This is a genomic window from Micromonospora sp. RTBAU3-60 (genome assembly GCF_054963695.1).
In genome coordinates this window covers 167,512-222,980 of record NZ_JBUEGB010000005.1, presented here as the reverse complement: position 1 = coordinate 222,980, position 55,469 = coordinate 167,512, and the positions used below count along the sequence as shown (strand labels likewise).

Genomic DNA, 55,469 nt, shown 5'->3' with positions numbered 1-55,469 from the left:
AGCCCGCCGACGTAGTAGTCCTTCTCGCTGTCACCCAGCCGCATCGGGTGCGGCGGCTGCTCCATGCCGGGCAGCAGCGGCGCGAGCAGCTGCTCCTTTGTGAAGATCAGGTCCTGCCGGCTGTCCCGGGCCAGCTCGTACTCGTTGCTCATGGTCAGCGAACGGGTCGGGCAGGCCTCGATGCAGAGCCCGCAGAAGATGCAGCGGGCGTAGTTGATCTGGTAGACGCTGGCGTACCGCTCACCCGGGGAGAAGCGCTGTTCCTCGGTGTTGTCGCCACCCTCCACGTAGATCGCGTCCGCCGGGCAGGCCCACGCGCACAGCTCGCAGCCGATGCACTTCTCCAGGCCGTCCGGGTGCCGGTTGAGGATGTGCCGCCCGTGGTAGCGCGGCGCCGAGACCGGCGGCTTGAACGGGTAGTCGGTGGTGACGACCTTCCTGAACATGTGCGAGAAGGTGACCCCGAAGCCCTTGAACGTTCCGGTGATCGCGCCCACGTCACACCTCCCTGGAGTCCGAGCCGACGACGTTGGCCGGCTCCCGCTCGGCGACCACGCGCCTGGTGCGCGGGCTCGGTGGTACCTGAAGATCCATCGGCGGCAGCGGGAAGCTGCCGTGCGGGCGGCTGTTGACCTGCTCCTGGAGCGACGGCCGCAGCTCCTTCTTGCGGCTCGGCCAGAAGAGCGTGGCCAGCAGCAGGACGCCCGCGCCGATGGTGGTGGCGACGAGCCGGTCCTGGGTCTGCCAGTCCTCGATCGAGCGGAGCCCGGACAGGACCAGGATCCAGACCAGGTTGATCGGCAGCAGGACCTTCCAGCCGAAGCGCATGAACTGGTCGTAGCGGAGCCGGGGCAGGGTGCCCCGCAGCCAGACGAAGACGAAGACCAGGATCAGCACCTTGGCGAAGAACCAGAGCATCGGCCACCAACCCGAGTTGGCGCCGGCCCAGAAGGTGGTGATCGGGGCCGGGGCCCGCCACCCGCCGAGGAAGAGCGTGGTGGTCACTGCGGACATGGTGACCATCGAGACGTACTCGGAGAGCATGAAGAGCGCGAACTTCAGCGAGCTGTACTCGGTCATGAAGCCCGCGACCAGCTCCGACTCCGCCTCGGGCAGGTCGAACGGCGCCCGGTTGGTCTCACCGACGGTGGCGATGAAGAAGATGATGAAGCTCGGCAGCAGCAGGATCGCGTACCAGCCCGGGGCCGGGACGTCCACGCCGAAGATGTTCAGCTGGGTGCCGTGCGCCTGGGCGGCGACGATGCCGCTGGTGGACATCGTGCCGGCGGTCATGAACACCGCCACGATGCTCAGCCCCATGGCGACCTCGTACGAGATCATCTGGGCGCTGGACCGGAGACCACCCAGCAGCGGGTACGTCGAGCCGGAGGCCCAGCCACCGAGCACGATGCCGTAGATGCCCATCGAGGAGCAGGCCAGCAGCACCAGCACCGCCACCGACACGTCAGTGACCTGCAGCGGCGTCCAGTGGCCGAAGATGCTGACCTTCGGGCCGAAGGGCACCACCGACAGCGCGGTGACCGCGCAGATCACCGAGATGGTCGGGGCGAAGAAGTAGACGACCTTGTCGGCGGCCCGCGGGAGGATGTCCTCCTTGAAGGCCATCTTCAGACCGTCGGCGAGGGTCTGCAGCAGGCCGAACGGGCCGACCTGGTTGGGGCCGGGCCGCACCTGCATGTAGCCGACGACCCGGCGCTCGAACCAGACGCCGAGCAGCGTCGCCAGCAGGCCGAAGACGAACGCGAAGACGATCTTGATAAGGACCAGCCACCACGGGTCCTTGCCGAAGTCGGCCAGCGTCGGGTCCTGCGCCGCGAGGTAGAGGTTCACTGGACACTCCCGGAGTTGAGGAGCGGACCCGGGCGACCGGCCGCATCCGCGGCGACCCGTCCGGCCGGGACGTCGACCGACGCGGCGGAGACCTGCACGACGTCGCCGGACGTCGCGCCGAGGCTGCGCCGAACGGTCGAGCCGGGTGAGTTGGTCGGCAGCCAGACGACGCCGTCCGGCATCTCGGTGATCGCCGCCGGCAGGGTGACCGCGCCGCGGTCGGTGCCCACGGTCACCGGGTCACCGTCGCCGACGCCGATCGCCTCGGCGGTGCCCTTGCCCAGCCGGACCACCGGCGGGCGGGCGGTGCCCGCGAGGTGCTCGTCGCCGTCGGTGAGGCTGCCCAGGTCGATCAGCTGGTGCCAGGTGGCCAGCACGGCCTCGCCCGCGCCGGGCTGCGGCACGGCGGCCGGCTCGACCGACGGCGCGGACGGACGGTCCACCCGGGTCGGCGGCAGCGCGCCCAGCTCCCGACGGACGCCGGTCACGTCGCCGGTGCCGAGCCGGACGTCGAGCTGCGCGGCGAGCGCGTCGAGCACCCGCCCGTCGCTCATCGCCGCGGTGTCCAGCACCTTCTCGAAGGTGCGCAGCCGGCCCTCCCAGTCCAGGAAGCTGCCGGCCTTCTCCACCACCGGGGCGACCGGGAAGACCACGTCCGCCCGGCGGGCCACGGCGCTCATCCGCAGCTCCAGGCTGACCAGGAACGGCACCGCGTCGAGCGCCTGCTCGGCCAGCCGCGGGTCGGCCACGTCGGCCGGGTCCACCCCGGCCACCACGAGGGCGCCGAGCTGGCCGTTGGCCGCCGCGACGAGGATGCCGTCGGTGTCCCGGCCGGCCTGGCTGGGGATCACCCCGGCCGCGATGTCCCACGCCTCGCCCAGCTCGGCGCGGGCGGCCGGCTCGGTGACCAGGCGGCCGCCGGGGAGCAGGTTGGGCAGGCAGCCCGCGTCGACCGCGCCGCGGTCACCCGCGCGCCGCGGCACCCAGGCCAGCTTCGCCCCGGTACGCCGGGCGACGTCCGCCGCGGCGGAGAGCCCGCCGGGCACCGCGCCCAGCCGCTCGCCGACGATCAGGATCGCCCCCGGCTGGCTCAGCGCCTCGGCCACCGTGGCGTGCTCGGCCAGCACGCTGGCCTCCTCGCCCGGCACCACCCGGGCCAGCTTGGCCCCGAGCTTCTCCAGGCCGCGGGTGGCGAACGGCGCGATCGCGTACACGGTGAGCTTCTTCTTCAGGTACGCCTTGCGCAGCCGCAGGAAGAGGATCGGGCACTCCTCCTCCGGCTCCAGGCCGACCAGCACCACCGCGGGCGCGTTCTCCACGTCCGCGTAGGTCACCTCGGTGACCCCGGCGACGTTGCTGGCCAGGAAGTCGGCCTCCTCGCGGGAGACCGGGCGGGCCCGGAAGTCGATGTCGTTGGTGTGCAGCGCGACCCGGGCGAACTTCGCGTACGCGTAGGCGTCCTCGACGGTCAGCCGGCCGCCGGTCAGCACCGCCGTGCCCTGCCCGCCGTCCCGGGCGGCCCGCAGGCCCTCGGCGGCCCGGGTCAGCGCCTCGCTCCAGGACGCCTCGCGCAGCTCGCCGGTCCGCTCGTCGCGGACCAGCGGGGTGGTGAGCCGGTCGAACGCGCGGGCGTACTGGAAGCCCCAGCGGCCCTTGTCGCAGTTCCACTCCTCGTTCACCGCCGGGTCGTCGCCGGCCAGCCGGCGCAGCACCTTGCCCCGCCGCCAGTCGGTGCGCTGGGCGCAACCGGCCGAGCAGTGCTCGCAGACGCTCGGGGTGGAGACCAGGTCGAACGGGCGGGCCCGGAACCGGTACTGCGCGCCGGTCAGCGCGCCCACCGGGCAGATCTGCACGGTGTTCCCGGAGAAGTACGAGTTGAACGGGACGTCACCGGCGTCGCCGTCTTCGCCGTACGCGTCGTCCCGGTAGATGTTGATCTCCTCGGCCGACGACCGGTTCATCAGGTCGATGAACTTGTCACCGGCGATCTCCTCGGAGAACCGGGTGCAGCGCTGGCAGAGCACGCACCGCTCGCGGTCGAGCAGCACCTGGGTGCTGATCTCCAGCGGCTTCTCGTACTCCCGCTTGTGCTCGTGGAACCGGGAGTCCGTCCGGCCGGTGGACATCGCCTGGTTCTGCAGCGGGCACTCGCCGCCCTTGTCACACATCGGGCAGTCCAGGGGGTGGTTGAGGAGCAGCAGCTCCATCACCCCCTCCTGCGCCTTCTTGGCGACCGGCGAGGTGAGCTGGGTCCGCACCACCATGCCGTCGGCGACGGTCTGCGTGCAGGAGGCGACCGGCTTGCGCTGGCCCTCCACCTCCACCAGGCACTGCCGGCAGGCGCCGGCCGGGGCCAGCAGCGGGTGGTCGCAGAACCGGGGGATCTCGGTGCCCAGCTGCTCGGCGACCCGGATCAGCAGCGCCCCCTTGGGCGCGGTGACCTGGACGCCGTCGATGGTGAGGGTGACGGTCTCGGTCTGCTTGGCTACGTCGGTCATCAGTGCGCTCCCACCAGCTGCTTGTCCGACAGCTTCGGTGCGGTACGTCCCTCGATGTAGTCGAGGTAGTCCTGCTTGAAGTACTTCAGCGACGAGGTCACCGAGCTGGTCGCACCGTCACCCAGACCGCAGAACGAGCGGCCGAGGATGTTGTCGCAGGTGTCGAGCAGGGTGTCCAGGTCCTCGTGGGTGCCCTGGCCGGCGAGGATCCGCCGGTAGACCCGGACCATCCAGTAGTTGCCCTCGCGGCACGGGGTGCACTTGCCGCACGACTCGTGGTGGTAGAACTCCAGCCACCGGTAGGTCGCGTACACCGGGCAGTCCTGGTCGGAGAAGATCTGCGTGGCCGTGGTGCCCAGGATCGAGCCGGCCGCCGCCACCCCCTCGAAGTCCAGCGGCACGTCCAGGTGCTCGGCGGTGAGCAGCGGCGTCGACGAGCCACCCGGGGTCCAGAACTTCAGGTTGTGCCCCGGCTGCATCCCGCCGGCCAGCTCGATCAGCTCGCGCAGCGTGATCCCCATCGAGCACTCGAACTGGCCCGGGTTGGCGATCCGGCCGGAGAGCGAGTAGATCATCGGACCGGACGACTTCTCCGTGCCCATGGTCCGCCACCAGTCCGCGCCACCGAGCACGATGTACGGCACGCTGGCGATGGTGCCGACGTTGTTCACCACGGTCGGGCTGGCGTACAGGCCGTGGGTCGCCGGGAACGGCGGGCGCAGCCGGGGCTGGCCCCGGAAGCCCTCCAGCGAGTCCAGCAGCGCGGTCTCCTCGCCGCAGATGTACGCCCCGGCGCCGGAGTGCACCACCAGCTCCAGGTCGAAGCCGCTGCCGAGGATGTTCCGGCCCAGGTAGCCCTTGGCGTACGCCTCCTGCACGGCGTTGCGCAGCCGGCGAGCGGCGTGCACCGCCTCACCGCGGATGTAGATGTAGGCGCGGTTGGCCCGGATCGCGTACGAGGCGATGATCACGCCCTCGACCAGCGAGTGCGGGTCGTGGGTCATCAGCGGCAGGTCCTTGCAGGTGCCCGGCTCGCCCTCGTCGGCGTTCACCACCAGGTAGTGCGGCTTGCCGTCGCCCTGCGGGATGAACCCCCACTTGAGACCGGTGGGGAAGCCCGCGCCACCGCGGCCGCGCAGCCCGGAGTCCTTGATCAGCTGGATCAGGTCGTCCGGGTGCGCCTTGACCGCCTTGCGCAGGGCGGCGTAGCCGTCCAGCTTCTCGTAGGTGCCGATCCGCCAGGCGTCCGGCGACAGCCAGCGCTTGGTCAGCACCGGCGTCAGCTTGGCCAGCGTCTCCGGCCGAGGCGTCGTCACTTCTGAGCCTCCGCTTCCTTGAGGGTGCGCTGCTGCGCTCCGGCCCCGTCGCCGGCCGGCTTGCGGTCGGCGGCCGGCGGGTTGGCCGCCGCGCCCGCGGCCTGGGCGGCCTTGGCCTGCTCGGCGGCCTTGTCGGCCTCGGCCTTGCTGCGGATCGGGGTGTTCGGGTCGAAGCCCGGCACCGAGATGCCGTGCTGCTCGGCCAGGCGCAGGCCGCGCAGGGTCGGCTCGCCCGGCCCACCGTCGGCGACCGCGCCCTCCCGCTCGTCGGCGAAGCCGGCGAGCTGGACCGACATCTCCTTGAGGCTGCAGAGCCGGGCGCCCCGGGTCGGCATCGGCCGGCCGCCGGCGCGCAGCTCCTCGACCACCCCGAGCGCGGTCTGCGGGTCCACCCCGTCGAAGAAGTCGTAGTTGACCGTCATCACCGGGCCGTAGTCGCACGCCGCCAGGCACTCGGCGTGCTCCAGGGTGATCTTGCCGTCCTCGGTGGTCTCGTCGTGCCCGACGCCCAGGTGCTCGGCGAGGGAGTCGTAGACCTCCTGGCCGCCCAGCACGTTGCACATCGTGTTGGTGCAGACGCTGACCAGGTAGTCGCCTGTCGGCTTGCGCTTGTACATGGTGTAGAAGGTGGCCACCGCGCCGACCTGGGCCTTGTTCAGGCCGAGCACCTCGGCACAGAACTCGACGCCGGCCGGGGAGACGTAGCCCTCCTCCGACTGCACCAGGTGCAGCAGCGGCAGCAGGGCCGAGCGGGACCGGTCCGCCGGGTACCGGGCGATGATCTCCCGCGCCCGGGCCCGGGTCTCTTCGGTAAACACAGTCATCGGTCACAACCACCCATCACGGGGTCCAGCGAGGCGCCACCGGCGATCACGTCGGCGATCAGGCCGCCCTCGGCCATCGCCGGGAGGGCCTGCAGGTTGATGAAGCTCGGCTCCCGGTAGTGCACCCGGTACGGCCGGGTGCCACCGTCGGACACCGCGTGCACGCCCAGCTCGCCGCGGGGCGACTCGATGCCGACGTACACCTGGCCCGGCGGCACCCGGAAGCCCTCGGTGACGAGCTTGAAGTGGTGGATCAGCGACTCCATCGACTGGCCCATGATCTTGGCCACGTGCTCCAGCGAGTTGCCCATGCCGTCGACGCCGATGGCGAGCTGCGCCGGCCAGGCGATCTTCTTGTCGGCCACCATCACCGGGCCGCGCTTGCTCAGCCGGTCCACCGCCTGCTCGACCAGCTTCAGCGACTCCCGGATCTCCGCGAGCCGGACCTGGTAGCGGCCCCAGACGTCGCCGTCCGGGTGGGTCGGGACGTCGAACTCGTACGTCTCGTAGCCGCAGTACGGCATGGTCTTGCGCAGGTCCCAGGCGAGCCCGGCGGAGCGGAGCACCGGACCGGTGACGCCGAGCGCCAGGCAGCCGGTCACGTCGAGCACCGCGACGTGCTTGGTGCGCTCGATCCAGATCGGCTGGCCGGAGAGGAGGTCCTCGTACTCCTTGAGCTTCTTCGGCATCATCTTCAGGAACTCGCGGATCTTGACGATCGCGTCGTCCGGCACGTCCTGCGCCACCCCGCCCGGACGCACGTACGCGTGGTTCATGCGCAGGCCGGTGATGGTCTCGAAGATGTCGAGGATGTACTCCCGCTCGCGGAAGCCGTACAGCATGATCGAGATCGCGCCCAGCTCCATGCCGGTGGTGGCCAGCCAGACCAGGTGCGAGGAGATCCGGTTGAGCTCCATCATCAGCACCCGGATGGTGTTGGCCCGCTCGGTGATGTCGTCGGTGATGCCGAGCAGCTTCTCCACCGCCAGCGCGTACGCCGTCTCGTTGAACAGCGGGGAGAGGTAGTCCATCCGGGTCACGAAGGTCGAGCCCTGGACCCAGTTGCGGTATTCGAGGTTCTTCTCGATGCCGGTGTGCAGGTAGCCGATGACCGAGCGGGCCTCGCGGACCGTCTCGCCCTCCAGCTCCAGGATCAGCCGGAGCACGCCGTGCGTGGACGGGTGCTGCGGACCCATGTTGACGACGATCCGCTCGTCGTTGATCGGGTCGGTGCCGGAGACGACCGTGTCCCAGTCCCCACCGGTGACGGTGAAGACCTTGCCCTCGGTGGTCTCGCGCTCGGTCGCGTAGTTCGACGTCGTCACTGGTACGACCTCCGCTTGTCCGGCGGCGGGATCTCCGCGCCCTTGTACTCGACGGGCACGCCGCCGAGGGGGTAGTCCTTGCGCTGCGGGTGCCCCTCCCAGTCGTCCGGCATGAGGATCCGGGTCAGGTTGGGGTGGCCGTCGAAGACGATGCCGAACATGTCGTACGTCTCCCGCTCCTGCCAGTCGGCAGTCGGGTAGACGCTGGTGACGCTCGGCAGGTGCGGGTCCTCGGCGGAGACCGCGGCCTCCAGCCGGACCCGACGCCGGTAGGTCATCGAGGTGAGCTGGTAGACGACGTGCAGCCGCCGCTCGTCCGCGCCCAGGTAGTCCACCCCGGACACCGAGGAGCAGAGCTCGAAACGGAGCGCCAGGTCGTCGCGCATCACCTGGCAGACCTCGGCGATCCGCTCCGGACGCACGTGCAGGGTCAGCTCGCCCCGGTCGACCACGACCTTCTCGATCGCGTCGGCGAACGCCGGGTACGCCTCCTCCAGCGCGTCCCGGACCTCGTCGAAGTAGCCGCCGTACGGCCGGGGGCTGTCCTCGATCGCCGAGCGCTGCCGGACCAGCCCGCCGAAGCCGGAGACGTCGCCGGTGCCGTGGATGCCGAACATGCCGCGGCCGGCGGGGCTGGACGGTGGGTGCTCGGCCGGTGCGCCGCTGGTGGCGCCGGCCGGCGGCACCGGCACCGGCACGCCGCCGTTGGTGGTCTTGTCGTCAGGTGCGGTCACTTCGGGCCCCCGTGCGAGTGGAGGTGGTTCTGGGCCTTCATCCAGTTCTCGATCCGCAACTGCTCCTCGCGCCCCTCGCGGACCGCCTTGGTCCACTCGGCGCGCCGGGCCTTGTCGTTGCGGTACGACGACGGCATCGAGCCGTACGGCACGACCGGCACGTCGCCGCGCTCCTTGCGGGCCTCCAGCATCTTGCGGCCGTTCGGGCCCAGCGGCTCGTACATGATCTTCTCGCGCAGCTTGAGGATCGCGTCGATGAGCATCTCGGGCCGGGGCGGGCAGCCGGGGAGGTACATGTCGACCGGGACGATGTGGTCGACGCCCTGCACGATGGCGTAGTTGTTGAACATGCCGCCGCTGCTAGCGCAGACGCCCATGGAGAGCACCCAGCGGGGCTCGGCCATCTGGTCGTAGATCTGGCGCAGGACCGGGGCCATCTTCTGGCTCACCCGGCCGGCCACGATCATCAGGTCCGCCTGCCGGGGCGAGGCGCGGAACACCTCCATGCCCCAGCGGCCCATGTCGTAGTGCGGGCCGCCGGCCGCCATCATCTCGATGGCACAGCAGGCCAGGCCGAAGGTGGCGCCCCAGACGGACGACTTCCGCGACCAGTTGACCAGCTTCTCCACGGTGGTGAGCAGGACGCCGGAGGGAAGCTTCTCCTCGATGCCCATCTGCCGTACCTCCCTCAGTCCCAGTCCAGGCCGCCGCGCCGCCAGACGTAGGCGTAGGCGACGAAGACCGCGACGATGAACAGGACCATCTCCACGAAGCCGAAGATCGGCAGGGCGTCGAAGGAGACCGCCCAGGGGTAGAGGAAGATGATCTCGATGTCGAAGACGATGAAGAGCATCGCCGTCAGGTAGAACTTGATCGGGAACCGGCCGCCGCCGACCGGCTGCGGGCTCGGCTCGATGCCGCACTCGTACGCCTCGAGCTTGGCCTTGTTCAGTCGCCGGGGGCCGGCGAATCGGGCGGCGGCCACGGAGAACAGCGCGAACCCCGCGGCGAGGGCGAACAGCCCGATGATGGGTGCGTAAGGAGAGAGCGTCATCGTTGTCTCCTGCTCGTCCTTCCCTGACCTCGGTGGTTGGCAAAAATCACACTATTCACGTCCCTCACGACCTCGGCCGGCGGGGTCGATCTTTGTCGGCTTCCCACGGCCGTCGCCGGCCGCGGGGCGCCGTTGTCAGACCGCCGGCGCCACCCGGGTCATCGCGTTGATGATCCGGTCCATCGCGTCCCCGCCGCGCGGGTCGGTCAGGTTGGCCAGCAGCTTGAGCACGAAGCGCATCAGCATCGGGTGCGGCATGCCGTGCTTGGTGGCCAGCCGCATGACCTCGGGCCGGCCGATGAGCTTCACGAAGATGCCGCCGAGCCGGTAGTAGCCGCCGAAGCGGGCCTTCAGCTCCTGCGGGTACGCCAGCAGCGCCCGCTCCCGCTCGGCGCCGGCCGGCCGGGCGAGCGCCTGGACCGCCACCTCGGCGGCCAGCTCGCCGGACTCCATCGCGTACGCGATGCCCTCGCCGTTGAACGGGTTGACCATGCCGCCGGAGTCGCCGACCAGCAGCACCCCGCGGGTGTAGTGCGGCACCCGGTTGAAGCCCATCGGCAGCGCGGCGCCGAGGGTCGGCCCCTCCGCGTTCGCCTCGTCGGTCATCCCCCAGTCCTCGGGGGTGTTGGCCAGCCAGTCGGTGAGCAGCCGGCGGTAGTTGGTCTTGCCGAAGGCGGCGGAGGAGTTGAGCACGCCCAGGCCGACGTTGACCCGGCCGTCGCCGAGGCCGAAGATCCAGCCGTAGCCGGGGAGCAGCGCCTCGCTGCCCTTGGCCCGCAGCTCCAGCCACGACTCGAGGTAGTCGTCGTCGTGCTTGGCGGGCGAGCGGTAGTAGCGCCGGACCGCCACGCCGATCGGCCGGTCCTCGCGCTTGGCCAGCCCCAGGGCGAGCGGGAAGCGGCCGGAGACGCCGTCCGCGGCGACCACCAGCGGGGCGTGGAAGGTGGCCGGCTCCTTGTCCGGGCCCACCTCGGCCTGCACGCCGACCACCCGGTCGTCGGCGTCGAGCACCGGACCGATCACGTTCACGTTGGTCCGCAGCTTCGCCCCGGCGGCGACGGCCCGCTGGGCGAGCAGGTCGTCGAAGTCGAGCCGGGTCCGGACCAGGCCGTAGTTGGGGAAGCTGGCCAGGTCCGGCCAGTCCAGTTCCAGGCGTACCCCGCCGCCGATCACCCGTAGGCCCTTGTTGTGCAGCCAGCCGGCCTCGGGCGAGGTGTCCACGCCCATCCGGATCAGTTGCCGTACGGCCCGGGGGGTGAGCCCGTCGCCGCAGACCTTCTCCCGGGGAAACTCGGTCTTCTCCAGCAGCAGCACGCGTACGCCGTGCCGCGCCAGGTGGTACGCCGTCGCCGATCCACCGGGACCGGCGCCCACGACGATGACGTCGGCGTCGTTCTCCACCGCGGTCATCCCTGCGCCTCCTCCCGCATGCTCGTGAAATGCTTCACAAGCCGATCGGGTTGGAGTCTATGACCGGGGTTACACCGGTAGGCCGTGAGGGGTACCTAACTTCGCGGAAACAGGCCGGTAGAGGTCCATTTCTCCGTCCCGGACGGGCGGAGTGTTCTCCGTCACGGACGGGCGGAAGCGGCCGGCCCCAGACCGGCATCGAGGCGGATCGCCTCGGGGAGGTGCTCGCGCAGCGCGCCGCCGGCCGCCCGGTCGAGCGCGGCCAGCACCTCGGCGACCACCTGACGAACGTCGGCGGGATCCGCCCCGGCCAGCTCCTTGAGCTGCGCGATGAGCTCCGCGGCGTCGTCGTCCGTGGCCATCTGCTCGGGTCCGGTCATGCGCCGAGCCTACGGGACTAAGTGGAACAAAAACGGATATTCACGGAATAGGGTGGTTTGCCGCAGAGGGTGCCGCGGCCGACCCGGAGATCAGTCCCGAACCGCCCGGTGCAGCGCCGCCAGCCCGCCGGTCAGGTTCCGCCAGGCCACCTTGCCCCAGCCGGCCTCCTGGACCAGCGCCGCCAGCGCGGCCTGGTCTGGCCACGCCCGGATGGACTCGATCAGGTAGACGTACGCGTCGGGGTTGCTCGACACCACCCGCGCGGCGGCCGGCAGCCACCGCATCAGGTACGACAGGTACGCGGTGCGGAAGACGGCGTTGGTCGGGTGGCTCAGCTCACAGATCACCAGCCGGCCGCCCGGCCGGGTCACCCGGGCGAACTCGCGCAGCGCCGCCTGAGTGTCGACCACGTTACGCAGCGCGAAGGAGATGGTCACCGCGTCGAAGGTGGCATCCGGGAAGGGCAGCCGCAGCGCGTCGCCGGCCAGCAGCGGCACGTGCGGCCGGGCCCGGCGACCGGCCTGGAGCATGCCGAGGGAGAGGTCCGCGCCGACCGCGTACGCGCCGGAGCGGCTCAGCTCCTCGGTGGAGACACCCGTCCCCGCGCCTACGTCCAGCACCCGCTCCCCCGGGCGCAGGCCGAGCGCCTCCCGGGTGGCCCGGCGCCAGGCCCGGTCCCGACCGGCGGTCATCACCGTGTTCGTCACGTCGTAGCGAGCCGCCACGCCGTCGAACATCGCGGCGACCTCGTGCGGCTGCTTGTCCAGGCTGGCCCGCTGGCCCTGGGGGGTACGGCTCACCCCCCCCACTCTGCCAGCCGGACGTTGGGCGGCGGCCGACGGGTGCCACCGCGGGGATGTCGGCCACGTCACCCCTCGCCGGCACTCCGGCCAGCCGGCGGACGTCCGTCCGCACGGGAGTGACAACAGTGGGGGCGGGATGGTGACCCATCCCGCCCCCACTGCCGTGCGTTATGTGAACGGCCCTCGCGGGCCGATGGAGGACGACCGTCAGGCGGTCGGCTTCTCGTCGCCCGGGGTGACCAGGACCACCCGGCGCCGACGGGCGACCAGGAACATCACGCCGCCCGCGAGCAGCACGGCCGCGCCGATGCCGCCGATCAGGCCGGCCTTGGCACCGGTCACCGGCAGGCCACCCTCGTCGCCGCCGTCCTCGCCGCCGCCGCCCGCGCCACCGCCGGTGCCGCTCTTGGCCGCGACGATGACAGCGTAGCCGTCGCTGTTGTCCGTGGCGTCCACATCGCTGGCCTGCATGCCCTCGATGTTCTCCGGCAACTGAGCGACCGGCTTCGCGCGGGTGAGCGCCGGCTGCGCGCCGATCGGCTCGACCGACACCAGGCCGCCGGTCAGGGCGCCCGGCTTCACGTCGGATCCGACGTTGAACAGGTGGAAGAAGCCGTACGCCGAGTACAGCTTGTCGTTCTCGTCGGTGTCCTGGTCCTGAGGGATCAGGCCGAAGTCCGCGTAGGTGCAGGTGAAGGTGGACTTGTCGGCGGAGTACTCGCAGTCCTGCTCGGTCTCGGCCGGGGTCACGCCCGTGGGCAGCTTCACCGTGATCTTGAGACCGGCGGTCGCCAAATCACCCTGGTTGGCGATGAAGTACGTCAGCGCGGACTGGCCGCCCGCGTGCAGGTCACCCTTGTAGACGGGGTTGCCGTCGACGATCGTCGCGGCCTGCTTCACGTCGTCGGCGATGACCGCGAGGTCGGGCCCACTCTCGTCGGAGAGGTCGAGCGTGGCGGACGCGGTGTTGTTCTCCGCGTTGGTGTCGTCCTTCGAGATCAGCTTGAAGGACAGCGGGGCCTGGTAGGTGCCCTCGACATCGAACTTGAAGACGAGGAGCGGCAGATCGGTCGTCTCGCCCGGGCCGGGCAGGCCGGCCTCGGTCGCGTGGCAGGTGAACGCCGTCGGCTTCTCCTCGGTGCCCTCAACCTCGCAGCCGTCCTCGACGAACGGCACGGCGACGACCTTGCTGAAGTCCACCTTGGAGACGTCGACCCGGACGGCGAGCTCGCTCGGGGCGTTCTGGCCCAGGTTGGCGACCTTGACGAAGGCGACCTTGCCCTGGGCGTTGGCCGCGACGCGCGTTCCCGCGACCTTGAGCTCCAGGTCGGTCTCGGTGCCGGCAGCGTGGGCGGGCGCGCCGAAGGCGGTGATCGCCCCGGAGGCGAGCAGCGTGGCAGCGCCGAGCCGCACCAGCGGCCGGTTACGGAAGATCATGGAAGCAATCCCCTCGTGGGATCGATGAAGGAACGGGGACGAGCGGGCACGCTAGCGGTCCCCGATCACCCTCGCCACCCCACGCGCCGAGGCTTCACCACCTGCACGCCTAAGAGTCACTTAAGGATTGCCCGAATTGATGGGTCTTGCCGCCGACGGACCCGGACAGACCTCCGGAGAACGGCCGGCAGGAATGACCCATCGACAACCAACCATTGGCCGTTCGGCCGACCGTTCGGCAGCTCAGGGCGGTCACCGACCGTGCCCGGGCGGGCGCGGCCGGTGGACGGGACGGAACTCAGTTGACCTCGACGAGCGGCAGCGACCTGCCGGCCCCGCCACCCGGCAGGGCGATCGAGGAGAAGTGCGAGACCACCCGGTCGTCGCTGGGGTCATCAGCTGGCGTCCGGTGCACCGCGAGCCGGTGGTAGAGGGTGTCCCGTTGCGCGGGGATCCGGTCGGCGCTGCGGATCATGCCGATCAGCTCGTGGAGGTTGGACCGGTGCCGGGCGCCGGCCGAGGAGATGACGTTCTCCTCCAGCATGATCGAGCCGAGGTCGTCCACCCCCATGTGCAGGGCGAGCTGCCCGACATCCTTGCCGGTGGTCAGCCAGGACGCCTGCAGGTGCGGCACCGTCTCGAAGAAGAGCCGGGCCACGGCGATCAGCCGCAGGTATTCCATGGTGGTCGCCTGGGTGCGGCCCTTGAGGTGGTTGTTCTCCGGCTGGTAGGTCCACGGGATGAAGGCCCGGAAGCCGCCCGTACGGTCCTGCACGTCGCGGATCATCCGCAGGTGCTCGATCCGCTCGGCGTTGGTCTCGCCGGTGCCCATCATCATGGTCGCGGTGGACTCGAGGCCCTGCCGGTGCGCCAGCTCCATGACCTCCAGCCAGCGCGCGCCCGACTCCTTCAGCGGAGCGATGGCCTGGCGCGGCCGGTCGGGCAGCATCTCGGCGCCGGCGCCCGCGATCGAGTCCAGCCCGGCCGCCTTGATCCGGGCGATGGCCTCGTCCAGGCTCACGCGGGACACCTTGGCCATGTGCAGGATCTCGCTCGGGCCGATCGAGTGGATGGCGAGCTGCGGGTACGCCTGCTTGACCGCGGAGAAGAGCTCCTCGTAGTACTCCACCCCGTAGTCCGGGTGGTGGCCGCCCTGGAGCATGACCTGGGTGGCGCCCAGCTCGACCGCCTCGCCGCAGCGGCGCAGGATCTCCTCGGTGGAGTGGGTCCACCCCTCCTTGTGCTTGGGCGCACGGTAGAAGGCGCAGAACTTGCACGCCGTCACGCAGACGTTCGTGTAGTTGATGTTGCGGTCGATCAGGTACGTGACGATGTTGTCCGGGTAGCGCCGCCGGCGCACCGCGTCCGCCGCCTCACCCAGCCCGTGGAAGGGCGCCTCGGTGTAGAGCAGCAGGGCCTCCTCGGGCGTGATCCGCCCGCCGTCCGCGCCGCGCTGCAGGATGTCGTCGATCTCCCGGCTCACCGTCACGCCCCGAGAGTACGCCGGTTGGACGCCGCGCCTCGTCGGGGTGTTCGCGGATGTGACGTGCTCACGGGACAACGACGAAGGTCATCTTCACCTATCGTGCGGTGTCCTCAGGCTTCTGCAAAGGAAGAGTCGTGACCGCACCGTTCCCGAACCCACCACAGGTTCCGCAGGCCCCGCAGTCGGCGGCCTGGCCCGGCACCGCCCTCACCTGCCGCTGCTGCGGATCCTTCCCCGCGATCAAGGCGAACATGCACGGGCACCAGGGCTTCCTCGTCTTCATGCGGGTCCTCACCCAGCACGGCCCGTTCTGCAAGTCGTGCGGCATCGCCGTCTGCCGCGACATGAGCGCGAAGTCGCTCTGGCAGGGCTGGTGGGGCTTCCTCTCCATGATCATCACCCCGCTCGTCCTGATCGGGAATCTCGTCACCCGGATCCGGCTCGGCCGCCTCGACGAGCCGGTACCCGGCGCGCCGGGCGTACCCGCGGTGCCCGGCAAGCCGGTGTTCAAGCGGGCTGCGGCGTTCGGTCTCGTCGTACCCGTGGTGATCGCCTTCGCGATCGGTTGGGCCATCTCCAGTGACCCGTCCTACGCCGAGGTCGGCGCATGCGTTCGCGCCGAGGGCACGAGCACGAACCCGGATATCAGCGTCGTCGACTGCGGCGACCCGACCGCTGCCTACGTCATCCTCGGCAAGGTCGACGACACCACCGACGACGCGAAGTGTGAGCAGTTCCCGGGCACGGTCGCGAGCTACACCGAGCAGCAGGACTCGCGGAAGCTCCTGCTGTGCCTCGGCAAGAACCGCTGACAGTCCCTTCGCCGCCCGTTGCCCGCTGCGAGCCGGCCCCGATCACGGACGAGCCGGCTCGCAGCGGATCCTCCCGGACCCCGATCTGCTCCATCCCAAAGCGTGGAACGGAACGTTCTACAGGTCACGCGTCGTAGTCGACGGTGAGTTTGTCGGTCACCGGGCTGGACTGGCAGGTGAGGACGTACCCGGCCGCCACCTCGTCGGGCTCCAGCGCGTAGTTGCGGGCCATGGTCACCTCGCCCTCGACCACCTTGGCCTTGCAGGTCGAGCAGACCCCGCCCTTGCAGGCGTACGGCAGCTCGCCGCGGACCTTCAGCGCGGCGTCCAACACCCGCTCGTCCGGCCCCATGGTGAAGCTCGACGAGCGCCCGTCCAGCACGATCGTCACCTCGGCGCCGCTGCCGGGCTCGTCGGCCGGACGGCGGACCGGCTCCGGCGGGGCGTCGACGTGGAACAGTTCGGTGTGCACCGCCGACTCCGGCACGCCGCGGCCGGCCAGCACCGCCTTGGCGTCCACCACCATCCCGTACGGGCCGCAGAGGAACCACTCGTCGATGGCGTCGCCGGGCACGATGGTGTCGAGCAGCCGGGTCAGCCGATCGGCGTCGATCCGCCCGGACAGCAGCGGGGACTCGCCCATCTCCCGGGAGAGCACGTGCACCAGGTGCAGCCGGGTCGGCCAGCGGTCCTTCAGGTCGGCCAGTTCCTCGGCGAACATCACCGAGTTCGCCGTGCGGTTGCCGTACACCAGGGTGAAGGTGCTGGCCGGCTCGACGGCCAGCGCGGTCGCGACCAGCGAGAGCACCGGGGTGATGCCGGAACCGGCGATCACCGCGCCGTAGCGGCGGACCCGGTCCGGCGCGAACGCCGTGGTGAAGTGCCCGAGCGGGGGCAGCACCTCGACGGTGTCGCCGCCGCGCAGGGCGCCGCAGGCGTACGCGGAGAACGCGCCGCCGGGGATCTCCCGCACCCCGATCCGCAGCCGGCCGTGCCGCGCCAACTCCTCCGGCGTCGAGCAGATCGAGTACGACCGCCGCACCTCCTCCCCGTCGTCCCCGGTGCGCCGGACGGTGAGGTGCTGGCCGGCGGAGAACGCGAAGGTCTCCCGCAACTCCTCGGGCACCGCGAAGGTGACCGCCACGGCGTCGGCGGTGAGCCGGTCGACGGCGGCGACGGGCAGCGGGTGGAAGACCGGCCGGCGACGGACCGGTCGGGTGATCGTGACAGTCACAGCGCCTTCAGGTGGTCGAAGGGTTCGGAGCAGGAGCGGCAGCGCCAGAGCGCCTTGCACGCGGTGGAGCCGAAGCGGCTGACCTGTTCGGTCTCCGGGGAGCCGCAGCGCGGGCAACGGACGGCGAGGGTCAGCGGCACGACGCTGCCGGTGCGGACCGGCGCGGGCGGGGCGATGCCGGCGGCGGCCAGCTTCGCCCGGCCGCTCGCCGAGATCCAGTCGGTGCTCCAGGCCGGGGTGTACACGGTGCGGATCTCGGCGTCGGGGTGGCCGGCGGCGGCCAGCGCCCGGCGGATGTCCGTCCGGATCACGTCCATTGCCGGGCAGCCGGTGTAGGTGGGGGTGATGGTGACGACGAGCCGGCCGGTCGCCGGATCCTCGTCGACCGACCGCAGGATGCCCAGCTCGTCGATGGTGACGACCCGGATCTCCGGGTCCACCACCGCCGCCACGGCCTCCCTCGGCGTGGTCACCAGCGCGCTCCCGGGTGGGCGCGGTGCAACACCTGCATCTCGGCCAGCAGGTACGAGAGGTGCTCGGTGTGGACGCCGGCCCGGCCGCCGCCCGGGGTCCAGCCGTCGGCCGGTCGGGTCAGCGTCGCCTCGGTCAGCACGGCGGAGACGTGGGCGTCGAAGTCGGCCCGCAGGGTGGCCGGGTCGACCGGCGCCGCAGGGTCCGCCGTGAAGAGCTCGTGGACGTACGGCCACACCTGGTCGACCGCGGCCTGCATCCGGCGGTGCGACTCCTCGGTGCCGTCGCCGAGCCGCTTCACCCAGAGTGAGGCGTGGTCCAGGTGGTACGCGGACTCCTTGCGGGCCTTCGCCCCGATCGCGGCCAGCCGCTCGTCGCCGCACCCGGCTAGCGCGGTGTAGAGCGGGAGCTGGTACGCGGCCAGGAAGAACAGCTTCGCCATGGTGACCGCGAAGTCGCCGTTGGGCAGCTCGACCAGGAGGCGGTTGCGGAACTCCCGGTCGCCGCGGAGGTAGGCCAGGGCGTCCTCGTCCCGCCCGGCGCCCTCCAGCTCGCCCGCGTACGTGAGCAGGAGGCGGGCCGCACCGAGCTGGTCGAGGGCGATGTTCGCCAGCGCGATGTCCTCCTCCATCTCCGGCGCGCGGGAGGTCCACTCGCCGAGCCGCTGCGCCGCGATCAGCGCGTCGTCGCCGAGGCCGAGGGTGAAGTCGAACAAGGTGCTCCGGTCGCTCACAGGTGGGCCACCCCGTCCGGCACCTGGTAGAAGGTCGGGTGGCGGTAGACCTTGTCGGCCGCCGGGTCGAAGAAGGCGTCCTTCTCGTCCGGGCTGGACGCGGTGATGGCGCTCGCCGGCACCACCCAGATGGAGACGCCCTCCTGACGGCGGGTGTAGAGGTCCCGCGCGTTGCGCAGGGCCAGCTCCGCGTCGGGGGCGTGCAGGCTGCCCACGTGGGTGTGCGACAGACCGCGCCGGGCCCGCACGAACACCTCCCAGAGCGGGGACTGCTCGGTCATGCCGCCACCTTCTCCTTCTGCTGTTCCGCCCGCTTGGCGGCGTACGCCGCGGCGGCCTCGCGTACCCAGGCGCCCTCGGCGTGGGCGCGGCGCCGATGCGCCATCCGCTGCCGGTTGCACGGCCCGTCGCCCTTGATCACCCGCATCAGCTCGTCGTAGTCCGGCTGGGTGTAGTCGTACGCCTGCCGCTCCTCGTTCCATCGCAGGTCCGGGTCGGGGAGGGTGAGCCCGAGGATCTCCGCCTGCTGCACGCACATGTCGACGAAGCGCTGGCGCAACTCGTCGTTGGAGAAGCGCTTGATCTTCCAGGCCATCGACTGCGCGCTGTGCGTCGAGTCTCCGTCCGGCGGGCCGAACATCGCCAGCGACGGGTACCACCAGCGGTCCACCGCGTCCTGGGCCATCGCGTGCTGCTCTGGGGTGCCGTGGGCGAGGGTGTGCAGGATCTCGTACCCCTGGCGCTGGTGGAACGACTCCTCCTTGCAGACCCGGATCATCGCCCGGGCGTACGGACCGTAGGAGCAGCGGCACAGCGGCACCTGGTTGACGATCGCCGCGCCGTCGACCAGCCAGCCGATCGCGCCCACGTCGGCCCAGGTGAGAGTGGGGTAGTTGAAGATCGAGCTGTACTTCTGCCGGCCTTCGATCAGTAGCTCCACCAGCTCGTCCCGGCTCACGCCCAGCGTCTCGGCCGCCGCGTAGAGGTAGAGGCCGTGGCCCGCCTCGTCCTGCACCTTGGCCAGCAGGATGGCCTTGCGCTTGAGGGAGGGGGCGCGGCTGATCCAGTTGCCCTCCGGCTGCATGCCGATGATCTCGGAGTGCGCGTGCTGGGCGATCTGCCGGATCAGCGTCTTCCGGTACGCCTCCGGCATCCAGTCCCGCGGCTCGATCTTCTGATCGGCGTCGATCACGTCCGCGAAGTACGCCTCGAGGTCCTCGTCGGGCGCCGGGCCGCCGCGCCGGGCCCGCGCCGCGGCCTCCCGCAGCGCCGCCTCCGCCGCCTCCACCTCGCCGAGCAGGCCGCCGCCCGGACCGTCCTCGGGCGGGGCGAAGTCGTTGCCATACATGAGGCCAGTGTTACAGCTCGCGACCGATGACACCAGAGGGTGTAACAGGTTTCCGGACATACCTTCCGTCACCCGATGACCGCTTACGGTCAGCGGCGCCGATCCCTCGTCACACTGTGATGTCGAACACGTCGGGAAGAGGAATCCTCGCAAGCGCGGCACAACGGCGGATTACCCCGCCTTCGCGGCGAGTCGGCCGCCGGCGAGTTCTGGCTTCCGGCCTGTCCGGAAGTAGACTTCCCCCGGCACACCGATCGGCTGCTGACGATCGCCACCGGCTCCAGGCCACTCCCCCCGGCCCCGGCGATCAGGCCGAACCCATTCGGAAAAGCCGGTCCCCCCGGCCAGACATCTGGAGTTCACCCACTCATGCGACATCGCGTGACCATGGTGCTCGCCATCGTGGCGGTCCTCCTCGGTGGCGTCATGCTGGTGCCCGCCGCGTACGCCCGCCTCAGTGGCGGCGACGCCCTCGCCAGCATCGGCGGCATCGGCGGCGGCGAGAAGGTCCCCGCCCCCGAGCCCACCACGCCGGCCCCGCCGACGCTGGCCGCCGGACCGGTCTCGGTGGACTTCAAGGGCGAGTTCTTCTCCTGGGCGCTGATGGACCGCGCCACCGGCGAGATCAGCGGCGCGAAGAACATGGCCGAACCCAACTCCACCGAGTCGATGCTGAAGGCCTGGATCGTCTCGGACTACCTGCGTCAGCTCGGCGACAAGCAGCCGACCGCCGCGTTGAAGAAGGCGGCGAGCGTCGCCATCCGGGACAGCAACGACGACGGCGCCAACAAGGTCTACGCGGCGGCCGGCGGGTCGTACAAGCCGCAGCCGGGCGGCAAGCCGGACCCGGTGATCCAGCGCGCCATCAAGATCTGCGGGCTCACCGACACCAAGCGCGGCAACGTGCCCGGGTACGAGGGCTGGTGGAGCTTCACCCGGATGTCCCCGGAGGACGCCGTCCGGCTCGGCGACTGCATCGCCGACGGCAAGGCCGCCGGGCCGAAGTGGACCAAATGGGTCCTCAACGAGATGGCCCAGGTCCGCGGCAGCGTCACCGCACAGCAGGCGCGCTCCGGCGGCGGCAAGTGGGGCATCGTGGACGGCCTGCCGGCCGAGATCAAGGCGCAGGGTCCGGTGAGCATCAAGAACGGCTGGACCCAGCTCAGCTACGACGGCAACTGGCACGTCAACTGCCTGGCCGTCACCGACAAGTGGAGCCTCGCGGTGATGATGCGCTACCCCGCCAGCACCAGCCTGTCCTACGGCGCGAAGGTCTGCGCCAGCGTGGCCACCCAGCTGGTGACGCCGCAGCCCGGCGCCGCCCTCAAGGTGCCGCAGCAGCCGGGGAAGCTCTGATGGCCGGCGCCCGGCGCCGACCCGGCAGCCACCACCGCCCGCTGGTCTTCGCCGCCGTCGCCGTCATCCTGGTCGGCCTGACCCTCGTCTCGCTCCGGCTGATGCCCGGCTCACCGCTGCGCCCCGCCGCCGCCTCGCAGTCGGCCGCGACGGGGAACGCCCGGTCCACCGGTACGCCCACCGACCGCAACAGCCGTCCCGCCCCGTCGCCCTCGCCTTCGCTGGAGCCGCTGCCGTTCGTCGCGCAGGACCTCGACAGCCTCGGCATCAAGGGCTGGTACGCGTGGAGCGTCCTGGACAAGCGGACCGGCAAGATCATCGGCTCGGAGAACATGGCCGAGACGAGCACCACCGCCTCGATGATCAAGTCATGGATCGTCGCGGACTACCTGCGACGGGCGGACGAGAACGGGCAGACTCCTAGCGCCGCGAAACTGGCCGACGCCACGAAGATCATCCGGGACAGCGACAACACGCGCGCCGAGCAGTTCTACAACAGCGTCGGCCGGTCCGCCTCGATCAAGCGCCTGATCTCGATGTGCGAGCTGACCGACAGCAAGGTCGCCAGCGACGGCGGCTGGAGCCGCACCAACCTGTCCCCACGGGACACCGCCCGGCTCGGTCGCTGCATCGACGACGGCCGGGCGGCCGGGCCGAAGTGGACCAAGTGGCTGCTCAACGAGATGCGGCTGGTCCGGGGCGCCGGCGACTTCGGCATCCGCAAGGCGTTCCCGGCCAACGTGCAGAAGACCATCGCCATCAAGAACGGCTGGATCGACCGGACCAGGGAGCAGGAGATGCACATCAACTGCCTGGCCATCGGCGACACCTGGACGATGGGCGTGATGGTCCGCTACCCGATCGGCATGGGCTACGACTACGGCATGAAGAACTGCCAGAAGATCACGGAAGCGCTGCTGCGCCCCGCCACGTAACCGCCCGTTCCCCAGCTCGCCGATGCGGCGGCAGCCCGGCTCTCGGGATGCCGCCGCATCGCCGTTCCGGCGTCAGCCGAGGAAGAACTCCGGCCCGCCCGCCGGGAGGGCGGGGGCCTCGCCCATCGCGGCCGCCCGACGGGCGAACTCGCGCAGCCCGGACACCTGCCGCTCGCCCAGCGAGAAGTCGAGCGTACGGAAGTAGGTGGCCAGGGTCGCCGCGTCGAACGGCTCCCAGCGGGCCGCCGCCTCGGCCACCTGGTCCAGCTCGGCCAGGCAGAGGTCACGCGAGCGCAGGAACGCCTGGTGCACCTCCTTGACCAGGCCCGGGTGGGCGGCGGCGAAGTCCCGGCGGACCGCCCAGACGGCGAAGACCATCGGCAGGCCGGTCCACTCCCGCCAGGCCTGCCCGAGGTCGGTGACCTCGAGGCCCTTGCGCGGCGCCTCGTAGAGCGCCCGCAGCGCCACGTCCCCGATCACCACGCCGGCGTCGGCCTCCAGCAGCATCTGGGTCAGCTCCGGCGGGCAGCGGAAGTAGTCCGGGCGCACGCCGTACCGCTCACTGAGCAGCAACTGGGCCAGGAGCACCCCGGTACGCGAGGTCGAGCCGAGCGCCACCCGGGCCCCGTCCAGCTCGGCGAGCGGCTTCGTGGAGACCACGTTGACCGAGAGCACCGGGCCGTCGCTGCCGACCGCCAGGTCCGGCAGGAGCAGCAGCTCGTCGGCGTGCCGCAGGTATTCCACCTGCGAGATCGGCCCGATGTCGAGGTCACCGGCGACCAGCGCGGCGTTCAGCCGGTCCGGCGAGTCCTTGTGCAGGTCCACGTCGATCAGCGCGCCGGACCGCATCAGCCCCCAGTAGATCGGCAGGCAGTTGAGGAACTGGATGTGTCCCACCCGGGGGCGGGCGACGCGGTCAGCCATGCCCCGACGTTATCGCCGCGCCGGATCGTCGGCTCACCGGGAGGGCAGTTGAGTGGCCAACTCCGCACCGTCGGCCACCTGCCGCGGCCCGGCCGCCTCCGGGTCGACCGGTCCGGCCTCGGCCACGCCGCCGGGCCGGAGCGCCGGTGATTCGGCGGGCCGAGCCGGAGGTACGCCGACCAATGCCCGCTCGGCCCGGATGGCCCGGGTGACCGAGGGTACGACCAGCGCGATCACCAGCAACCCGGCGACGCCGCAGCCGGCGACCAGGAGCCGCGGGGTGGCCGCCTCGAGCAGGAGACCGCCGAGCAGGAAGCCGACCATGGAGGCACCCTGGACGGACCCGCCGAGCGCGGCGTACGCCCGGCCGCGGCTCGCCTCGGGCACCCGCCGGGCCAGCAACACGTTGTCGAAGACGTTCGCGCCGCCGTTGCCCACGCCACCGAGCAGCCAGACCGGCACCAGCAGCAGTGCGGAGGGCACCGCGGCGGAGAGCAGGATCATCAGGCAGCATCCGGCGAGCAGGACGAGGTAGCCGACGAGCAGCCGCCGGTCGTCGATCAACCGCCGGGCCAGCCGGGCGAAGATCCATGCCCCGATCAGGATGCCCAGCGTCCACGCGCCGGTGACCAGGCCGTACACGGTGCTGGAGCTGTGCAGGGTCTCGCGGATGAAGAAGACCTCGACCACGTTGATCGCCCCGACGGCGGCGATCACGCCGGCGATGGTGACGATCATCGCGACCAGCATCGGGTCCCCGCGAAGCCGCCAGGCGACCGCGGGCGCGGCGGAGGTGCCGGGTGCGGTCGCCGGGGCCGACCGCCGACGGCCACCCCGGCGGGTCCGGACCAGCAGCGCGGCCGCGACGAGCGCGAGGTAGCTGGCGGCGTCGAGGAGCAGCGGCAGCCGGGTGCCGAAGCCGCCGACCAGCACTCCGGCCAGGGCCGGGCCGGCCAGCGCGCCGAGCGTCCCGGCGGTCTGGTTCAGCGCGGCGGCCCGGGGCAGGTCCTCGGCGCGGACCATGGCCGGCACCAACGCGGCGAGCACGGGCTGGGTGACGGCGAGGCCGGACGCGAGCAACGCCACCAGCGCGATGACCAGGGCCGGGTGACCGGCGTAGGCGAGTGCGAGGCAGACGGCGGCCTGGCCGAACCCGGCGACCACCAGCAGCAGCCGGCTGTCCACCCGGTCCGCGAGCCGGCCGGTCAGCGGAGCGAGCGCCACCAGTGGCGCGGTGGCGGCGAGCATCAGCCCGGACACCGCGAGCCCACCCGCGCCGGCGGACTGGAGAGCCAGGGTCAGGGCGGTGGCGGCGAGGAAGTCCCCGCAGGTGGAGACACCGCGGGAGGCGGTGACCAGCCAGACGTCGGACCAGCGCGAAGGGCCAGTTGTGAAGGACATACTTCGAAAATAATCCTTCACAACTGATCGACGCAATCCCGGACGTCAATCGAGGGGCAACGCCCGGTACTGCACGGCGACGCTTCGGGACCCTTCGGGCGGATTGGTCCGCAACCGCCGTCGGTACGGCTCGATCAACTTCTGGATCGCGTTGTTGAGCCCGGCCAGTTCCTCGGCGTTCAGCAGCAGCACGCTGTCGCTGAACCAGGCCGCCTCGTACCACTCGCGCGGCTCGTCGGGGGCGCGCTGGATCCAGTCCCGCACGCGCTGGCTGTCCCGGGCCATGTGGGCCTCCACCAAGGCCGCCTCGGCGGCGCGGGCCTCCGAGTCGGCGTCCGGCCCCGACTCGATGTAGTACGAAGGGCTGAACGCCTGCCAGACCCGCTCCCGGGCGTCACCGCGGCTGGGAGCCTCCTCGATCAGCCCGTACCTCGCCAGCTCCCGCAGGTGGTAACTGGTCGCGCTCGGGGAGAGGCCGGCGATCCGGGCGCACTCGGTGGCGGTCGCACCGCCCTCCACCGTGCTGAGATGTTCCATGATCGCCATGCGGGCCGGGTGGGCCAGCGCCCGCATCACCTGCGGGTCGCTGATCGTCACCCGGCGCTGTTCGGGACGCTCCTCGGTCATGCCCCCATGATCCCGCGCCGGGACCGGCCCGACGATATTCAGTTGCCCGCCGCCCCGGCCGGAGTAAGCTGCTCTGTCCCGCCCGACGGCCGAGGTGAGTAGCACCGCACAGGACGTCCCCGCGCCGACCCGTGGTCGGAAACGCGAGCGGCAGCGTTTTTCCCCGTGACGAGGAGTACGTGGATGACCCTGCACGCCCCCGAACAGACCCTGGACCTCGAACTCGCCGCCGAACGCGCCCACCTGGAGACTTCCCGGGCGGCGCTGCGCCGGATGCGGGAGCGCGCCGAGGCCCTCTTCGCCACCGGTGACAAGGTCGCCGGGGACGCGTACACCGCCGAACAGCTCGGCCGGCACATGGCCCGGCGGGTCAAGGAGCTGGCCGACGACCCGACCACGCCGCTCTTCTTCGGCCGGCTCGACTTCGGCGGCACCGCCGACAGCCGGCACAGCGGGGACACCGATCCGGACGACGACGTCGTCGGGGTGTACCACGTCGGGCGGCGGCACGTCACCGACGACCTCGGCGAGCCGCTGGTGCTGGACTGGCGGGCCCCTGTCTCCCGGTCGTTCTACCGGGCCAGTGCCCGCGACCCGCAGGGGGTCGCCGTCCGGCGCCGCTTCGGGTTCAGCTCCGGGCTGCTGACCAGCTTCGAGGACGAGCACCTGGACCGGGGCGAGGAGTTGGGCACGGCCAGCCGGATCCTCACCGCCGAGATCGAGCGTCCCCGCGTCGGCCCGATGCGGGACATCGTCGCCACCATCCAGCCCGAGCAGGACGAACTGGTCCGGGCCGACCTGGCCGACTCGATCTGCGTGCAGGGCGCCCCCGGCACCGGCAAGACGGCGGTCGGGCTGCACCGCGCCGCGTACCTGCTCTACCTGCACCGGGAGCGGCTGCGCCGGTCCGGGGTGCTGATCGTCGGGCCCAACCGGGCGTTCCTGTCGTACATCGCCGCGGTGCTGCCCGCGCTCGGCGAGGTCGAGGTCGAGCAGGCCACGGTGGAGGATCTGGTCGCCCTGGTGCCGGTCCGCGCGGTCGACGACCCCGCCGTCGCCACCGTCAAGCACGACGCCCGGATGGCCGCGGTGCTCCGCCGCGCGGTCGACGCCCACATCGGTACGCCCACCGAGCCGATCATGGTGTCGGACGGCTCGTTCCGCTGGCGGATCGGCCTCGACCCGCTGCACCGGGTGGTCGAGGAGACCCGCCGGGAGGGGCTGCCGTACGCGACTGGCCGGGAGCGGATCCGGGCCCGGGTGGTGGGGCTGCTGCAACGCCAGGCCGAGGCCCGCCGGGCGGAGTCGCCCAGCGACGCCTGGCTGCGCCGGATGGGCCGGGCCAAGCCGGTCACCGCCTTCCTCGACGCGGTCTGGCCGGCGCTCACCCCGGACGGGCTGCTGCACCGGCTCTGGTCCGACGCCGACTTCCTCGCCGCGGCGGCCGACGGCCTGCTCGACGCCGAGGAGCAGGCCCTGCTGCTCGGGCACCCGGCTGCCGGCGGGCGGCCGGGCACCGGAGACGCCGACCTCGGCGACGCCGGTGCCGGCGGGCCGCAGGGCGCCGCGACCACGGGGCGACGGGGCGGGGCGCCGGCCGCCGGGACGAAGCTGGACCGCACCCCGAAGGCGACGAAGTGGACGGCCGCGGACGCGGTGCTGATCGACGAGGCGGCCGGGCTGATCGAACGGCCGGCCGGCTTCGGGCACGTGGTGGTCGACGAAGCGCAGGACCTGTCCCCGATGCAGTGCCGGGCCATCGCCCGCCGCAGCGAACACGGCTCGATCACCCTCCTCGGCGACCTGGCCCAGGGCACGGCACCGTGGGCCGCCACCGACTGGCGGGAGTCCCTGACCCACCTGGGCAAGCCGGACGCCATCGTGGTGCCGCTCAGCGTCGGCTTCCGGGTGCCGGCGGCGGTGGTCGCGTTCGCCAACCGGCTGCTGCCGGCACTCGCGGTCGACGTACCCCCGGCCGAGTCGCTGCGCCGCGACGGGGCGCTCGACGTGCGTACGGTCGAGGACCTGACGGCGGCAACGGTGGCCGAGGTGCGCGCGGCCCTCGCGCACGACGGCTCGGTCGGCGTGATCGCCGCCGACGACGCGGTGGACCGGCTCCACGCGGCGCTCGCCGACGCGGGCGTGGCGACCGCGACCGCCGACGACGTGGAGACCGCGGCGCGGGTCACCGTGGTCCCGGCGACCCTGGTCAAGGGCCTGGAGTACGACCACGTCGTGGTCGTCGAGCCGGCCGCGATCGTGGCGGCCGAGCCCCGCGGCCTGCACCGCCTCTACGTGGTGCTGACCCGGGCGGTGTCCCGGTTGGCGGTGCTGCACCGGGACCCGCTGCCCGCTCCCCTGGCCGACTGACGGCGGCTCGGCCCATCTCCCGCCTCACGCAGGAGCACGCTGTATCCGGGATGTAGTGGCCTCCCGGACTCCGGTAGGCCACTCCATTCAGGTTCGAGCGCGACCTTGGGGGCTCAGCCCGAGAGGGCGGCGGCGATCGCGCGCAGCGGGCGGCCCGACTCGGCGATCGGCACGGTGAACGCCAGCCAGGAGCCGTCGGTGAAGTCGATGCGGAGCCGCTTCGGGTTGAGCCGGTGCCAGCCCACCCGGGCTGACCCGACGTCGGCCCGCGACGCCGACCAGGCCACCCGGGTCTCGGCCAGGGACCGCTCCTCGTCCGCCTGGTTGGCCAGCAGCTTCACCGGCCCGGTGAGGCAGACCAGCAGCCGCCGGTCGGTGACGGCGAGCAGGGTATGCCGGAGCTGCCCGTCCGGCCGGGGCGGGTTGACCGCCCGATGCAGCCGGGAGGCGGCCGAGCCGGGGGCGCCGCGGCCGGCGATGCCCCAGGCGATCACATCCACCAGCCGATCGCCGCGGTCCCAGGTGGCCAACGGGGCGAGCACGTTGAGCAGCACCGCACCGATCGTCACCCGGCCGGCGACCTCGGGTGCCGCCGGTTCGGGCGGCGGGGGTGGCGAGGCGCCGTTGGCGACCTCGGCCTTCGCGGACGCCAGCACCCGCTCGTCCGGCCCGGCGAGCTGGCCGATCCGGTCGCGGTACCTGGTCTCTTCCATCGGCTCAGTATCGGTCGTAGCCGTGGTCGTCGGCGGCCGGGCGCTCCGCGGCCGGAGCGTTGCCCATCACCTCGCCGACGATCTCGCGGACCCGGGCGGCGGCGGCCTCCTGGGCGCGGTTCGCGGCGGCGGTGAACTCCTCGGCGAGGGTGTACGAGTCGAAGCGCATGGCCCGGGCGTTGATCTCGGTGGAGAGGATCTTGCCGTCGGCGGCCGCGGTGACCGTGACCAGGCCGGAGTCGCTCACCCCCTCGGCGCTGCTCTGCTCCAGCTCGGCCATCCGCGCGCCGAGCTGGCGCTGCCACCCGTCGAGGTTGCGGGCCAGCGCCTCGATCCGGTCCAAGGCGGGGAAGGTCATGGCTGCCTCTCAGTTCACGATCGAGTCGAAGACGTTCTGCACGCCCTTGGTGTACGGGCCCAGGTCCTCCTTGTAGGTGCCGTCCACCAGGTAGTTGCGGTCCTTGTGCCCGTCGGAGATGTCGTGCAGGCCGACGCCGGTGTCCAGCAGGGTGCCGCCGATGCCGGGGATGTTCACCGGGGATGCCTGGTTGATGGCGAACTTGCCGGGGAACAGGATGGCGGCGCGTTTCATCTTGAACGCGAGCGCCTCCGTGGTGTAGCCGGACTTGTTCCACGCCTTGTACGCCTTCTTGGCCTTGCGCAGCTCCATCACCAGCTTGCGGTACTTCGTGAGCAGCTCGGCGACCTTCTCCAGCTTGGTCACCAGCTTGGTGAGGATCTCGGCGAACCGGGCCACGATCTTGGACATCCGGCCGACCGTGGTGGCCAGCCGGGCCAGCACCCGGACGACCGTGGCGGCAAGCGTCACGCCGGCGCTGAGGAACGCGGCCACCGCGGCGATGATGACCTCGGTCAGGAACCAGAGCAGGAACTCCAGGATCAGCTCGACCAGGAGGTTGAACGCGTCGACCGCCGCGTTCGCCGCGTCGACCAGCACCTCCTTCGTGCCGTCCAGCCCCTTGGCCAGCTCCTCGATCGCCTGCTCGACGGACTCCATCGAGGCGTGGAACTTCTCCGCCGCGTCGCCGTCCCAGGCGCCGCGCAGCCGGGCCCGGTCGGCGACCTGATCGCCGGCGATCTGCCGGACCGCCTCGCCGGTGGTCAGGGCGAGCTGGGCGGCCTGCATCAGGTCGTCCGGCTCACCGGCGACCAGTTCCAGCAGCTGCTCGAACGGCCAGAGCACGGCCTCGGAGAGCGGCTTGAACGGGTCGGGTGTGCCCGACACGATCTGCTCGAAGTAGGTCTTGTTGCGCTGCAGCGCCTCGGTGCTCATGATTTGTCCCCCTCAGGCGCCCGGCGCGAACAGGTCGGTGGTCGCCACGTCGGTCCCGGTGTAGGCGTCGGCCGTGTCGCTCATCCCCTCGGCGATGTCGGCCATCACCTCCGCGCCGTCCTCCAGCCCCTGCAGGCATGCCTCGAACTGCTCCGCGTACGCGGCCGCGAGGCTGAAGGACGCCGGCATGATCCCGAAGGCGTGCCGGGGGACGTGCCCGTCGTGGAACTTCTGGCGCAGCTCGCGGAAGCGGGTGGCCCGCTCCCGGGAGGTGGCGGCGAAGGCGGTCAACGCCTCCGGTTGGACGTCCAGGTTCTTGCTCGGACTCGTCATGGACTCTCCCCAGTGTCCAGTCGGCACGCGTCCGTCGTCGCCGTGGCGCGAAGCGACCGACGGGAATACCACCCTAGGCGATCTGTGGAATCCGCCGTCGCCCCGTCCAGGGGCGGCGGGGACTGGCGCGGGCACGGTACACAGGGGAGGCACATCCGCCCGGGACCGCAGCTTGAGGAGCCTCCGATGATCCTGGCCCGCGCCGCCCAGGTCAGCCGTCGTTACGGCGAGGTGCTGGCCCTGGACCGGGTCGACCTGACCGTCCGCGCCGGTGAGCTGGTCGGCCTGCTCGGCCCGAACGGCGCCGGCAAGAGCACGCTGATCAACCTGCTGGTCGGGGTGCGCCGGCCCACCGCCGGCCGGGTGGAGCTGTTCGGCGGCGACCCGCGCGACGCGGCGAGCCGGCGGCAGCTCGGGGTCACCCCGCAGGAGACCGGTCTGCCCGGCACGCTGCGGGTCGGCGAGGTGATCGACTTCGTCTCCCGGCACTTCCCCGACCCGGTCCCCCGCGACGAGCTGCTCGACCGGTTCGGCCTCGGTGACCAGGTGAGACGGCAGACCGGCGGGCTCTCCGGCGGGCAGCGCCGCCGGCTCGCCGTGGCGCTCGCCTTCGTCGGCCGGCCCCGGCTGGTCGTCCTCGACGAGCCGACCACCGGGCTGGACGTCGAGGCACGGCACGCGCTCTGGGAGGCGATCCGCAGCTTCCACGCCGACGGCGGCACCGTGCTGCTCAGCAGCCACTACCTGGAGGAGGTGGAGGCGCTGGCGCAGCGGGTGGTGGTGATCGGCCAGGGCCGGGTGCTCGCGGACGACACGGTCGAGGCGATCCGGGGCATCGTCGGCGTACGCCGGGTCAGCCTGATCGCCGACGACCTACCACCGCTGCCCGGGGTGGTGGCCACCGAGCACATCGACGGGCGGACCCACCTGCTCACCACGGACGCCGACCAGCTCGTCCGCGACCTGGTCACGGCCGGGGTGGCGTTCCGGGAGCTGGAGGTCCGGCCCACCTCGCTGGAGGAGGCGTTCCTCGCCATCACCGCCGGCGACCGGCCCGCGCCCGCCACCGTCTGAGGAGGAGATCCCGTGCCGCTCGCCCTGGTCCACGCCCGCTACCAGCTTCTCGAAACCGTCCGGATCCCGGTCGCGATCTTCGGTAGCGCCTTCTTCCCCGCCGCCGCGATGCTCTTCTTCGTGGTGCCCTTCGCCGGGGACGACCCCGCCGGGGCCACCTACGCCACCGCCGCCATGATCACCTTCGCGGTGATGAGCGCCAACATCTTCCAGTACGGGATCGGCGTCGCCGAGGACCGGGACAAGCCCTGGGACCCGTACACGAGGACGTTGCCCGCGGGCCCGGTGCCCCGGTTGGCCGGCCGGATCCTGGCCGGCCTGGCGCTCACGTACCTGTCCATGATCCCGGTGGTGGTGATCGCGGCGGTGGCCACCGCCGCCCGAGTGACCCCGGTGCAGTTCCTGCTCGGCGCCGGTGCGGTGGCGGTGATCTCGGTGCCGTTCACCCTGCTCGGGCTGGCCATCGGCTATTCGCTGCCGAGCAAGGCGGCGGTCGTGGTCGCCCAGCTCATCTTCTTCCCGCTCGCCTTCGGCGGCGGCCTGCTCTCCGGCCCGGACAGCGCGCCCGGCTTCATCAAGGCGATCGCTCCCTACCTGCCCACCCGGGGCGCGGTGGAGGTGGTGTGGGCGGCGGTAACCGACTGGCAGCCGCGGCCGGTCTCGCTGGCCATGCTCGGCGTCTGGATCGTGCTGCTCGCGGGCGTCGCCGGATGGGCGTACCGGCGGGACGAGGGACGGCGCTTCACCTGACGTCTTGTCCGATTCCGGCCCGGCGACCGGCACGGCGGTGCCACGATGCCGGCAGGGCGTGCCAGTGGGGCCGCCCCCGGCGAGAGGGGTCAGCGTGAGCGGCGTCGAGCCCGGCACCCCCTGCTGGACCGACCTGGCCACGCCCGAGCTGGCGGACGCGAAGCGGTTCTACCCGGGATTGTTCGGCTGGACCGGACGGGTCTCCCCGGAGCCGGCGGCGGGCGGCTACACGGTCTTCCTCAAGGACGGGCGGGCGGTCGCCGCGGCGGGGCCGCCGGCCGCACCGGACCAGGTGCCGATCTGGTCGACGTACGTGGCGACCGACGACGCCGACCTGGTGGCCACCCGGGTGGAGGCGGCCGGCGGCCAGGTGGTGGTCGCCCCGTTCGACGTCTTCGACCAGGGCCGGATGGCGGTCCTCTCCGACCCGGCCGGCGCGGTGTTCAGCGTCTGGCAGCCGATGGCGATGCGCGGCGCGGAGCTGTTCAACGCCCCCGGTTCGATGTGCTGGAACGAGCTGGTCACCCCCGATCCGGAGGGGGCGCGGGACTTCTACGCGCTGGTCTTCGGCTGGCACGCGGAGGAGCAGCCGGCGGAGCCGGCCCCCTACACCGGCTGGCGGTGCGGTGCCCGGATCGTCGGCGGGATGACCCCGCCGCTGGAGGAGCTGCCGGCTGACCTTCCCGCGTACTGGTCGGTGTGGTTCGCGGTGGCGGACACCGACGCCACCGCCGCCCGCGCCGCCGAGCTGGGCGGCACCGTCCTGGTCCCGCCCCGGGACACCGCGCGGGGCCGGCTCGCCGCCCTCCGTGACCCACAGGGCGCGCTCTTCTCCGTCCTCACCCTAGCCCACCCGCGTCGATCATGAAGTCGTTGTCCTCGACGTCGGGGCGGCTTCGGCCGGCCCCAACTTCATGATCAATCCGACGGGGGGCGGACCGGGACGACGAGCGGGCCGTGGTCGCCCTGGATGACACGGACGTGGGCGCGGTAGTGGGTGGCGAGCAGGGTCTCGGTGAGCACGTCCCGGGGTGGGCCGGCCGCGGCCACCCGGCCGTCGGCGAGCAGGACGAGCCGGTCGGCGTACTCGCCGGCCACCGAGAGGTCGTGCATGGTGGCCAGCACGGTCAGGCCGTGCTCGCGGCGGAGCCGGTCGACCAGTTCCAGCACCTCCTGCTGGTGACCGATGTCCAGCGCGCTGGTCGGCTCGTCCAGCAACAGCAGGGTGGCGCCCTGCGCCAGGGCGCGGGCCAGGAACACCCGCTGCCGCTCCCCGCCGGAGAGGGTGGCCAACTCCCGGTGCCCGAACGCGCCGAGGTCGAGCCCGTCCAGCACCTCGTGCACGGCGGCCAGGTCGGCGGCCGACTCCCGGCCCAGCGGCGGGATGTACGGGGTACGCCCCAGCAGCACGTAGTCGAACACCGACATGCCGGCCGGCACCACCGGGGACTGGGCGACCGTGGCGACGACCCGGGCCCGGTCCCGGCGGCGGAGGGACTGGATCGGCGTACCGAAGAGGGAGACCGTGCCCGGCGCGGGCAGCAGGCCGCCGACGGCGCGCAGCAGGGTCGACTTGCCGGCGCCGTTCGGGCCGATGACGGTGACCCACTCGCCCACCGCGACGGTCAGATCCACGCCGGCCAGGATCGGCGCGCCGCCCAGGTCGACGTGCAGGTCCCGCACCTCGACGGCGTGCGGCGAAACCTCCGGCCGCGGGGCCGGCAGCCAGGACTCACCCGGCGCGCTGAGTTGCCGATTCGCTCGCTGACGCGCGCTCATGTCGCCACTCCGCTTCGCTCCGTGCCGTCATGAGGCACCAAGGCACTGCGTTGACGATTCGCTCGCTGGCGCGCGCTCATGTGAACACCCGGCGGGAGGTCCGCAGGACCAGGACGAAGAACGGGCCGCCGAGCAGCGCGGTGACCACGCCGATCGGGAGTTCGGCGGGGGCGGCGACGGTCCGGGCGGCCACGTCGGTCAGCGCCAGGAAGGCTCCGCCGAAGAGCATCGACAGCGGCAGGATCACCCGGTAGCTGGACCCGGCGAGCAGCCGTACGGTGTGCGGCACGATGATGCCGACGAAGCCGATCAGCCCGGAGGCGGAGACCGCGGCGGCGGTGCCCAGCGACGCCGCGGCGATCAGCAGGTAGCGCGAGCGCTGCGGGTGCAGGCCCAGGCTGGTGGCCTCGTCGTCGCCGACGGAGAGCACGTCCAGCTCGCGCCGGTGCAGCAGCACCACCACCGCGGTGAGCACGAAGTAGGGCAGGACCAGCCGGACGTCCTGCCAGCCGGCGGTGGCCAGCCGTCCGAGCAGCCAGGAGTAGACCTGCTGGATGCTCTCGGAGTGCCGTTGCAGCAGGTACGTCTGCCCGGCGGAGAGGAACGCGGACACCGCCACCCCGGCCAGGATCAGCGTGGCGGGTGACCGGTGGCGCCCGCCGGCCGCGCCGAGCAGGTACGTCATGGCGACCGCGCCGAGCGAGCCGACGAACGCGGCGAGCGGGATGGTCAGCGGCATCCCGCTCAGCGCCCCGCCCGAACCGACGCCGAGCGCGATGACCGTGGTCACCGCGAGCCCGGCGCCGGCCGCCACGCCCAGCAGGTACGGGTCGGCCAGCGGGTTGCGGAAGACGCCCTGGTAGCAGCCGCCGGCCAGGGCCAGCAGCGCGCCGACGAGCAGGCCGAGCACGACCCGGGGTAGCCGCAGCTCGATGACGATGGCGATCTCCCGCTCGGTGAGCCCGCTGTCCAGGTGCACCCCGGGCAGCAGGTTGAGCAGTTCGGCGGCCACGCTGCCGGGCGGCAGGCTGACCGGGCCCAGCGACACCCCGGCCACCAGCGCGACCAGCACCGCCCCGAGGCCGGCGAACAGCCAGCGTTTGCGCAGCCCGGCCGGCCGGACCGGGGCCACCGGTCCGGCCGTGGGCAGGCCGGCGGGCCGGGACGTCCCGGCCCGCCGGACCACTGGTCGCACGGTCACCGGTGGGTCACGCCGGGACCTTGGCGGTGGCGTCGACGATCGCCCGGACCAGGTCGACCACCCGCGGGCCCCAGCGCGAGGCGATGTCGTCGTCGAGGGCGACGATCTGGTTGTTCTTCACCGCGGTCACCCCGGCCCAGCCGCTGCGGGCCTTGACGGTCTCCGCGGTCTGCTTGCAGCACTTGGTGTCGGCCAGGAAGACGAAGTCGGGGTTCGCCTTGACGATGATCTCCTGGGAGAGCTGCGGGTAGCCGCCCTTGGTGCCGTCGGCGTCCGACGGGTCGGCGATGTTCTCCAGGCCCGCGAGGGTGTAGATCGAGCCGATGAAGGTCTTGCTGGTCGCGGTGTACAGCTCCGGGCCAAGCTCGTGGTAGTAGGTGAGCTTCTTCGCCCGCTGCGGCAGGTCCTTGGTGAGCGCGGCGATGTCGTCCTTCATCTTCTTCGTGACGTCCGCCGCCTCGGCCGGGTGGCCGGTCAGCGTGCCCAGGTCGGTGATCTGCTGGTACGTGTCGTCCAGCGTGGTGGCGGCCGGGGTGAGCAGCACCGGGATCTTCAGCGTGGTGAGCTGGTCGACGATCTTGTTGATGTCGTTGGAGAGCACCACCAGGTCGGGGCTCTTGCCGGCGATCGCCTCGGCGTTCGGCTGGAAGCCGGACAGGTCGCTCTTCGGCGCCTCCGGCGGGTAGTTCGACTGGTCGTCGACCGCGACGACCTGCTTGCCGGCCCCGATAGCGAAGAGCATCTCGGTCGCGCTCGGCGAGAGCGACACGATCTTCTCCGGGCGCTTCTCCAGGGTCAGCTTGCCCACGGTGGCCGGGAACGCGGCGGCCGCGGAGCTGGCGCCGGCGGCCGGGGTGTCGGTCGCGGTCTTCTCGGCGCAGCCGCCGAGGAGCAGCGCGCCGACCGCGAGGGCGGTGGCGAAGAGCCGGGGGGTACGTCTGGACATCGGTCCTCCTGTCGGTCGAGGAGCTGGTGCTTCGCCGACAGGACCCGCCTGGCGTGCCCGTCCGCGAGGCGCCCTTCCTCGAGAGCGCGTGTCGCGACCGTGCCGCAGGCGACCTGGCTCGTCCCCACGGTCGTCGGCGCCGGCCGGTGGGCCGACGCCGCGTGCGGGGCATCACAGTTGCGGGACAGCGCCGGTTTCGCACCGGCTTCGCTGCGGGCTGGTCGGTGTCACGGTAGCGCATGACCAGCGGAGATCGTCCGGACGGGAGGGTGGGTGCGGACCTCGGCGGGGGTGTATCGGGGCCGCCCGCCCGCCCTCACCCGGAGCGTCACGGCGAGGAGCCGGCCGTACCGCCGGCAATGATTTTCCATCCTTTGACCTCTGGCGAAAGTTCCCTCCAGGCGCGACAGTGAACGGCAACGATGCCGTCTCCCTGGGGAGCTGCCATGGCCATGAGACCCCTGCGCGCGTTCGCCGTCGCCGGCGTCACCGCGCTCGCCATCCTCGGCACCACCACCCCCGCCGCGGCCGCGAAGCCGGCCACCGGCACCACCACGGTCACCCACGACGAACAGATCACCTGGCAGGGCTGGTCCGGCACGGGCTGGTCGACCGGCACCACCGCCGGCACCACCGGCACCGCCGCCGGCCTCACCCTGAGCACCCCGGTCGGCACCATCGTCTACAAGGACCCGCACACCGGCGTCCGGCGCACCTGGGCGTACGGGACCTGGACCTCGCCGCTGACCGAGGTCGGCTTCGGGGCCACCGAGCTGGTCGCCTCCTGGAACGCCGACACCCCCGCCGGCACCTGGCTCCAGGTCGAACTCCAGGGCACCTACACCACCGGCACCCGCACCCCCTGGTACGTGATGGGCCGCTGGGCCTCCGGCGACGCCGACATCCGGCGGACCAGCGTCGACAAGCAGGGCGACCGGACCTCCAGCATCTGGACGGACACCTTCGCCATCAACAACCCGGGCGCCGGGGTGCTGCTGCGGGCGTACCAGCTCCGGCTGACGCTCTACCGGGACCCGGCCGGCACCGCCTCGCCGGTGGTCCGGTCCGTGGGCGCGATGAGCTCGAACGTGCCGGACCGGTTCACCGTCACCCCGAGCGCCGGCCACATCGCCTGGGGCACCGAACTGGCCGTGCCGCGCTACTCGCAGAACATCCACGCCGGCCAGTACCCGCAGTACGGCGGCGGTGGTGAGGCCTGGTGCTCGCCCACCTCGACCGAGATGGTGGTCGAGTACTGGGGCCGGAAGCCGTCCCCCGCCGACACGTCCTGGGTGGACCCGAGCTACGCCGACGCGACCGTCGACCACGCCGCCCGGATGACCTACGACAACCAGTACGGCGGCACCGGCAACTGGCCGTTCAACACCGCGTACGCGGCCACCTTCCCCGGACTGGAATCGAAGGTGACGCGGCTGCACTCGCTCGACGAGATCGAGCACTTCATCGCCGCCGGGATCCCCGTGGTGACCAGCCAGTCCTTCCTCGCCAGCGAGCTGGACGGGGCGGGCTACGGCACCGCCGGCCACCTCATGGTGGTGGTCGGCTTCACCGCCACCGGCGACGTCATCGCCAACGACCCGGCCTCACCCAGCAACGACGCCGTCCGCCACGTCTACCGCCGCGACCAGTTCGAGCAGATCTGGCTCCGGACCAAGCGGACCACCGCCAACGGCGGCACCGCCAGCGGCTCCGGCGGCGTCGTCTACCTGATCAAGCCGACCACCGTGGCCTGGCCCTCGGTGGCCGGTTCCACCAACTGGTGATTCCCCTATCCACCCTATGGAGATGACAGTGATCAGACCCGCCCTGCGCGCGGCGGTCGCCCTCGCCGGCGTCGCCGCGCTCACCCTCCTCGGCGCCGCCGCGCCCGCCCACGCCGACAACAACCTTCCGGTCCCCGCCCACGACGAGCAGATCACCTTCCAGGACTGGTCGAAGTACCCCGACTGGGGCACCGGCACCCACCAGGGCACGTACGCCATCCCGGGGCACCGCACCGGGATCACCATGGGCGAGCCGGCCGGCACGACCCCGTACACCGACAAGCACACCGGCGCGACCCGCACCTGGGAGTACGCCACCTGGACCTCACCGGAGCGGCAGATCGGCTTCGACGCCACCGAGCTGGTCGCGTCGTGGAACGCGGAGACCCCGGCCGGCACGTGGATCCAGGTCGAGCTGCACGGCACCTACAACACCGGCCAGCAGACCCCCTGGTACGTGATGGGCCGCTGGGCCTCCGGTGACCAGGACATCAAGCGGACCACCCTGGACGGCCAGGGCGACCCCTGGTCGACCATCTGGACCGACACCTTCTCCATCGACGACGCCAAGAAGGGCGTGCTGCTGCGGTCGTACCAGCTCCGGCTGACCCTCTACCGGGCGCCGGGGCAGACCGCCGCGCCGCGGGTCTGGATGCTGGGCGCGATGAGCTCCAACGTGCCGGACCGGTTCACCGTCGCGCCGAGCAAGGGCGGGATCGCCTGGGGCACCGAGCTGGCGGTGCCGCGCTACTCGCAGAACATCCACGAAGGGGAGTACCCCGAGTTCGACGGCGGTGGTGAGGCCTGGTGCTCGCCCACCTCGACCGAGATGGTGGTCGAGTACTGGGGTCGGAAGCCCTCGGCCGAGGACACCGCCTGGGTCGACCCGAGCTACGCCGACCCCAACGTCGACCACGCCGCGCGGTCGACCTACGACTACGAGTACGAGGGCGCCGGCAACTGGCCGTTCAACACCGCGTACGCGGCCAGCTTCCCCGGCCTGGACGCGCGGGTCACCCGGCTGCACTCGCTCGACGAGGTGGAGCGCTTCATCAAGGCCGGCATCCCGGTCGTCACCTCGCAGTCCTTCCTGGCCAGCGAGCTGGACGGGGCGAACTACGGCACCTCCGGCCACCTGTTCGTGATCGTCGGCTTCACCGCCGACGGTGACGTGATCGTCAACGACCCCGCCTCGTCCTCGAACGAGGCGGTGCGCAACGTCTACAAGCGGTCGCAGTTCGAGCAGATCTGGCTGCGTACCAAGCGGTACCGGGCGAACGGCACGGTGGCCGGCGGCTCGGGCGGCATCGCGTACCTGATCAAGCCGGCGGACCGGCCCTGGCCGGTCGTGCCGGGCTCGACCAACTGGTGACGGGACGGGCCCGGCACGATCCCCTCGGGACGGGTGCCGGGCCCGTCATCCAAACTCAGCCGTGCACCGGCGTCCCGTGGGTGGTCGCCGCGCCGCGGTGCCGTCCGGCGATGCGGCGGACCGCGCGGACCACGCGGACCACCCAGGCGACGGCGGCCAGCGCACCGACCCCGGCGAACCCGGTGATGGCCACCCAGGACGCCCCGCCGGTGGCGGAGAAGACGGCGTCCTGAGCACCGGTGTCCCGGGCCGGCGCGGTGCCGCCCCGGGTCAGACCGCGCGGTGCGTCGAAGAGGATCACGTCCGTCCGGCGCGCGCCGCCCTCGGCCGCCGCGAAGTCGCCGTACCAGGTGCAGGCCTGGCGGCCGTACTGCTCGTGCACGGCGGTGAACGTTCCCACCGTGCCGCCACCGGACTTCGCCTGCCAGGCCGGCCTGACGTCTCGGCCGGTGATCCCGAGCCCGATGAGGGCGATCACGGGCAGACCGACCCAGAGGAACAGCTTCCCGAGCCCGCGGATGACTTTCTGCGCCACGCTCGCCGAGGCTAGCGGGCAGGCGCAAGCCAGCCTTCGTCGTTGCGGTCAGGGCCAGCGACCCGGCCCGGCGGTATGCTCGCGGGCCGTTCCGGCGCTACGCCGACGGGGCGAACGTGGTGGGCGGGGCCGGCGGCTGGGCGGCCTCGCGGCGGCGCCGGATCGCCCGCACGATGATCACCACCCAGGCCACCAGGGCGGCCAATCCGGCCACGGTGAGCCCGGTGACCAGCAGGTACGTCGACCCACCGGTGGTGGAGAAGACGCCCGCACGGGCGCCCGTGTCAAGGGCCGGGGCGGTGGCGCCGGCGGTCAGCCCGTCCGGCGCGTCGTAGAGGATCACGTCGGTGCGCCGGGCGCCGCCCTCGGTGGCGACGAAGTCCCCGCGCCACTCACAGTTGCGCCGGCTGCATTCCTCGTCCACCGCGGTGAACGTGCCCGGCGTACCACCGCCGCTCTTCGCCTGCCAGGCGGGGCCGAGGTCGGTGGCACCCATCATCAGTCCGATGGCGGCGATGACCGGCAGACCGATCCAGACGAACACCTTCGTCCGCCACCCGTTGATCGCGTTCAGGAGACTCACGGCGGCCGACCCTAGCGGTCCCGCTCCGATCGCGCTGCCCCGTTTTCTCCGGTGGCCGTGGCCCGGCCGGCCACGCCACGCAGCCGACGACTTGCCCCGCCGGGCGGCGGATGGTGGCCCCGCCTACTCTTCGCGGCGTGGCTCGGCCGGCTCGGGCTGGTCCTCCCCGGCGAGCGCGGAGCGCAGCCGCTCCTTCTCGGCCCGGCGCCGGGCCGACGCCTCGGACATCTCCCCGGCCATCTCGTCCCGCCAGCCACGAAGCAGGAAGAACGACAGCGCGGCGGAGAAGACCAGCGCCAGCATCAGCCGCAGGAACGGGTTCATGTCGATGAACCAGAGGGCCGCCAGCACGCCGAGGAACAGCCCGATCCGGCCCAACGTGTACTTGACCGCCGCGCTCACGTTCGCACTCCGTTCTCCATCACCGGTGGGGCGGCCTCAGCCCGTACGCCGGGCCAGCCAGTGCACGCCAGGAAACCAGATCACCGCGTAGACCACGGTGAACACCGCCGCGGCCAGCGCCCCGGAGACCAGCGGCGGCAGACCGGCGGCCAGGCCGGCCGCGAGCAGCCCGGCGACCACCCCGACGGCGAGGCCGGCCAGCGCCGCCATCACCCGGGCCGCACCGAACTCCCAGGCCCGGAAGTCGTCCCAGAAGAGCCAGACCGGCAGGATCACCGCCAGCCAGCCGTTGGTCCGCCCGAACCCGCCCGCACCCATGGTGGCGAACGCCCACTCGAAGAGCACCAGCGCCAGCACCCCGATCACCAGGCCGGCGAGGCTCACCCCGAGCAGGTCGCCCAGGGTGCGGATGCGCCCCTCCGCGTCCCGGCGGGGGAAGGTGCGCGACGGCTCCTGAGTGGTCATCCGGTCAGGCCCAGACCTGCTGCGGCTCGGCCCGGCGCTCGGCCAGCGACGGGGCCGCGTCGTACTCGCGGACGGTCTCGTAGCGGGTGTTCCGCTCGACCGGCCGGAAGCCGGCGTCCCAGATCAGGTGCAGCAGGTCGTCCCGGTGCATGGTGTTCGGCGTGCCGTACGCGTCGGCGTCGTGGGTGATCTTGTATTCCACGACGGAACCGTCCAGATCGTCCACTCCGAAGTTCAGGGAGAGCTGGGCCACCGAGAGGCCGTGCATCACCCAGAAGCACTTGACGTGCGGGACGTTGTCGAAGAGCAGCCGGGAGACGGCGAACGTCTTCAGCGACTCGGCCGGGGAGGCCATGGTGGTCTGGGCCTGGATCCGGTTACGGATCTTGCCGTCCGCCGAGTCGACGAAGTCGTGCTGGTAGCGCAGCGGGATGAAGACCTGGAAGCCGCCCGTCTCGTCCTGCAGCTCGCGCAGCCGCAGCACGTGGTCGACCCGGTGCCGGGGCTCCTCGATGTGGCCGTAGAGCATGGTCGACGGGGTCTTCATGCCCTTCGAGTGGGCCAGCCGGTGGATCCGCGACCAGTCCTCCCAGTGGCAGGCGTGGTCGACGATGTGCTGCCGGACCTCCCAGTCGAAGATCTCCGCGCCGCCGCCGGTCAGCGACTCCAGGCCGGCGTCCATCAGCTCGTCGAGGATCTCGTCGGCGCTCAGGCCGCTGATCTTCTCGAACCACTGCACCTCGGTGGCGGTGAACGCCTTGAGGTTGACGTTGGGCAGCGCGGCCTTCAGCTCCCGCAGCACCTTCGGGTAGTAGCGCCAGGGCAGGGTCGGGTGCAGGCCGTTGACGATGTGCAGCTCGGTGAGCTGCTCGTCCTCCATCTCCTTGGCCTTGCGGACCGCCTCGTCGATCCGCATCGTGTAGGCGTCCTTCTCGCCCGGCTTGCGCTGGAACGAGCAGTACGCGCACGAGGCGGAGCAGACGTTGGTCAGGTTGAGGTGCCGGTTGACGTTGAACATCACCCGGTCGCCGTTCAGCTCGGTGCGCTTGTGATGGGCCAGTCGCCCCAGCCAGGCGAGGTCGTCGCACTCGTAGAGGGCGATGCCGTCCTCTCGGGTCAGCCGCTCACCCGCGTAGACCTTCGCTTCGAGCTCGCGCTTGACTCCGGCGTCCATCGAAAGCCCCGTCCCTTCCACCTGCTGTCCCGGTCGAGCGTACGTCGGCCCTTCGACGAACCGGCGGCCCGGTCAACCGCAGCGACGAAGTTCACCGGACGCCCGGCCGCCCGTCACCCTCTGCACATCGACATAGCTGCGCCGGTGAGGTAAGACAGGATGGGGCGGAACACACACTGGTACCGTCCCGGCTCACCGCGCCCCACCTTGCGCGGAACACAGCCAGACCGGACGGGGAGCGGAATGGGCTACAGCAGGCAGGGCCGACGGCAACGACGCAGGAGCCCGGTGATCTCCCCGGTGCTGCGGCCGAAGCTCTGGTCCGCCCTGCTCGGCGTGGTGGCGGCCGCGGCGCTCGCCACCCCCGTCTGGGCCGATCCGCTTCCCGACACCATTCCCAACGCCGGCTCCCGGCCGGAGGTCACGGGCACCTTCCAGCTGCCCGGCTCGATGCCCGGCCTGCCCGGCGTCACGCCCGGCGGGATCGGCGCCACCGCCCCCACCAACCCGGCCGACGGTCCGCTGATCGCCCAGATCAACCAGGCCGACACGCAGGTCGCCAAGCTCGGCGAGGACCTGATCCGGGTCCAGGGCGATCGGGACGCGGCACAGGCCCAGCTGGCCGCCGCCGACGCCGCGCTCAAGCAGGCCGTGGCGGCGCTCGACCAGGCCCGGGCGAACGCCGAGACCGCCGCCGCCGACGCGGTCAAGGCCGCGGCCGCGCTCCCGCCCGGCGAGTTCGGCACCGACCTGCGCGACCTGAACGCCCTGCAGCGCATCATCCGCGGCGACAAGGCCGAGGGGGCCACCGGCGCCGTGGACGGCGAGGTCGCCCGGGCCACCACCGCCGAGAAGATCGCCCGGGAGGCGTACGAGGCTGCGCAGAAGCGCGTCACGGACACCGTCGCGGAGTACACCAGGGTCGAAGCGGAACTGCACAAGCAGGAAGCCGCGCTGCTCAAGCTGCGGAAGGACAACGCCGCGCTGCTGCTCGAGGCGGCGCGGCGCGAGGACGCCGCCGAGCAGCAGATCGGCAGCTCGTACGTCAGCAACCAGAGCGTCAGCGGGATGGTCGCCCACCCGATGGCGCTGGCCGCCGTGCGGTACGCCCTCGCCCAGCTCGGTGACCCCTACCTCTGGGCGGCGGAGGGGCCGGACCGCTTCGACTGCTCCGGCCTGGTGCTCGCCTCGTACCAGTCGGCCGGCTACCGTGGCCTGCCCCGGGTCTCCCGCGACCAGTACTACGCCACCCGCTCCCGCACGGTCAACCCGAACGCGCTCCTCCCGGGCGACCTGCTCTTCTTCGCCTCCGGCAGCAGTTGGACGAGCATCCACCACGTCGCCATGTACATCGGCAACGGCAAGATGGTCGAGGCGCCGCGCACCGGGGACGTCGTCAAGATCTCGGTGGTCCGTTGGAGCCGGCTCTACGCCGCCACCCGGGTGGTCGGCGCCGTCCCCGCCCCGACGACCCCGACGCCGGCCCCGAGCAACACGACCACGTCGCCGACGCCGTCGGCCACCCCGAAGCCCACCCAGACGGCCACGCCGAAGCCCACCCCGAAGCCGACCAAGACGCCGACGCCGCGGCCCACCACCCCGAGCCCGTCCACCTCGCCGAGCACCTCGCCGTCGAACGAACCGTCCCCAACGCCGTCCCCCTCGACGACGAGCGGCTCGCCCACCACCGCGCCGAGTGAGGCGACCAGCACGCCGAGCACGACGTCGAGCGCCGCTGACCCGTCGAACAGCGCGGCGGAGAGCGGGTCGGCCAGCCCGAGCACCGGAAGCTGAGCCAACGGCCTTCGTTCGATCCGGAGCGCCGCCCAACGGCGCGGAGGCCGAATTGTGGCCGGTGTCCGCTCCGGCTGTGCGGCCGGGCCGGAATGTGGCACGGTGAGACTCAGGCACTCCCGGCCGGCGCCGCGGACCGGGGGCGAGCGTGGGCGCGGAGGGGCGAGCATGGGCGAACACGAGGTTCCGGCGGAGACGGTCCACCCCGGATCCGAGCCCGACCGCACCGACCGGCCGGCCGGGCCGGGCACCGACCCGGCCGGCAACGCGCCGGCCACGGTCGGGGTGGCCCGGGCACGAGCCAGTGTCGCCGTACCGCCGCCGGCCGACGACCGGCCGAACCCGCCGGCGACCGCCACGACCTACCAGGCGGCCGGTCCGGCGGAGCCCGCCCCGGCCCTGGACCGGCGGCAGCCCGGGGCCACCGTCGCGCCCTCGACCTGGTCGGCCTTCGCCGCCGCCGAACGGCCCGCCCGGGCGGCGGACCCGGCGCTCCCGGACCGCCCGTCCGACCAGGACGGCCCGCCGGCCGCCGTCCCCGCAGCAGCGACGGCGAGCGCCCCGCCCGCGCCACGGGTCGCCGGTTCCGCACGGGTGCCCGCGCCCGGGGGATCGTCGCCGGTGCCGCCCGCACCGCGCGCCGAGGCGGACCAGGCCCGGGCCAGCGCCGCCGTACCCGGGCTGAGCCGGGTCTCGCCCGACGAGGTCGCCGACGCGGTGGTGGCCAAGGCCGGCGTGGCCACGGTCTACCGCGGACACCCGGTCAACCCCGAGCCGCCCGAGCCGGCACAGCCGCCGGAGCCGGCCCAGCCGCCGAAGCCGCCCACGCCGGAACCCGAGCCGGCACCGACGCCCGTGCCGGGCCCGACCCCGCCGTCGCCCTCGCCGCCCATACCGGAACCGGAGCCCCCGTTCCGCCCGACCCCGCCGGTGCCCGCCCCGCCGCCCGGGCCCACCCCGCCCGGACCGGTCCCCCCGCTGCCGACGCCACCGGCGCCACCACCGGCTCCGCCGGTGCCCGCGCCTCCGCCGCCGCCCGGCCCCATGCCGGCCCCGCCGTTCCCGCCGCCGCCCGCCACCGCCGGCCTCCCCGGGTCGCCGGCCGCGCCGACCGCCCGGGCGAGCGCGTCGGTCTCGGCGCCGCCCGGCCCGCCGGTGGTGGTGCCGGCACCCGCGCTGCCGACCTGGCCACCGTCGGCCGAACCGACCGGGCCGACCGAGCACGCTGGCGCCCCGGCACACCCGGCGACCCGGCCGCCCGCCTACCAGGGCGGCCCCGACCTGGCCGGCACGGCGTACGGCGGCACCGACGGCCCCGGCTTCGCCACCGTCTCGTTCCCGCAGGGCAGCCCCCTGGAGAACTCCGGCTCGCTGACCGGGCACATCCTGGCCCAGGGCTGGGCCGAGGACGCGCCGGCCACCCGGTCCAGCAACACGAGGGTGGTGATCGTGCTGGCCGCCTCGCTGGCCCTGCTGATCGCGATCAGCCTGGTGGTGGTGTTCCTGGCCAACGACGCGCTGAGCGGGTTGACCGACGGCGCGGTGAGCAAGTGACGGGGTGAGCCCGCCCACTACGGCCTCGCGAGGCCGCGCCGCGCCCACCGCTCCGCCGTACACTTGTGGAGATCACTGACCTGGCGCGCCGTTGCGCGCCCATGGGCGATCTTGCGGGCGATTCGGCGGCGTGCAGCGCTGCGGCAGGCCATCGCGAAGATGCGCCCCGCTCGAAAGGCATTTCTTGACCACCTTCGCCACCCCTGGCACGTCCCCGTCCGCCGACTCCACCCCGACGCCGGAAGCCCCGGCCACCGAAACCCCCGACTTCGCCGCCCTGGGCCTGCCCCGGCAACTGGTCGACGCGCTGGCCCGCCAGGGCATCACCACCCCGTTCGAGATCCAGCGGGCCACCCTGCCGGACGCCATGGCCGGCCGGGACGTGCTGGGCCGGGGCCAGACCGGCTCCGGCAAGACCCTCGCCTTCGGCCTGCCGGTGATCGCCCGGCTCGCCGACCGCAACCGGGCCCGTCCGCAGCACCCGCGCGCCCTGGTGCTGGTGCCCACCCGCGAGCTGGCCATGCAGGTCAACGACGCGCTGATGCCGCTCGGCAAGGCGGTCGGCATCTTCCTCAAGACCGCCGTCGGCGGCGTCCCATACGACCGGCAGATCGACGCGCTGCGCCGGGGCGTGGAGATCGTCGTGGCCACCCCCGGGCGGCTCGGCGACCTCATCGAGCGCGGCGTCTGCCGCCTCGACGACGTCGAGGTCACCGTGCTGGACGAGGCCGACCAGATGGCCGACATGGGCTTCCTGCCCGAGGTCACCGAACTGCTCGCGAAGACCCCGGCGGACGCCCAGCGGCTGCTCTTCTCGGCCACCCTGGACAACGACGTCGACACGCTGGTCAAGCGGTTCATGACCGACCCGGTCACCCACTCGACCGCGCCGCCCACCGCCGCCGTGTCCACCATGGACCACCACCTGCTGCTGATCCCGCCGCACGACAAGTTCGCCGTGGCCGCCTCGATCGCGGCCCGGGACGGGCGCACCATGCTCTTCGCGCGTACGCAGCTCGGCGTCGACCGGCTGGTCGAGCAGCTCGCCGCGGTGGGCGTACGCGCCGGCGGCCTGCACGGCGGCAAGACCCAGCGGATGCGCACCCGGACCCTGGCCGAGTTCCGTGAGGGCCGGATGAACGTGCTGGTCGCCACCGACGTGGCGGCCCGGGGCATCCACGTCGACGGGGTGTCGCTGGTGCTGCACGTGGACCCGCCGAAGGATCCGAAGGACTACCTGCACCGGGCGGGGCGTACCGCCCGGGCCGGGGAGTCGGGCGCGGTGGCCACCCTGGTGCTGCCGAAGCAGCGCCGGACCACGCTGGCCATGCTGGAGAAGGCTGGCGTCGAGCCGGCCCAGACCCGGGTCCGCGCGGGCGACCCGGCGCTGGCCGAGCTGACCGGCGCCCGCGAGCCCAGCGGGGTACCGGTCCGCGACGAGCCCGAGCCGCGGCGGCACGGCGACCGCCCGTCCGGCTCGCGCCGCTTCGGCGACCGCGGCGACCGCCGCGAGCGGAGCTACGCGGACCGCGGCGAGCGCCGCGAGCGCAGCTTCGCAGACCGCGGCGAGCGGGGTTACCCGGATCGGGGCGAGCGCCGTGACCGGGGCTTCGCGGAGCGCAGTGACCGGGGCTCTACCGAGCGCCGCGAGCGGGGCTTCGCGGACCGCGGTGAGCGCGGCTTCGGCGACCGGGACGGGCACGGCGAGCGGCGGTACGGCGACCGTGGCGACCAGCGCTCCGGTCGGCCCTTCGCGGAGCGGCGCGAGCCCGGCGCGGACCGGCGCTTCGGCGACCGGGACCGGGACCGGGCCGGCTTCGAGCACCCCGGACGCGGCGAGCGGCGCTTCGGCGACCGGCCTGCGGGTGAACGCCGCTTCGGCGACCGCGACGGACGCGGCGAGCAGCGCTTCGGCGACCGGGGTGAGCGCCACTTCGGCGACCGCGACGGCCGGGGCGAGCGGCGCTTCGGCGAGCGGGGCGGTGACTTCCGGCCGACCGACCGGCGGGGCGGATTCCGGCCGGAGGGCCGGGGCCGCGACGACCGGCCGCGCGACGATCGGCGCGGCTTCGGCGGGCGGCCGCCGGCCCGCACCCACTGACCGGACCGGAACCGCCGGCAGGACGGGAACCCGCCCGCCGGCCCACCATCCTGACGGACGCCGCCGTCGAGCGACTGCTCGACGGCGGCGTTCCCGCATCCCGCGCCGCGGTCGCCCGGGTGGCGTAACGTCCGGTTCATGCCCACGATGCCGAAGTCGTTCTTCTGGTCCAGAACCGACACCGCCGGGTCGGAGCACGCCATCCTCGACGACCGCCAGGGCCTCACCGCGCAGGGCGTGATGCTGGCCGTGGACCCGGTCCCCTACACCTGCCGATACCGGCTGACGGTCGGCGCGGACTGGTCGGCGACGCGGCTGGAGGTCGAGGCCGACGGCGGCGGCTGGGCGCGGAGCGTACGCCTGGAACGCGACGGGGACGGGTGGCGGGTGCGCACCGGCGAGGAGGGTGACCTCGACGCGGCGCTGAGCGCGGCCGGGCATCCGCCCGCCGGGCTGCCGGGCACCGACGAGCCGGGCCGGCTGGCCCCGGCGCTCGACCTCGACCTGGGCGGCTCGGTGCTGTTCAACACCCTTCCGGTACGCCGGCTCGGGCTGAGCCGGGCCCCGGCGGAGCAGGCCCGGCGGATCGCCGTCGCCTGGGTGCTGGTGCCGAGCCTGGCGGTGGTCCCGGCCGAGCAGGTCTACACCTCGCTCGGGCCGGCCCGGATCCGCTTCGCCAGCGACAGCTTCACCGCCGACCTGGATCTCGACCCGAACGGCTTCGTGGTGCGCTACCCGGGTCTGGCCGAGCGGGTCTTCCCCGGCTGACCCGCCCAGGGGAGCCGGGTCAGGCCGGCCAGGCGCCGGTGGCGAGGAAGCGGTCGATGGTGGCCTGGTGCGGGGCCAGGTCCAGGCCCTGCCCGGCCACCCAGTCGTCGGCGTAGTAGGTGTGCGCGTACCGGTCGCCGGCGTCGCAGATCAGGGTCACCACCGACCCGGTCCGGCCGGCGGCGAGCAGCTCCGCGATCAGCCCGAACGCGCCCCAGAGGTTGGTGCCGGTGGAGCCGCCCACCCGGCGGCCGAGCACCGCCGACCCGGCCCGCATGGCGGCCAGCGACGCGGCGTCCGGCACCTGGACCATCCGGTCCACCACGGAGGGCAGGAACGACGCCTCCACGGTGGGCCGCCCGATGCCCTCGATCCGGGAGCCCCGGCCGGTCCGCACCGACCAGTCCGCGGCCTGCCAGGCGGGGTAGAACGCGGAGTTCTCCGGGTCGACCACGCAGAGCTTGGTGGGCAGCCGGCGGTAGCGGGCGTACCGGCCGATGGTGGCGCTGGTGCCGCCCGTCCCGGCGCCCACCACGATCCACGCCGGCACGGGGTGCCGCTCCAGCGCGAGCTGCGCGTAGATCGACTCGGCGATGTTGTTGTTGCCCCGCCAGTCGGTGGCCCGCTCGGCGTAGGTGAACTGGTCCATGAAGTGCCCGCCGGTGTCCTCGGCCAGCCAGCGGGCCTCGATCACCACCTTGGCCGGGTCCTGGACGAGGTGGCAGCGCCCGCCCTGGAACTCGATCTGGGCGATCTTCTCCGGTGAGGTGGAGGCCGGCATCACCGCGATGAACGGCAGCCCCAGCATCCGCGCGAAGTACGCCTCGGAGACCGCCGTCGAGCCGGACGACGCCTCGATGATCGTGGTCTCCGGCCCGATCCAGCCGTTGCAGAGCCCGTACAGGAAGAGCGACCGGGCCAGCCGGTGCTTGAGCGAGCCGGTGGGGTGCACCGACTCGTCCTTGAGGTAGAGGTCGATGCCCCATTCCCGGGGCAGCGGGAAGGGCAGCAGGTGGGTGTCGGCGGAGCGGTTGGCGTCCGCCTCGACCGTGGCGATCGCCTCGGTCACCCAGGCTCGGCTGGCCTCGTCACACCGGTCGAGATGAGTCACGTCGGCAACGTTACAAGCGAGCTCAGCTCGCGCTCGGGCCGGCCCGGCGCGCCTGCCGGCGCTGACCGGCCCGACCGGCGGCCCGGACCACCGGGGTGAGGGCCAGGGCGAGCCGGGGGAAGGCGTCCAGGAGCCGGACCTGGGCACCGCGCCAGCGCGGCAGGCTGACCACCGGGCGCGGCCGGCGGGCCAGCCGCACCGCCCGCGCGGCCACCCGCTCGGGCGTGAGCAGCGACCCGGTGAAGGAGGCCAGGGCCCCGGGGTCGTCGAGCTTGTCGTGCAGCATCGGCGTCCAGATCCCGTCCGGGCAGAGGCACGACACGTGTACGCCCCGGACGCCGGCCATCCGCAGGTCGGCCAGGGTGCCGAGGCTGAACGCGAGCAGGGCGTGCTTGCTGGCCGCGTAGACGGTCTCGCCGGGGGCGGCGATCAGCCCGGCCAGGGAGACGATGTTGAGCACGTGTCCGTGACCCTGTTCCCGCATGATCGTCAGGGCGGCCAGGGTCCCGGTCATCGCGCCGAGCGCGTTCACCTCGACCAGCCGCCGACGGGTCGACGCGTCGTGCGTCCAGGCGGGTCCGGTGGCCAGCAGGCCGGCGTTGTTCACCCAGAGCCCGAGCCCGCCGGCCGCCCCGGCCGCCGTCGCGGCGACCTCGGCGCAGGCCGCCCCGTCCCGGACGTCGAGCCGCCGGGACCAGCCGCCGAGCGGTGCCGCGGCGGCGGCCACCGCGTCGCCGTCCACGTCGGTGAGCAGGACGCGCCATCCGTCGGCGTGCAGCGCGGCGGCGATCGCGCGGCCGAGCCCGCCGGCCGCCCCGGTCACCACGGCAGCGCCCCGCGCGGAGATCGTCATCGGCGCACGGTATCCCCGCGGCAAGGTCAGGACCAGAGGTCCCCTGTCCCGGCGACTGACCGGCCGCTCGGTCTCGACCGGCACCGCCGGCCGGCGGACGGCCGTAAACGAGCCGGTCAGGAGGCGGACGGCTCGACCGGCTGGGGGCGGTTCTCCCACTTGGTCGACAGAGCGATCCCGGTACGGGTGGAGGCCACCCCGGGCGTCCGGTTCAACCGCACGATGAGCTGCTCCAGCTCGGCGATGGTGCCCACCCGGGCCTTGAGCAGGAACGACTCGACCCCGGCCATGAAGTAGCAGGACTCGATCTCGGGCATCTGCCGGAACGCCTCCAGCACGTCGTCGGTGTCGGCGTTGGAATCCTCGACGATGCCGATCAGCGCGGTGACCGCCAGCCCGATCGCCTCGGGCTCGACCTCGGCCCGGTACGCCCGGATGACCCCGCTCGACTCGAGCTTGCCGACCCGCTCGTGCACCGCCGGCGCCGAGAGCCCCACCTGGCGGGCCAGCTCGGCGTACGACAGGCGGGCGTTGCCGCGCAGCAGCTCCACGAGGCTCAGGTCGATCGCGTCCACGGAGTGTCACCCTATCCGTTCGGGCGTAACGCCCGACGGTCGGTAACAGTTGAACATGACGTCATGTAACGGTTCACAAACCAGCAGTCAGGGCAGTTCTCGGCCGGTACCATTTACTAACTTCTCACTTCCGTGCGTTTTTCGCGTTTGGGCGGACAGGCCAGGTCGCTGGTGCTGTAATTGCCATACGTCCCTCATGACGGCTCTGGGCTCGCACCGGCCGGGGGCAGTGTGTTCAGCCGGGGGCTTCGTCGATGCGAGGAGGGGGCTGTGGACACTGGAGATCGCCTGCTGACACCGGGTGAGGTCGCCGCGCTGTTTCGGGTTGACCCGAAGACCGTGACGAGATGGGCAGCGGCCGGGCGGATAGGCAGCATCCGGACTCCAGGCGGGCATCGCCGGTTTCGGGAATCGGAGGTACGGGCCCTGCTTGAGGGGGAGGGCATGCTGGACGAGTCGGAGGACATGGGAAAGTCGCGCAACATGGGCCCGACCGCCTCGACCGGCCCCGGACCGGCGAACGCTGGCATGTACTGAGTCGGTACCGATCGGCACGCGGGCCGGCCGTCAGGCCCGGTCCGCGTCCCGCCGGGACGCGGCCAGCTCACCCGACCACCGACGAAAGAGCGTGTGCGGTACGCCGAGCGAGTCGAGCACCTTGCCGGCCACGAAGTCGACCAACTGCTGGGCGGAGGCCGCCGCGCCGGCGCCGTAGAAGCCGGGGCTGGCGGGCAGCACCACCGCACCGGCGTCGTGCAGCGCGATGAGATGCTCCAGGTGGCTGCGGGTCACCGGGGTCTCCCGCGGCACCACCACCACCGGCCGCCGTTCCTTGAGGTTCACCTCGGCGGCGCGCTGCAAGAGGTCCTTGGAGAGGCCGATCGCGATGCCCGCGCAGGCCGCAGTGCTCGCCGGGACCACCGCCATCCCGCGTACCCGGTAGGAGCCGCTGCTCGGGCCGGCCGCCAGGTCGCCGGCGGGCCAGTGCCGCAGGTCCGCGTCGGCGAGGTCGCGGCCCAGCCAGGCGGCCAGGTCCTCGACCCAGTGCGCGTCCCGGAAGGCGCGGCCGGTCTCGTCGAGGATGGTCAGCCGGGCGGCCCGGGAGACGATCAGGTCCACCGCCTCGCCGGCGTCGAGCAGGCCCCGGACGACGGCGGCCGCGTACGGCGTGCCGGAGGCCCCGGAGACGCCGACCACCCATGGTTCACGCATACCGTCAAGCGTGCCTGGTCCGGCCGGGCGGCCGGGCGGGGACCCCCGCGGCACGTCCGGACCGTCCTGCTTGTCCCGCGACAAGCACCGATGTCCAACAGGGGCGGCGAGCCGCTTCGCGACCTGCCATGCTTCCGACGATCATCCATGCCCAGAAAGGGATCGGTGATGACGGAAGCGGTGCTCCGCTCGCTGCGGTCCGACTGCCCGATCCGGCCCCGGCTCTCGCCCTACGCCGACGGGGTGCAGGAGTGGCTGGTCGACCAGCTCGACCGGCTCGGCCTGCTCCGCGACGCCGCCGCCCGGGAGCGGCTGGCCCGGGCCGGTTTCGCCCGGTACGCCGGCCGGCTCTACCCGGGCGCCGCCGAGCCCGACCTGCGCGCGCTGGCCGCCCTGTTCGCCTGGTTCTTCCTGGTCGACGACCTGTGCGACGGGCCGGGGCGACCCGATCCGGCAGGGATCCGGGCGCTGCGGGACGGGACGCTGGCCCTGCTCCGGGAGGGTCCCCGGGCCCGGCATCCCGGCTTCTCGGGTCCCCTGCGGCGGCTGCTGGTGCAGGCGTGGCGGGAGCCGCGACGACGGATGCCGGCCCGCTGGCGGCTGCGCTTCGCCGACGCCGTCGCCGACCACCTCGACGGCGCCGGGCGGGAGGCGGCCGCCAAGGCCGCCGGCCGACCCCCCGGGATCGAGGAGTACGTGGCGCTGCGCCGGGCCACCTCGGCCGCGTACGTGTCGTATCCGCTGATCGAGTTCGCGGCCGGCCGACCCCTGCCCGACGCGGTCTACCACCATCCCGCGCTGCGCCGGCTCGCCGAACTCGCCAACGACCTGCTCTCCTGGTTCAACGACCTGGCCTCGTTGGACCGGGACCGGGCCACCGCCGGCGGCCACAACCTGGTGCTGGCGATGGCCGCCGAGCGGGGCGTGCCGGTGCCGGACGCGGTGGCGCTGGTCGCCGACCGCTGGCGGACCGAGATGGCCCGCTTCATGGCGCTGCGCGCCGCCGTACCGTCGTTCGGTCCGGCGCTGGACGAGTCGGTCGCCGTCCACGTCGACGGCGTCTCGAACGCCGTCCGCGGCACCGTCGACTGGACCCTGGAGAGCGCCCGCTACCCGGTCGGCTCCGCCCGCTGACGCGGGCTCACGGCACCGCCCGCTGACCTCCGACTCACGGCCGCAGGCCGAGGCGGACCACCAGGTCGAGCAGGGCGAACACGAACAGGGCGATGCCCACGAAGCCGTTGGCGGTGAAGAACGCCCGGTTGACCTTGCTCAGGTCGGTCGGGCTGACCACCAGGTGCTGGTAGCCGAAGGCGAGCGCGGTGAACGCCAAACCGATCCACCAGAGCCAACCGAAGCCGACCAGCGCGCCGAACCAGATGAACAGCGCGAAGGTCACCACGTGCGCGACGGTGGAGGCGTGCAGCGCGAAGCGCAGCCCGTAGCGCGCCGGGACGCTGTGCACCCCGATCTTCCGGTCGACGTCCGCGTCCTGGCAGGCGTAGATCAGGTCGAAGCCGCCGATCCACAGGCCCACGGCCGCGCCGAGCAGCCAGGCCGGCCCGGAGCCGGCGAGGGTGCCGGTGACCGCCAGCCAGGCGCCGACCGGCCCGACCGCCTGGGCGATCGCCAGGATGGCGTGCGGCCAGTTGGTGAACCGCTTGCCGTACGGGTAGACGACCAGCGGGATCACGGCGAGCGGCGCGAGCGCCAGGCAGAGCGGGTTGAGCAGGGCGGCGGCGGCGAGGAAGACCACCAGTGCGACGGCCGCGCCGGTCCAGGCCGTCCGCACGCTCACCGCCCCGGTCACCAACTCCCGCTTGGCGGTACGCGGATTCCGCGCGTCGATCCGCCGGTCGAGGATCCGGTTGGCGGCCATGGCGAACGTCCGCGCCCCGACCATCGCCACGGTGATCAGCAGCAGGTCGAGCCAGCGGACCTGCCCGCCGTGGACCCGCATCGCGGTCAGCGCGGACAGGTACGCGAACGGCAGCGCGAACACGGAGTGCTCGATGGTGACCAGCTTGAGGAAGGACTTGACCCGGCCCGGGTGTTCCACCGGGGCCTCGGCGACCGCGGCCATCAGATCCCGTACTCCTTCCAGCGCTTGTCGACCAGCGACACCACCTCGGGCGACATGGTCATCTCCTCCGGCCAGCCCCGGGTGTAGCCCTCGGCGGGCAGCTTGCGGGTCGCGTCGATGCCCGCCTTGCCGCCCCAGAACTGCTGGTACGACGCGTGGTCGAGGTGGTCCACCGGCCCCTCGGTGAGCATCAGGTCGCGGGCGTAGTCGACGTTGCCGAAGGCGCGGAACGCGACCTCGTTGTAGTCGTGCACGTCGCAGTCCTCGTCGACGATCACGATCAGCTTGGTCAGCGACATGAGGTGCGCGCCCCAGATCGCGTTCATCACCTTCTGCGCGTGCTTCGGGTAGCGCTTGCGGATCGACACGATCGCGCAGTTGTGGAAGACCCCGGCGGCCGGCAGGTCGTAGTCGACGATGTCCGGGATTAGCAGCTTGAGCAGCGGCTGGAAGATCCGCTCCGTGGCCTTGCCCAGGCCGTGGTCCTCCTGCGGCGGCTTCGAGGTGACGATCGAGTGGTAGACCGGGTCGCGCTGCATGGTCATCGTCTCGACGTGCAGCACCGGGAACGGCTCGACCGGGGTGTAGAAGCCGGTGTGGTCGCCGAACGGGCCCTCGGGCAGCCGCTCGCCGGGCTCCAGGTAGCCCTCCAGCACCACCTGGGCGTGCGCCGGCACCTGCAGCGGCACGGTCAGGCAGTCGACCATCTCCACCCGCTCGCCGCGCAGGAAGCCGGCGAACAGGTACTCGTCGATGTCGCTGGGGAGCGGCGCGGTGGCCGCGTACGAGACGACCGGGTCGCAGCCGATCGCGATGGCGACCGGGAGCCGCTGGCCGAGCCGTTCGGCGACCGCGTGGTGGGCGGTGGAGTCCTTGTGGATCTGCCAGTGCATGCCCAGCGTGTTCCGGCTGTGCTGCTGGAGCCGGTAGAGGCCGAGGTTGCGCTTGCCGGTCTCCGGGTGCTTGGTGTGGGTCAGCCCGAAGTTGTGGAAGATGCCGCCGTCCCCCGGCCAGACCTGCAGCCCGGGCAGCCGGTTCAGGTCGACGTCGTCGCCCCGGTAGACCACCTGCTGGCAGGGCGCGGTCTTCACCTTGCGCGGCGGCACCGACTTGAGCTGCATGACCTTGCCGAGGCCCTCGCGGATGCCGGACCAGCCGACCGGCAGCTCCGGCTTGATCAGCCCGCCGATCCGCTCGCCGATCTCGTCCAGCGAGTCGACGCCGAGCGCCATCGCCATCCGCTTCTCGGTGCCGAACAGGTTGATCGCCACTGGCATCTCGCCCCGGGTCGGCCGCTCGAAGAGCAGCGCCGGACCGTCGGCCCGCACGGTCCGGGTGACCACCTCGCTGATCTCCAGCGTGGGGTCGACCGGGACGCTCACCCGCCGCAGCTCGCCCGCGCGCTCCAGCGCCGCGAGGAAGTCCTTGAGATCGGTGTACGGGAAGCCACGAGCCGCCATGACTGCCATCCTCCCGCACCCCCCACCACCCCGCCCACGCCGGGTGCTGTGACGTGAGAGGAAGGACCCCCGCTCGACGCCTCCGGTAGAGCAGGGGCCCCCTGTTGGCGCACGCGCCCTCAGCCGGCCGCCGGCTCCCAGGCGTACGCGGCGAGCGGCGGGTCGAGCGGGGCGTCGACGAGCCGGTTGGCGAAGGTGGAGATGGTGTACGTCCCGACGCCGA

Annotated in this window: 55 protein-coding genes and 1 pseudogene (2 of these 56 only partly in view); 15 read left to right on the top strand and 41 right to left on the bottom strand. The window is 72.5% G+C overall.

The window, feature by feature from the left end:
• From nuoI to mqnC, 14 genes and pseudogenes are all read right to left on the bottom strand, one after another.
• Positions 1–497: the 5' portion of an NADH-quinone oxidoreductase subunit NuoI gene (gene nuoI / locus ACY34I_RS07705; RefSeq protein ID WP_148799706.1), read on the bottom strand. It extends 145 nt beyond the left edge of the window; the window shows 497 of its 642 coding nt (coding positions 1–497); it begins with the start codon at positions 495–497; its stop codon lies off the left edge, out of view.
• A 1-nt stretch (position 498) separates the two neighbouring features.
• Positions 499–1,851 (bottom strand): NADH-quinone oxidoreductase subunit NuoH, encoded by a 1,353-nt coding sequence (gene nuoH / locus ACY34I_RS07700; protein WP_462753811.1) that lies wholly within the window; start codon positions 1,849–1,851, stop codon positions 499–501.
• Positions 1,848–4,349, bottom strand: a complete 2,502-nt coding sequence (locus ACY34I_RS07695) for an NADH-quinone oxidoreductase subunit G (protein ID WP_462753809.1) — start codon at positions 4,347–4,349, stop codon at positions 1,848–1,850. The genes nuoH and ACY34I_RS07695 overlap by 4 nt, the downstream gene beginning before the upstream one ends.
• Positions 4,349–5,665 carry an NADH-quinone oxidoreductase subunit NuoF gene (gene nuoF, locus ACY34I_RS07690; RefSeq protein ID WP_462753807.1) on the bottom strand — a complete coding sequence of 439 codons (1,317 nt, stop codon included), beginning with the start codon at positions 5,663–5,665 and terminating at the stop codon, positions 4,349–4,351. Before nuoF ends, ACY34I_RS07695 begins: the two co-directional genes overlap by 1 nt.
• A pseudogene (gene nuoE / locus ACY34I_RS07685) lies at positions 5,613–6,489 on the bottom strand (NADH-quinone oxidoreductase subunit NuoE); the annotation flags it as partial. The gene nuoF and the pseudogene nuoE, both read right to left, overlap by 53 nt.
• A complete protein-coding gene (locus ACY34I_RS07680; RefSeq protein WP_462753805.1) occupies positions 6,486–7,814 on the bottom strand; it encodes an NADH-quinone oxidoreductase subunit D in 1,329 nt (442 codons plus the stop codon). The gene ACY34I_RS07680 and the pseudogene nuoE, both read right to left, overlap by 4 nt.
• A complete protein-coding gene (locus ACY34I_RS07675) occupies positions 7,811–8,548 on the bottom strand; it encodes an NADH-quinone oxidoreductase subunit C (protein WP_148799693.1) in 738 nt (245 codons plus the stop codon). Before ACY34I_RS07675 ends, ACY34I_RS07680 begins: the two co-directional genes overlap by 4 nt.
• Complete coding sequence (locus ACY34I_RS07670; protein ID WP_462753802.1) at positions 8,545–9,222, bottom strand: NuoB/complex I 20 kDa subunit family protein; 678 nt, start codon at positions 9,220–9,222, stop codon at positions 8,545–8,547. Before ACY34I_RS07670 ends, ACY34I_RS07675 begins: the two co-directional genes overlap by 4 nt.
• Positions 9,223–9,236: 14 nt before the next feature.
• Entirely contained in the window at positions 9,237–9,602 is a 366-nt protein-coding gene (locus tag ACY34I_RS07665) for an NADH-quinone oxidoreductase subunit A (protein WP_073834101.1), read from the bottom strand.
• Positions 9,603–9,737: 135 nt separating this feature from the next.
• A complete protein-coding gene (locus tag ACY34I_RS07660; RefSeq protein ID WP_462753799.1) occupies positions 9,738–11,012 on the bottom strand; it encodes a geranylgeranyl reductase family protein in 1,275 nt (424 codons plus the stop codon).
• 161 nt (positions 11,013–11,173) lie between these two features.
• On the bottom strand, positions 11,174–11,392 hold the full coding sequence (locus tag ACY34I_RS07655) for a hypothetical protein (protein ID WP_462753797.1): 219 nt from the start codon (positions 11,390–11,392) through the stop codon (positions 11,174–11,176).
• Between the two features lie 90 nt (positions 11,393–11,482).
• Positions 11,483–12,193: a demethylmenaquinone methyltransferase gene (locus ACY34I_RS07650; RefSeq protein WP_148799686.1), complete on the bottom strand. Its 711-nt coding sequence runs from the start codon at positions 12,191–12,193 to the stop codon at positions 11,483–11,485.
• A gap of 210 nt (positions 12,194–12,403) precedes the next feature.
• Positions 12,404–13,633 carry an LPXTG cell wall anchor domain-containing protein gene (locus ACY34I_RS07645; RefSeq protein WP_462753795.1) on the bottom strand — a complete coding sequence of 410 codons (1,230 nt, stop codon included), beginning with the start codon at positions 13,631–13,633 and terminating at the stop codon, positions 12,404–12,406.
• A 298-nt stretch (positions 13,634–13,931) separates the two neighbouring features.
• Positions 13,932–15,122, bottom strand: a complete 1,191-nt coding sequence (mqnC, locus tag ACY34I_RS07640) for a cyclic dehypoxanthinyl futalosine synthase (RefSeq protein WP_462753793.1) — start codon at positions 15,120–15,122, stop codon at positions 13,932–13,934.
• Positions 15,123–15,253: 131 nt separating this feature from the next.
• Here mqnC and ACY34I_RS07635 point away from each other — a divergent pair, with 131 nt between their 5' ends.
• Complete coding sequence (locus tag ACY34I_RS07635; RefSeq protein ID WP_462753791.1) at positions 15,254–15,931, top strand: LppU/SCO3897 family protein; 678 nt, start codon at positions 15,254–15,256, stop codon at positions 15,929–15,931.
• Between the two features lie 124 nt (positions 15,932–16,055).
• On the opposite strand, the gene paaE is transcribed toward ACY34I_RS07635, so the two are convergent.
• From paaE to paaA, 5 genes are read right to left on the bottom strand one after another with little or no spacing between them, the layout of a single operon-like run.
• Positions 16,056–17,165 (bottom strand): 1,2-phenylacetyl-CoA epoxidase subunit PaaE, encoded by a 1,110-nt coding sequence (gene paaE / locus ACY34I_RS07630; RefSeq protein ID WP_462753789.1) that lies wholly within the window; start codon positions 17,163–17,165, stop codon positions 16,056–16,058.
• The gene (gene paaD, locus ACY34I_RS07625) at positions 17,162–17,638 is read right to left on the bottom strand and encodes a 1,2-phenylacetyl-CoA epoxidase subunit PaaD (protein ID WP_148799677.1); all 477 of its coding nucleotides are present in this window, start codon (positions 17,636–17,638) and stop codon (positions 17,162–17,164) included. The genes paaE and paaD overlap by 4 nt, the downstream gene beginning before the upstream one ends.
• Positions 17,635–18,369: a 1,2-phenylacetyl-CoA epoxidase subunit PaaC gene (paaC, locus tag ACY34I_RS07620; RefSeq protein ID WP_462753787.1), complete on the bottom strand. Its 735-nt coding sequence runs from the start codon at positions 18,367–18,369 to the stop codon at positions 17,635–17,637. The genes paaD and paaC overlap by 4 nt, the downstream gene beginning before the upstream one ends.
• Entirely contained in the window at positions 18,366–18,650 is a 285-nt protein-coding gene (gene paaB / locus ACY34I_RS07615; protein ID WP_462753785.1) for a 1,2-phenylacetyl-CoA epoxidase subunit PaaB, read from the bottom strand. The genes paaC and paaB overlap by 4 nt, the downstream gene beginning before the upstream one ends.
• Positions 18,647–19,717, bottom strand: a complete 1,071-nt coding sequence (gene paaA / locus ACY34I_RS07610; RefSeq protein WP_462753783.1) for a 1,2-phenylacetyl-CoA epoxidase subunit PaaA — start codon at positions 19,715–19,717, stop codon at positions 18,647–18,649. Before paaA ends, paaB begins: the two co-directional genes overlap by 4 nt.
• Before the next feature lie 369 nt (positions 19,718–20,086).
• Between paaA and ACY34I_RS07605 the strand changes: the two genes are divergently transcribed.
• Positions 20,087–21,073: a hypothetical protein gene (locus ACY34I_RS07605; RefSeq protein WP_462753781.1), complete on the top strand. Its 987-nt coding sequence runs from the start codon at positions 20,087–20,089 to the stop codon at positions 21,071–21,073.
• Positions 21,073–22,008 carry a serine hydrolase gene (locus ACY34I_RS07600; protein ID WP_462753779.1) on the top strand — a complete coding sequence of 312 codons (936 nt, stop codon included), beginning with the start codon at positions 21,073–21,075 and terminating at the stop codon, positions 22,006–22,008. Before ACY34I_RS07605 ends, ACY34I_RS07600 begins: the two co-directional genes overlap by 1 nt.
• 72 nt (positions 22,009–22,080) lie before the next feature.
• On the opposite strand, the gene ACY34I_RS07595 is transcribed toward ACY34I_RS07600, so the two are convergent.
• Genes ACY34I_RS07595 through ACY34I_RS07585 form a run of 3 tightly spaced genes read right to left on the bottom strand, consistent with a single transcriptional unit; the run spans position 22,081 to position 24,960 of the window.
• Positions 22,081–22,932 carry a menaquinone biosynthetic enzyme MqnA/MqnD family protein gene (locus ACY34I_RS07595; RefSeq protein WP_148799665.1) on the bottom strand — a complete coding sequence of 284 codons (852 nt, stop codon included), beginning with the start codon at positions 22,930–22,932 and terminating at the stop codon, positions 22,081–22,083.
• Positions 22,933–22,965: 33 nt separating this feature from the next.
• Positions 22,966–24,333: an MFS transporter gene (locus tag ACY34I_RS07590; RefSeq protein ID WP_462753777.1), complete on the bottom strand. Its 1,368-nt coding sequence runs from the start codon at positions 24,331–24,333 to the stop codon at positions 22,966–22,968.
• A 45-nt stretch (positions 24,334–24,378) separates the two neighbouring features.
• On the bottom strand, positions 24,379–24,960 hold the full coding sequence (locus ACY34I_RS07585; protein WP_462753775.1) for a helix-turn-helix domain-containing protein: 582 nt from the start codon (positions 24,958–24,960) through the stop codon (positions 24,379–24,381).
• A gap of 183 nt (positions 24,961–25,143) precedes the next feature.
• Between ACY34I_RS07585 and ACY34I_RS07580 the strand changes: the two genes are divergently transcribed.
• A complete protein-coding gene (locus ACY34I_RS07580) occupies positions 25,144–27,330 on the top strand; it encodes a HelD family protein (RefSeq protein WP_462753773.1) in 2,187 nt (728 codons plus the stop codon).
• A gap of 113 nt (positions 27,331–27,443) precedes the next feature.
• On the opposite strand, the gene ACY34I_RS07575 is transcribed toward ACY34I_RS07580, so the two are convergent.
• From ACY34I_RS07575 to ACY34I_RS07560, 4 genes are read right to left on the bottom strand one after another with little or no spacing between them, the layout of a single operon-like run.
• Complete coding sequence (locus ACY34I_RS07575; protein ID WP_462753771.1) at positions 27,444–28,043, bottom strand: hypothetical protein; 600 nt, start codon at positions 28,041–28,043, stop codon at positions 27,444–27,446.
• A 4-nt stretch (positions 28,044–28,047) separates the two neighbouring features.
• Positions 28,048–28,401 (bottom strand): YbaB/EbfC family nucleoid-associated protein, encoded by a 354-nt coding sequence (locus tag ACY34I_RS07570; protein ID WP_148803848.1) that lies wholly within the window; start codon positions 28,399–28,401, stop codon positions 28,048–28,050.
• Between the two features lie 9 nt (positions 28,402–28,410).
• Complete coding sequence (locus ACY34I_RS07565) at positions 28,411–29,337, bottom strand: WXG100 family type VII secretion target (protein WP_148803850.1); 927 nt, start codon at positions 29,335–29,337, stop codon at positions 28,411–28,413.
• A 12-nt stretch (positions 29,338–29,349) separates the two neighbouring features.
• Positions 29,350–29,670 (bottom strand): type VII secretion target, encoded by a 321-nt coding sequence (locus tag ACY34I_RS07560; RefSeq protein ID WP_148803852.1) that lies wholly within the window; start codon positions 29,668–29,670, stop codon positions 29,350–29,352.
• 186 nt (positions 29,671–29,856) lie between these two features.
• Between ACY34I_RS07560 and ACY34I_RS07555 the strand changes: the two genes are divergently transcribed.
• The 3 genes from ACY34I_RS07555 (at position 29,857) to ACY34I_RS07545 (ending at position 32,362) form a co-directional block, all read left to right on the top strand.
• Positions 29,857–30,744, top strand: a complete 888-nt coding sequence (locus tag ACY34I_RS07555; protein WP_462753768.1) for an ABC transporter ATP-binding protein — start codon at positions 29,857–29,859, stop codon at positions 30,742–30,744.
• A 12-nt stretch (positions 30,745–30,756) separates the two neighbouring features.
• The gene (locus tag ACY34I_RS07550) at positions 30,757–31,494 is read left to right on the top strand and encodes an ABC transporter permease (protein WP_462753766.1); all 738 of its coding nucleotides are present in this window, start codon (positions 30,757–30,759) and stop codon (positions 31,492–31,494) included.
• Between the two features lie 94 nt (positions 31,495–31,588).
• Entirely contained in the window at positions 31,589–32,362 is a 774-nt protein-coding gene (locus ACY34I_RS07545) for a VOC family protein (protein WP_462753764.1), read from the top strand.
• Positions 32,363–32,412: 50 nt separating this feature from the next.
• On the opposite strand, the gene ACY34I_RS07540 is transcribed toward ACY34I_RS07545, so the two are convergent.
• The 3 genes from ACY34I_RS07540 to ACY34I_RS07530 all read right to left on the bottom strand — a co-directional run bounded on the left by ACY34I_RS07540 (position 32,413) and on the right by ACY34I_RS07530 (position 35,420).
• Positions 32,413–33,273, bottom strand: coding sequence for an ABC transporter ATP-binding protein (locus tag ACY34I_RS07540; RefSeq protein WP_462753762.1), 861 nt, complete (start codon positions 33,271–33,273; stop codon positions 32,413–32,415).
• Between the two features lie 76 nt (positions 33,274–33,349).
• Entirely contained in the window at positions 33,350–34,468 is a 1,119-nt protein-coding gene (locus tag ACY34I_RS07535) for a FecCD family ABC transporter permease (RefSeq protein WP_462753857.1), read from the bottom strand.
• Positions 34,469–34,481: 13 nt separating this feature from the next.
• The gene (locus tag ACY34I_RS07530) at positions 34,482–35,420 is read right to left on the bottom strand and encodes an ABC transporter substrate-binding protein (protein WP_462753760.1); all 939 of its coding nucleotides are present in this window, start codon (positions 35,418–35,420) and stop codon (positions 34,482–34,484) included.
• Between the two features lie 446 nt (positions 35,421–35,866).
• On the opposite strand from ACY34I_RS07530, the gene ACY34I_RS07525 reads away from it, so the two are divergent.
• Both ACY34I_RS07525 and ACY34I_RS07520 read left to right on the top strand, forming a co-directional pair.
• Complete coding sequence (locus ACY34I_RS07525) at positions 35,867–37,204, top strand: C39 family peptidase (RefSeq protein WP_462753758.1); 1,338 nt, start codon at positions 35,867–35,869, stop codon at positions 37,202–37,204.
• A gap of 22 nt (positions 37,205–37,226) precedes the next feature.
• Entirely contained in the window at positions 37,227–38,576 is a 1,350-nt protein-coding gene (locus tag ACY34I_RS07520) for a C39 family peptidase (protein ID WP_462753756.1), read from the top strand.
• 55 nt (positions 38,577–38,631) lie between these two features.
• Here the strand turns inward: ACY34I_RS07520 and ACY34I_RS07515 are convergent, their stop codons facing one another.
• The 5 genes from ACY34I_RS07515 to mqnE all read right to left on the bottom strand — a co-directional run bounded on the left by ACY34I_RS07515 (position 38,632) and on the right by mqnE (position 41,735).
• Positions 38,632–39,111 carry a hypothetical protein gene (locus tag ACY34I_RS07515; RefSeq protein ID WP_462753754.1) on the bottom strand — a complete coding sequence of 160 codons (480 nt, stop codon included), beginning with the start codon at positions 39,109–39,111 and terminating at the stop codon, positions 38,632–38,634.
• A 97-nt stretch (positions 39,112–39,208) separates the two neighbouring features.
• Entirely contained in the window at positions 39,209–39,694 is a 486-nt protein-coding gene (locus tag ACY34I_RS07510; protein WP_462753752.1) for a hypothetical protein, read from the bottom strand.
• A 123-nt stretch (positions 39,695–39,817) separates the two neighbouring features.
• Positions 39,818–40,096, bottom strand: a complete 279-nt coding sequence (locus ACY34I_RS07505) for a DUF4229 domain-containing protein (protein ID WP_462753750.1) — start codon at positions 40,094–40,096, stop codon at positions 39,818–39,820.
• A gap of 36 nt (positions 40,097–40,132) precedes the next feature.
• Positions 40,133–40,561: a hypothetical protein gene (locus ACY34I_RS07500; protein ID WP_462753748.1), complete on the bottom strand. Its 429-nt coding sequence runs from the start codon at positions 40,559–40,561 to the stop codon at positions 40,133–40,135.
• 4 nt (positions 40,562–40,565) lie between these two features.
• The gene (gene mqnE / locus ACY34I_RS07495) at positions 40,566–41,735 is read right to left on the bottom strand and encodes an aminofutalosine synthase MqnE (protein WP_148803875.1); all 1,170 of its coding nucleotides are present in this window, start codon (positions 41,733–41,735) and stop codon (positions 40,566–40,568) included.
• A gap of 243 nt (positions 41,736–41,978) precedes the next feature.
• On the opposite strand from mqnE, the gene ACY34I_RS07490 reads away from it, so the two are divergent.
• The 4 genes from ACY34I_RS07490 (at position 41,979) to ACY34I_RS07475 (ending at position 47,952) form a co-directional block, all read left to right on the top strand.
• On the top strand, positions 41,979–43,529 hold the full coding sequence (locus ACY34I_RS07490; protein WP_462753746.1) for a C40 family peptidase: 1,551 nt from the start codon (positions 41,979–41,981) through the stop codon (positions 43,527–43,529).
• Positions 43,530–43,697: 168 nt separating this feature from the next.
• Complete coding sequence (locus tag ACY34I_RS07485; protein ID WP_462753744.1) at positions 43,698–45,083, top strand: hypothetical protein; 1,386 nt, start codon at positions 43,698–43,700, stop codon at positions 45,081–45,083.
• A 184-nt stretch (positions 45,084–45,267) separates the two neighbouring features.
• Positions 45,268–47,184: a DEAD/DEAH box helicase gene (locus ACY34I_RS07480; protein WP_462753742.1), complete on the top strand. Its 1,917-nt coding sequence runs from the start codon at positions 45,268–45,270 to the stop codon at positions 47,182–47,184.
• 147 nt (positions 47,185–47,331) lie between these two features.
• Positions 47,332–47,952, top strand: a complete 621-nt coding sequence (locus ACY34I_RS07475; RefSeq protein ID WP_462753855.1) for a putative glycolipid-binding domain-containing protein — start codon at positions 47,332–47,334, stop codon at positions 47,950–47,952.
• 19 nt (positions 47,953–47,971) lie between these two features.
• Here ACY34I_RS07475 and cds1 read toward each other — a convergent pair whose 3' ends face one another.
• The 3 genes from cds1 to ACY34I_RS07460 all read right to left on the bottom strand — a co-directional run bounded on the left by cds1 (position 47,972) and on the right by ACY34I_RS07460 (position 50,491).
• The gene (gene cds1 / locus ACY34I_RS07470; RefSeq protein WP_462753740.1) at positions 47,972–49,063 is read right to left on the bottom strand and encodes an L-cysteine desulfhydrase Cds1; all 1,092 of its coding nucleotides are present in this window, start codon (positions 49,061–49,063) and stop codon (positions 47,972–47,974) included.
• A 22-nt stretch (positions 49,064–49,085) separates the two neighbouring features.
• Positions 49,086–49,916 (bottom strand): SDR family NAD(P)-dependent oxidoreductase, encoded by an 831-nt coding sequence (locus tag ACY34I_RS07465; protein WP_462753738.1) that lies wholly within the window; start codon positions 49,914–49,916, stop codon positions 49,086–49,088.
• Between the two features lie 116 nt (positions 49,917–50,032).
• Positions 50,033–50,491, bottom strand: a complete 459-nt coding sequence (locus ACY34I_RS07460) for an Lrp/AsnC family transcriptional regulator (protein ID WP_148794041.1) — start codon at positions 50,489–50,491, stop codon at positions 50,033–50,035.
• 270 nt (positions 50,492–50,761) lie between these two features.
• Here ACY34I_RS07460 and ACY34I_RS07455 point away from each other — a divergent pair, with 270 nt between their 5' ends.
• The gene (locus tag ACY34I_RS07455; RefSeq protein WP_462753736.1) at positions 50,762–51,028 is read left to right on the top strand and encodes a BldC family transcriptional regulator; all 267 of its coding nucleotides are present in this window, start codon (positions 50,762–50,764) and stop codon (positions 51,026–51,028) included.
• A 30-nt stretch (positions 51,029–51,058) separates the two neighbouring features.
• Here the strand turns inward: ACY34I_RS07455 and ACY34I_RS07450 are convergent, their stop codons facing one another.
• Entirely contained in the window at positions 51,059–51,703 is a 645-nt protein-coding gene (locus ACY34I_RS07450; RefSeq protein WP_462753734.1) for a UbiX family flavin prenyltransferase, read from the bottom strand.
• Between the two features lie 168 nt (positions 51,704–51,871).
• On the opposite strand from ACY34I_RS07450, the gene ACY34I_RS07445 reads away from it, so the two are divergent.
• Entirely contained in the window at positions 51,872–52,837 is a 966-nt protein-coding gene (locus ACY34I_RS07445; RefSeq protein ID WP_462753732.1) for a terpene synthase family protein, read from the top strand.
• A 34-nt stretch (positions 52,838–52,871) separates the two neighbouring features.
• On the opposite strand, the gene mqnP is transcribed toward ACY34I_RS07445, so the two are convergent.
• The 3 genes from mqnP to ACY34I_RS07430 all read right to left on the bottom strand — a co-directional run.
• Positions 52,872–53,786, bottom strand: a complete 915-nt coding sequence (gene mqnP / locus ACY34I_RS07440) for a menaquinone biosynthesis prenyltransferase MqnP (RefSeq protein ID WP_462753730.1) — start codon at positions 53,784–53,786, stop codon at positions 52,872–52,874.
• Entirely contained in the window at positions 53,786–55,246 is a 1,461-nt protein-coding gene (locus ACY34I_RS07435) for a menaquinone biosynthesis decarboxylase (RefSeq protein WP_462753728.1), read from the bottom strand. The genes mqnP and ACY34I_RS07435 overlap by 1 nt, the downstream gene beginning before the upstream one ends.
• 119 nt (positions 55,247–55,365) lie before the next feature.
• A protein-coding gene (locus tag ACY34I_RS07430; RefSeq protein ID WP_462753726.1) for a carboxymuconolactone decarboxylase family protein crosses the window boundary here: on the bottom strand, positions 55,366–55,469 show its 3' portion. The gene runs 460 nt beyond the window's last position; only the last 104 of its 564 coding nucleotides appear in the window; its start codon lies beyond the right edge, outside the window — the gene reads right to left on this strand; its stop codon occupies positions 55,366–55,368.

Bases quoted from the DNA above. Each gene is read 5' to 3' on its own strand.
- ACY34I_RS07695 (WP_462753809.1), bottom strand. From the start codon at position 4,349: ATGACCGACGTAGCCAAGCAGACCGAGACCGTCACCCTCACCATCGAC.
- ACY34I_RS07670 (WP_462753802.1), bottom strand. From the start codon at position 9,222: ATGGGCATCGAGGAGAAGCTTCCCTCCGGCGTCCTGCTCACCACCGTG.
- ACY34I_RS07665 (WP_073834101.1), bottom strand. From the start codon at position 9,602: ATGACGCTCTCTCCTTACGCACCCATCATCGGGCTGTTCGCCCTCGCC.
- ACY34I_RS07660 (WP_462753799.1), bottom strand. From the start codon at position 11,012: ATGACCGCGGTGGAGAACGACGCCGACGTCATCGTCGTGGGCGCCGGT.
- ACY34I_RS07655 (WP_462753797.1), bottom strand. From the start codon at position 11,392: ATGACCGGACCCGAGCAGATGGCCACGGACGACGACGCCGCGGAGCTC.
- ACY34I_RS07645 (WP_462753795.1), bottom strand. From the start codon at position 13,633: ATGATCTTCCGTAACCGGCCGCTGGTGCGGCTCGGCGCTGCCACGCTG.
- paaB (WP_462753785.1), bottom strand. From the start codon at position 18,650: ATGACCGAGCAGTCCCCGCTCTGGGAGGTGTTCGTGCGGGCCCGGCGC.
- paaA (WP_462753783.1), bottom strand. From the start codon at position 19,717: ATGTATGGCAACGACTTCGCCCCGCCCGAGGACGGTCCGGGCGGCGGC.
- ACY34I_RS07605 (WP_462753781.1), top strand. From the start codon at position 20,087: ATGCGACATCGCGTGACCATGGTGCTCGCCATCGTGGCGGTCCTCCTC.
- ACY34I_RS07600 (WP_462753779.1), top strand. From the start codon at position 21,073: ATGGCCGGCGCCCGGCGCCGACCCGGCAGCCACCACCGCCCGCTGGTC.
- ACY34I_RS07595 (WP_148799665.1), bottom strand. From the start codon at position 22,932: ATGGCTGACCGCGTCGCCCGCCCCCGGGTGGGACACATCCAGTTCCTC.
- ACY34I_RS07590 (WP_462753777.1), bottom strand. From the start codon at position 24,333: ATGTCCTTCACAACTGGCCCTTCGCGCTGGTCCGACGTCTGGCTGGTC.
- ACY34I_RS07585 (WP_462753775.1), bottom strand. From the start codon at position 24,960: ATGACCGAGGAGCGTCCCGAACAGCGCCGGGTGACGATCAGCGACCCG.
- ACY34I_RS07580 (WP_462753773.1), top strand. From the start codon at position 25,144: ATGACCCTGCACGCCCCCGAACAGACCCTGGACCTCGAACTCGCCGCC.
- ACY34I_RS07575 (WP_462753771.1), bottom strand. From the start codon at position 28,043: ATGGAAGAGACCAGGTACCGCGACCGGATCGGCCAGCTCGCCGGGCCG.
- ACY34I_RS07570 (WP_148803848.1), bottom strand. From the start codon at position 28,401: ATGACCTTCCCCGCCTTGGACCGGATCGAGGCGCTGGCCCGCAACCTC.
- ACY34I_RS07565 (WP_148803850.1), bottom strand. From the start codon at position 29,337: ATGAGCACCGAGGCGCTGCAGCGCAACAAGACCTACTTCGAGCAGATC.
- ACY34I_RS07560 (WP_148803852.1), bottom strand. From the start codon at position 29,670: ATGACGAGTCCGAGCAAGAACCTGGACGTCCAACCGGAGGCGTTGACC.
- ACY34I_RS07555 (WP_462753768.1), top strand. From the start codon at position 29,857: ATGATCCTGGCCCGCGCCGCCCAGGTCAGCCGTCGTTACGGCGAGGTG.
- ACY34I_RS07540 (WP_462753762.1), bottom strand. From the start codon at position 33,273: ATGAGCGCGCGTCAGCGAGCGAATCGGCAACTCAGCGCGCCGGGTGAG.
- ACY34I_RS07530 (WP_462753760.1), bottom strand. From the start codon at position 35,420: ATGTCCAGACGTACCCCCCGGCTCTTCGCCACCGCCCTCGCGGTCGGC.
- ACY34I_RS07525 (WP_462753758.1), top strand. From the start codon at position 35,867: ATGGCCATGAGACCCCTGCGCGCGTTCGCCGTCGCCGGCGTCACCGCG.
- ACY34I_RS07520 (WP_462753756.1), top strand. From the start codon at position 37,227: ATGACAGTGATCAGACCCGCCCTGCGCGCGGCGGTCGCCCTCGCCGGC.
- ACY34I_RS07500 (WP_462753748.1), bottom strand. From the start codon at position 40,561: ATGACCACTCAGGAGCCGTCGCGCACCTTCCCCCGCCGGGACGCGGAG.
- mqnE (WP_148803875.1), bottom strand. From the start codon at position 41,735: ATGGACGCCGGAGTCAAGCGCGAGCTCGAAGCGAAGGTCTACGCGGGT.
- ACY34I_RS07490 (WP_462753746.1), top strand. From the start codon at position 41,979: ATGGGCTACAGCAGGCAGGGCCGACGGCAACGACGCAGGAGCCCGGTG.
- ACY34I_RS07485 (WP_462753744.1), top strand. From the start codon at position 43,698: ATGGGCGAACACGAGGTTCCGGCGGAGACGGTCCACCCCGGATCCGAG.
- ACY34I_RS07475 (WP_462753855.1), top strand. From the start codon at position 47,332: ATGCCGAAGTCGTTCTTCTGGTCCAGAACCGACACCGCCGGGTCGGAG.
- ACY34I_RS07465 (WP_462753738.1), bottom strand. From the start codon at position 49,916: ATGACGATCTCCGCGCGGGGCGCTGCCGTGGTGACCGGGGCGGCCGGC.
- ACY34I_RS07450 (WP_462753734.1), bottom strand. From the start codon at position 51,703: ATGCGTGAACCATGGGTGGTCGGCGTCTCCGGGGCCTCCGGCACGCCG.
- ACY34I_RS07445 (WP_462753732.1), top strand. From the start codon at position 51,872: ATGACGGAAGCGGTGCTCCGCTCGCTGCGGTCCGACTGCCCGATCCGG.
- mqnP (WP_462753730.1), bottom strand. From the start codon at position 53,786: ATGGCCGCGGTCGCCGAGGCCCCGGTGGAACACCCGGGCCGGGTCAAG.
- ACY34I_RS07435 (WP_462753728.1), bottom strand. From the start codon at position 55,246: ATGGCGGCTCGTGGCTTCCCGTACACCGATCTCAAGGACTTCCTCGCG.